This is a genomic window from Phenylobacterium sp. J367 (genome assembly GCF_024699985.1).
Lineage (GTDB): Bacteria > Pseudomonadota > Alphaproteobacteria > Caulobacterales > Caulobacteraceae > Phenylobacterium.
The window spans coordinates 1-51,447 of the sequence record NZ_JAJONA010000001.1 but is presented as its reverse complement, the minus strand read 5'-3'; the positions used below and the strand labels follow the sequence as shown (position 1 = coordinate 51,447).

Below are 51,447 nucleotides of genomic sequence, written 5' to 3'. Positions count from 1 at the left end.
GATGGACAAGGCGCTCGAGCAACTGAACCTCATGGTTAAAACCTGGGGTGCGGACCCGGCGCCGAAGCTCTGGCTGAAGACCGAAGCCGCCGTGACGCTGGTGGCTTCGACCGCCTCCTACACGTCGTCTCCCGTGACCCTGATGCGCAAGGTTCTGTCCGCCCGCCGCCGGATCGGCTCGGGGACGTCGCAGAACGACCTGCCGCTGGAGATCTACAGCCGCGACGAGTACGAGGAGCTTCCGAACAAGCTCTCCACCGGCTCGCCGCTGGGCGCCTATTTCGACCCTCAGCGGGCCACGCGCACGCTCTACGTCTGGCCCGTGCCGGACGCGACCATCGCAGCCTCCACCACGCTCCGGGTGACCTATCTCCGGGTGATCGAAGACCTCGACGCGCTGGAGAACGACTTCGACCTCCCGCAGGAATGGCTGGAAGTCCTGCAATACGGCCTGGCCGCCAGGCTGGCCCTTCCGTTCCGAATGCACCTGACCGACCCGACCGGGTACGCGGAGATCAAGGCCCGCGCCGGCGACCTCTACGCGCAACTCTCGTCCTGGGACGAGGAAGAGGCGTCGGTCTTCCTCTCACCCTATCACTAGCAGGAGCCGTCATGGGCAAGAGCACCGGCACGTACAGCGCCAGCAGGGCTGTGGCGGTTACGCAGAGTGATGCGACAATCATCCCGGCAACTCGCGCCCTGTATGTCGGCACGGGAGGCCCTTTGACCGTCACCATGGCAGAGGGCGGCAACGCCACGTTTGCCAACGTACCGTCTGGCGCTGTTCTTCCAATTCAGGTGACTAAGGTGCTCGATACGGGCACCGACGCCACAGACATCGTGGCGCTGTACTAGGTCGATGGAAATCGGGCTCTCGCTGGGGCTGACGGGGCAGGGACAAGCGCCCGATGCCTGGGTTCTGCGCGACGACCAGGGCGACGCTTTCCTGTGGGACGCGGATTTTGTCGCCGGGCGGTACTACTACAACGGCACGCTCTATCCGACGCTGAGCGGCTGGCTGACGGCCATCGGAGCCACGTTCGGTCGCGCCTCGGCGGCGGGCTACCGCGACAGCACCGGGGCGTGGGCGGTGGCCTCCAGCGGCACGCTCCGCCAGCACCGGACGGCGGCGGCGAAGGGCCTTGGCCTCGTGCTGGAAGCCAACCGCGCGCAGTTCCTTACGAGCCCGACCGCACCGGCCACGCAGACCCAAAGCCTCGCCGCAGCCACCTACGTCTGCTGGCTTGAGGGCGCGGGTTCGGTTGAGCTGTCGGGCGGCCCAACCGGCACCGTGACGGAAGGCAACCCCGTCACCTTCACGCTTGGCGGCACGACGGCGGTCACGTTCACGGTCTCGGGCGACGTAACGCGCTTCCAGTGCGAGCGCGACTATCCCTCGACGTTCATGGCGACCAGCCGGACCGCGGCGGACAGCCTGGTCATCGGCCCGAATGGCTCCTCCAAGCCCTTCACCGGCTGGAGCGACACCGAAGGCACGCTGGTCGCGTGGGCTCGCACCGCGCAGGGCTTCCGCACCTCGGATCAGATGCTGGTCCAGATCGATGACACCAGCAACAACGAGCGGCTGGCGATCTATCGCTCTTCGGCGGGCGCGAACCTCTCGGCAATCGTCGTGGATGGCGGCGTTACCCAGATGAACCCGAGTCTCGTCGGCATCCAGTCCGACGAAGACCAGGGGATCGCACTGGCCTGGAGAGCCAACGACATGGCCGCGTCCTTCAACGGGGCGGCGGAGACCGGCGCGACCAGCGCCACGGTGCCCTCTCCAACCCGGCTGGTGATCGGCAACAAGATCGGCGGCGACCAGTGGTTCGGGACGGTTGCCCGGCTGGCCTACGCGCCCCGGCGCATCCCGGATCTGAGCGAGCGGGCCACCCTGTTTCCCGTGCGCACGCGAGCCATCCACGGGCTGGGCGACAGCTTCGCCTCCTCCGGCTGGCGCTCGGCGCTGGATTCGCTTCTCACCGTCCCGCTCAGCATGGATGGCGTCGGGGGCTCGACCCTCGTTGAACAGGCCGCGCGCTGGGCGCTGACCCCGGCCTTCTGGCGCGACACCCTGATCATGACCGACGACATGTCGGGCATGGATATTTCCACGATCCTCGCGACCTACGCGGAGATCATCGGCCGGCTGAACCACAGCCGCTTCCTGATCATCGAGCCGGGTATCGGGGTGGGCGAAACCACGGGCTCGGCGGGCCGCATCGCCCGCGACGCCAAGTGGAACGCCATCGTGGCGGCCTACCCGAACAACACCGTGCCGGTCCTGGCCTACATGCAGTCGCTGAGCGACGGCGGGGTGGACGATACGCAGTACGTGGCGGATGGGTTGTGGCCGCTGTCTTGCCTGACTTCCGCCGCCGATTACCATCCGAACACCAAGGGCAACACCGGCTACGCGCAGGTCACGTACGATGCTCTGGTCGCGCAGGGCTGGGCGTAGCCGTTGTCCCGGCGCCTAAACAGTAATACGGTTCCGGAATGCAGTGGATCGAATTGCGGGCCTGCCCAGCCTGCCAGGAACCAGCGTCCGCTAAGATCGGCAAGCTAAGGGCAAAATACTATAGCTTTGGGGGCAGTCGCCGTCCGATGCCGAGGGGCGGCGTTGCTTTACATAGGTGTGTAACGTGTGGGCTTGTCTTCAAGGCCGTCGTTCCAGCACCGCAAGAACTCACCGACGCGACGTCCGATGCCGAGGGGTCGCTGTGGGGCGGCAACTATGACTACGCCGACGAGATCGCCTGCCTTGAGGCGCTTGATCTTGTCGGGGCTGACATCCTCGATGTCGGCGCGGCGGGCGGAGAGTGGCTGGCGGCGCTGCCCGCGGGCGGGCGGCGATCAGCCCTTGATATTGTTCGGTTCAACCGGCTCGACACCGCCGGTGGCGGCGAATTCATCGAGGGCTTCCTCGACAGCTCTGAACTCATGTGGAGCGGAAGGCCTTACGACGTCATAACCGCATTCGATATCTTCGAGCACCTGTACGACCCGTCCGCCGCACTGGGTAACTGCCGATCCATGCTCAAGCCTAGCGGATGGCTCGTCATTGAAACCGGCGACGCCGACGCAATGCGACGACGCCCCGGGGACTGGCCTTATCTGAATCTTTTTGAGCATCACATCGCATGGAACCGTCAGTCGCTCGCCGCAGCAGCGCGAGCGCACGGTTTCGAAATCGTAAGCTTCGAGCAAAAGGCGCACAAGGGGCCAGCCGGTCCGCAATCGCTTTCATGGAGGGCGCGCACTGCGCTCTATCGGCTGCTTCCGGAACTTTATGTGCAGGCAATGAACGCGGCCGGAGCGAGGAGCAACCCACCGGGCGATCCGGCGTCAATTGATCACTTTCGCGCCGTCCTGAGGCGCACCTAGGCGAACGCGCTCAGCGCGCCGCCTGCGCGCATCTGGGAGCGGTGTTTGATGGTGGACGACCTGACCCCGAACTCGCCTTGGCGGAAGCGGCGGCTCGCTCAGATCGACTCTCGCTACGAGCGTTTCCTGGCCGGTGGCTTCCCGGCCCCAGCCCTCGGCGAGGGGGAAACCCTTCAATGCCGCAACGAGCTGGATCGGACGAACTGGCTGGCGATGCTCGGCATGTGCGTCGAGGCGGAGGCGATCGGCCTGGGAGATGAGCCGATCCCGATAGGCTTCCGGGCGACCTCCAACCGCTCGTTCGTGGTGTCGTTTTCCGAGGCGTCGCTGATCCTTCGGGCGCTGCGGGCGTGGGCGGCGGTCGCACAGGCCAACTGGTGGCGGATGAAGGATCTGGTGCGGAGCGCCGAGACCCGGGCCGACCTCGACGCGATAGACCTTGATGCGGGGTGGCCATGAGTGAGATCGCCTTGGGATTCGGAGCCTACGAGCGCACCGGCAATCCGACGCTGGTGTGCAAGAACCTCTACGCCGAGAGCGTGCTGACGCCTTCGGGCTCGCGGCTGCAACTCCGCGCCCGGCCCGGTCTCGCCAGCTTCAAGACGGTGGGCTCCGGCCAGCTTCGCGGCATCGGCTTTCGGGACGGACTGTTCGACAACAGCGCCATCGTGGTCTCGGGGGCCGCCGTTTACACCCTGACGGCCGCCGGGGTCCTGACCGCGCTCACCGGAGCGGTGGCGGGCGATGACCTGGTGGATATCGCGTTCGGGCAGGACGCCGACCTCAACAGCGTGGCCTACATCGCCTCGGGCGGCGCGCTCTACAAGGTTCTGAACGGCCTCGTCACGCAGGACACCAGCTTTCCGGAGGCTGGGGCCTCGTCGGTGGATTTCATCGCCGGGAACTTCGTCGCCTCCGCGTCGGGCACGGACAAGTTCTATTACCTCGCCCCGGCGGCGGTTTCGTGGGAACCCCTCGACTTCCAGTCGGCGGAATATGCGCCTGACCCGCTGGTGGCGGTGCGGACCCGGGGCGATCAGCTCGCCATGCTGGGCTCCAGCACCTTCCAGGTGTTCGCGCTGAGCGGCGACGGCAACAACCCGTTCGCGCCCTATGGCGGGCTTGACGACGATTTCGGATGCCGGGCGCGGGCGACGGCGGTCAACTGCGTCGGGACGCTGATGTTCGTGGACAGCCGCTGCAACGTGCGGCGGTGGGATGGCGGGGTTCCGGGCATCGTCTCGGCCCCGGGCCTCGCCAAGCTGATCGCCGAGGCGGACAGCATGGATCTGGTCGCCTGGACCTTCACCATCCCGGGCCACCGGTTCTACGTCCTGCGCCTCTCGCAGTCCTCGACCTGGGTCTATGACCTCGACGGGGAAGGGGGAGCGCTGGACCACCTTCGAGAGCTACGGTTACGACTACTGGCGGGCCAACCTCGGCTGCAACATCGGCGACGTGGTTCTGGCGTGCGATGCGCTGGCCGCCACGGTCTATCGGCTGGACGAAGATCGGCGGACGGACGTCTCTGATCCGGTCATCACGCAGGGCTGCGCACTGATCGAGGCGGCGGAGGTTCCGCAGCCGATCGCCAGCCTGACGATGATCTGCGACCTCGGCGATGCGCCGCGCGACGGGGACGGCTCCGACCCGAAGATTCAGCTCCGCATCTCGCGCGACACCGGCAAGCTGTTCGGCGCCTGGAAAGAGCGCCCGATGGGGGCGACGGGCGAATACAAGACCTTCCCCCGGTTTAACGCGCTTGGCTCAGTCCCGGCGCACCAGATGGCGGTCGTTCAGTTCCGAGTGTCCGACCCCATCGGCCGGGTGTTCAAGCGGCTGGTGGCGAACGCGGCATGAGCATCCGTTCCGCGCGCCTGTTCCTTGATGGGGGCCTGCCCGCGCCGCTTCTCCTCGCCCAGTGGCGGGCCAAGGGCGCGGAGCGGGCGCTTCAGGCGCGCACCCCGCTGGTTTCCGCCGGCCTCGCCACCAACGAGTTCCGTTCCGTCTGGGCCGTCGCGTTCCCCGCCCGCCAGCCGCTTCCGAGCGGCCCGCTCGCCAACCGCGACGGGACCGGGACGGACCTGTTCTGGGAAGCCTTCACCTAAAGGTCTCTACGCATGGTTTTTCCTTGGGTCGCTGCCGCAGTCGCGGCCAGCGCGGTCGGCTCTGCGCTCATCAACCGCTCGGCGACGAACCGCGCCTCCGACGCGGCGGAGAGCGCTGCCAACGCGAACGCGCAGGTCAATCGGGAGATCTACAACCAGACGCGCTCCGACCTGTCGCCTTACCGCGATGTCGGGAGCGCGGCGGTCTCTCAACTCGGCACGCGCGTCCTTGGCCCGACTGCGGCGCCCGCAACGGGTGGCGGCCCGGCCACCGGCGGTGGCTCGACGGCTTCGCCCAGCGGGCCCGACTGGAACGCCTACCTCCAGGCGAACCCCGACGTCATGCGGGAGTTCCAGGAGGAGAGCGCCAAGGCTGACCCGAACAGCCCGGCCTTCCGCCAGCACGGCCTCCAAAGCCCGGAAACCTTCGCCCAGTGGCACTACCAGACCTATGGGCAGAACGAGGGGCGGCAACTCCCGCAGACCCAGTCCACGCCGGCACAGCCGACGACTCCGGCCGACCCGAACGCCCCGCCGCCGGCCCAGACCGGTGCCGGTGGGACCCCGACTGACCTCATGACGGCGACGCGCCCCGACGCGCAGCCTGCGCCGACGTTCGAGCGCCCGGGGACCCAGCCGCCGCCGGACTACACGCGCCCGGATCAAGGCGTTTCGCCGGAGTTTGTCAGGCCCGACCAAGGCGTTGCGCCCGAGTTCGTCCGCCCAGACCAGCCGGACTTCACGTTCGATCAATCGGCGCCGTCGTTCAGCTCCTACTTCGACCCGAACAACATCCAAGCCGACCCCGGCTATCAGTTCCGCCTCAAGGAGGGGATGCGGGGCGTCAACCAGGGCTACGGCGCGCGCGGCCTCCTGAAGTCGGGCGGGGCGCTCAAGGCGTTCAACAACTACGCCCAGGAAGCCGCCTCGCAGGAGTTCCAGGCCGCCTTCGACCGTGCGATGCGCCGATACTCGGCGGATCAGGCGCAGTTCAACACGGATCGCGGCTTCTCGCGCAACGTCTTCGAAAGCGACCGCAACAATCTGAACAACAACTTCGCGAGCGACCGCACCTATGGGCGGAACGTCTTCGAGAACGACCGGAACAATCTGAACGACAATTTCGAGTCCGACCGCGGGTATGGGCGCAGCGTCTTCGAAAGCGACCGGAACAACCTAAACAACAACTTCGAGTCTGACCGCTCCTACGGCACCAACCTGTGGGCCGACCAGCGCGACTTCGCGAACACCAACTTTAACCTCGACCGGAACTACGCAACGGACGCCTACCGCTGGGGCGTGAACCGCTCGGACAACGTGTTCGATACCGACCGCGGCTACCAGACCCAGCGCTACGACCAGCAGACCGCCGACATGTTCAACCTGACCAACATCGGCCAGAACGCGGCGGCCGGCACGGCGAGCGCGGGCAACGTCTATGCCCAGAACACGATCGCCAACAACAACAACCGGGCCAACACCACGGCGAACGCCGCCATCGCGAATGCGAACAACTTCACCAACGCGGCCGGTCAGGTCGCGCAGGCCGCCGGCATGTACTACGGCGGGAGGATGTACTGATGGACGGCATAAACTGGGGCGGGCTTCAGCAGCGCAACGTCTTCGCCGACTTCCCGGCGGGACAGGAGTTGGGGCGTGAGCGGGCGGAGGAAAACGCCCGGCGTCGGGCGGCGAACCTCTTCGCCACGGACCCCGCCGCCGCTGAGCAAGAGTTCCTGCGCATCGGGGACATGCGCTCGGCGGAAGCCGTGCGCAAGCGCCGCGAGGAGCGCGAGACCAAGGATCGCCAGGGCCTCGTGAACGTCGTCACCCAGACCAAGGGACCGGGCGTCGCGGCGCAGAAGGCGGCGCAGGTCGGGGAGTTCGACCTCGCCAAGAGCCTGATGGAGATGGACAAGGCCCAGCGGGCGCAGGTCGCCGAGATCACCGACACCGCCGCCGCGATCCTGTACGCCTACAAGGACGCAACGCCGGAGCAGATCGCCGCCGCCAAGCCGCGCATCGACGCTCAGCTCCAGGCGCGCGGTATCGACCCGGCGAAGTTCGACTACACGGCGCCGGGCGCGGTTCAGGGCCTGATCAATGAATCGCTGGGCGTGAAGGATCTGATCGCCCAGCTCGACCGCCAGCAGGACAACGCCCGCGCCGACGCCCAGTTCGAAGAGACGAAGCGGAGCAACCGAGCCCGCGAAAGCGTCGCCGCCGGCAACCTCGCCGAGCGCCGCGCCGCAGGGGCCAGGGCCACCGGCCGCGGTGCGTCCTCGCCGACCGCCAAACTTCCCCCCGGCTTCATTCTGGACTAGCGCCCATGTATCGCGAAGGCCAAACCGCCACGAACCCGAAGACCGGCCAGAAGCTCATCTACCGCGGTGGTCAGTGGGCGCCGGTCGGCAGGCTCACGCAGCAAGAGGAGATCCAGCTCAAGGAAGCGCGCGAGTCCGCCAACGTCTTCGCCGACATCACGGACCAGGCGACCCGCTTCCTTGAGCTGAACAAGAAGGCCTCGACCGGCCCCGTGTACGCGGTCCCGGGTGCGTCGGAAGTCATGGGCATCTTCCGTCCCGAGATCGCCCAGATGGACGCCCTGACGGCGCGCATGGCGCCTGCGCAGCGGGTTCCCGGCTCCGGCACCACCTCTGACCGCGACCTCGCCCTGTTCCTCAAGGCGATCCCCTCCACCTCGCGGATGGGCACGGCCAACCAGGGCATCGTCAAGGACATGCAGTCGCTGACGACCAAGCGGCAGCAGCGCGCCTACTTCCTCGACCGCTACGCCCAGGAGAGGGGCACGCTCAAGGGGGCCGAGGAGGCGTTCCAGACCTACTGGCGGCAGAAGCAAGCCTCGGAAAAGCGGCCCGCCCCGGGCCCGAAGACCGAAGGCGCTGGCTGGAAGATCGTCCCGTAATGCCCGTCTTCAAAGTCCAAGCGCCGGACGGCTCGATCATCAAGGTCGAGGCGCGGGACCAGGCGACCGCGATCCGAGGCGCGCAGGAACACTACGCGTCGCGCCCGAAGCCGAAGCGCACCTTCGCCGACAAAGCCAAGGTGTTCGGCGGCGGCGTGGCCGAGGGTGTCGCTGGCCTCGCCGATATGGTCATGACCGCGAACCCGTTCGCGAGCAGCCTCGCCATGTTCGAGGATGCCGCCATCGCCGCGGATGTCCTGAAGGGCAAGCTGCCGACGCGGGTGACGGGCAACCCGTTCTCCGGGTTCGCCGAGGCTGCGCAGCGTGGGGCGCCCAAGCCGCAGACCAAGGAAGAAGAGTACCTGCGGACCATCGGCCAGAATGTCCCGAACGCCTTGGCTCCTGGCGGAGCGGCCCAGCGCGCGGTGAACGTGTTCGCCCCCGCCATCGCGTCGGAAACGGCGGGTCAGGTGGCGCGTGAGGCTGGAGCCGGCCCCCGCGGCGAGACCGCTGCGCGTGTTGTCGGCGGGCTGGCCGGCAGCGCGGTTGCGAGCGTGCGCGTCCCGGCTCGCCGTGCGCCCCCGACGCCAGCGGAGACCTTCGCCACCCGCGCCAAGCCGGACGTTCCGGCGATGCGTCAGCGCGCGGAGGAGATGCGCGCGGCTGGCGTCGAGCCGACGCTGGTCGATGTGGCCGGCGAGCGCGGGCGCCGCATGATCCGCGCCGTTGGCGTGAAGGGCGAGGAGGCGGGCGAAGCCCTGACGGCCAATGCCTCTACGCGCTCGGCTGATGCCAAGCCCGCGTCGATGGCCGCCGCCCGGCGCCTGACGCCGGACCAGCGCTCGGCCAACCAATACGCCGACGACATGGAGCGAGTGCGCGGTCAGCAGGCGGCAGAGAACTACGGCCAGTTCGACGCTGACCAGATCGAGGTGCCGGATACGGTGCTCGACATGCTGTCGGACAGCGCTGGCCGCAGCATCATCGCCCGCGCCCGCGCCGACGCCATTGAAAACCAGGACTGGGGCCGCCAAGTCGAACTTGACCGGCTCCTGCAAATGCCCGACCGCGGCGGCGTTGGCCCGATCCCGCGCGTCTCGGCCGGAACGATTGACCGCCTCGTCATTGCCGCCCGGGAGCGGGGAGCCGCCTTCGCGCGGCGTGGCAACAACAACCGAGCCCGGGGCGCGCTCGCCCGGCGCGACCAGCTCGACCAGACGCTAGAGGGCGTCGAGGGCCTGCGCCCGGCCCGGGAGACCTATCGCAACCAATCGCGCGCCATCGAGGTCGCCCGCGGCGAGAACCGCCTGGACCCGCTCTCCACCGACCCTCGAGACTACGCCGCGTGGGTTCGGAGCCTTCCGCCTGAAGCGCAGGAAGCCAACCGCGTCGCCATCCGCCAGCAGATCCTGGACACGCTCGGAAAGCAACGCGAGAACAGCTTCGGCGCTCTGGATCAGCTCACCTCCTCGCAGTACGCCCGGCAGAACCTGAGCGCGGCGTTTGGGGACGGGGCGGATCGGTTCCTGAACGAGGTGGGCGCGCGGGTCGCTCAGGCCCGGAACGCCCAGTTCGTGCAGCCAAACGCGGGGTCGCGAACCGCCGTCCTCGCCAACGACGTCGGCAACCAGGCGCAGCAGACGGTTGGGGCGGTGCGTCAGGGCCTTTCGGGCGATGTGATCGGCCTTGCCGCGCGTGCGATCGACATGTGGCGGGGCCGCGGGTTGTCGGAGCAGCAGGCGCGGGAACTCGCCATGATGGCGGTCGATCCCAACCAGACCGACGCGGCCATTCAGGCGATTGCGGCCCGGCTGGCTCCCCGCGAGCGGCAGGAGTTCTTGTCGCTGCGGAACGCCATCGGCGTCGGCGCCATCGCAGGCGCTACGGCGAGTCGCCCAGCAGCAGCCGAAGAGCCGCGGCGGCGCTAAGTCCGCCGACCAACAGGAAGTTTCGCCAGTCGAACCAGATGCCCCGCTCATGCCGGGGGCGTCGGACAACCTTGAACTTGGCGTCGATCACGTTGGGGTCGCGCATCCCCTAACGCATACCACAGCCGCGCCTACAGCGCGCGCAAAATCCAGCATGTGAGGTCCGCCCTTGGCCGCATTCACGCGGACGCCGCTGCGCGTCACCGACTCCGCCAACGCCGTCATCTCGGGCGGCAAACTCCGGCTCTACGATGCCGGCACGACGAACCTGACGCCGGTCTTCTCCGACGCCGGCCTGACCACTCCGCTCACCAACCCGGTCGTCGCCGCCTCCAACGGCTGGCTTCCGATGATCTATGCCGCCGAGGGCACGGCGGTTGATGGGGCCTTCCTCGACGCCAGCAACAACGTGCTGTCCGGCCAGAGCTTCGAGGATTCGGTCTTTGTCGGCGACAACTCCGGCGACATCGAGCGCGACTTCGGCGCCAACGGGCGGTTCTCGGTCAACGCCGACACGGGCGGTATGCCGAACGTCGAGTTCGGCGATCCGACCGGCGATGACACCGGCGGGGAAGGGCGGATCGGCGGCTGGGCGGGGACCCAGGGCGACGCGCTGGAGCTGGACTTCGCAACGGTCAGCTCCACGGGCGCCCTGAAGGAGCGCGGCAAGAAGCTGACCGGCGTCGTTTACACCGAAGCGACCACCTTCTCCGCCGCCTCGCAGGTCGATATCCCGCTCACCGAGAATGTGGATGGCGTCCGGGCCTGGGACATCGACGTCTTCGACCTGTACCTCGGGGCCACGACCGGGAATGTTCGCGCGCTTCTCAGCTATGACGGCGGCCTGAGCTACAAGAGCGGCGCGTCGGACTATCAGGGGATCATCTACCACACCAATTTCACGGCGGCTGGTGGGGGTTCGCCGGACGCCTTCATCGACATCGGCGTTTCGCCCGAGACGGCGACCAACAAGCCCGGGATGCTTCGTCTCCGGATCATCACCCCTGACAGTGGGGCCTCCGCCACCCGGCTCGCCTGGACGCTCGACGCACTCTTGAACGGCGGGACCGCGCCGGAGACGCAGATGGGAAGCGCGTTCGGGCTGGGGGGTTACGGGCGAGCGACGCACGTCCGCCTGTATCTCGTCAGCTCGACCATCACGGGCGCGTACCGGGTGACGCCGCTTTACGGCTACGGCGAGTAGCCAGACCCGGCGGTGCACACGCAGGCGCGCCGCCGCCTCACTCCACCCTCCAGCGCGAGCGCTACCGAATGACTGAACGCCCCTCCGCGGCGAGCGCGCTCGCACGCGCCGACAGCGCACACCAGAAGATCGAAAGTCACGAGGAACTGTGCGCAGAGCGGTACCGGGCGATCAACGACACGTTGGGGGAACTGAAGTCAGGCGCGACCTGGCAGAACCGCTGGCTGCTGGGGCTCCTGATCGCCCTAGTAGGCTGGATGGGGGTTCAGCTCTGGAACGGGCGGAACGACGAAATCAAGGCTCCGGTCCATGCGTCCGCTGGTCGTTAGCCTCGGGTGGCCGTTTCCACCAGCGGCGCGGTCTCCTTGTCCCGGCCTTTAGGCCTGCAATCGCCTCTTCAACCGTCTGGCCGAGCCGCACGCGCCGTCGCAGGCCGGTTGCCCCGACACCATGCTGCCGCGCCAACTCGGCAAAACTGCCGGCGCGGGTCGCTGGACCGGCCCGCTTGTTGTTCGCCTGCTCCAGAATTGTCGCCCAGCGACAGTTCTCCGGGGTGTAGTCTCCCCAAGGATCGATCCGATCCAGCGACATCCCTGGGGGGCGCTCCCCCATATCCGCCAGAAAAGCGTCGAAGGACATCCACCGCTCGCACACCTTGGTGCCCCGCGCTCCGTAGAACCGAAATCCTCGGGAGGCTGGGTTCTGGCAGCGCGCCTTCATTGTGCACCAGATCGCATAGGTAGAGGACTTCCGCCGGCCTCTAATGTGGCCGTGTTTGCGGCGCGCATCACCTCGCGCGCAGCCGCAGCTCTTCAGGGTCCGGCGCTTATCGCGCAACTGCATCCCTGACACCACCACTGACCGCCCGCAGTCGCAGACGGCGGTGAACATTCGCACGGGGCGCGTCGTGCCCACAGCGTGTCCGGCGTCCGCCGTCACGGTGAGCCTCCCAAAGCGCCGACCAATCATTTCGACGGGGTTTGGCATGCCCAGAACAATAGCGGAACACGCTATCGCTGTCATCCGCGTAACACCGTGCGCGTTCCTCATGGTGACCTGCACAGCTCCGTTTGAGTACAGGTCTGTTCCGAGGAGCTTTCCGGCGCTCAAGCTGGATAGGTATGTGAGCCCGCCTGAACGGCGTCACGGCTGGTCGTCTTCGATCAAGAATTGCTATCCGGGCGTGCCGTGCCTCGGGCCGAATGGCGAGGTGGTGGCCTAGGCAGCAAAAAGGCGGCGCGCCGGGTGCCCGGCTCAAAGCGCCGCCTCGCTAAATCAAGGTGCTGCGCGCCCCGCGCTGCGGTCTACATGGCGGTCTCCAAGATTGACTCAGTTGAGCCAAGAAATGGAACCCCGATGATGCCACTGCCCCCGAGCATTCGCAACAACGATTAGTCCAAAAGCGAGTCGATCCGCCATGATGGACAACGCACTCCCGGCGGTCGCTCGGCTGCTCCAGCGTCGGTATCTCGACGCGCGCCGCGCCTACGTGGCCGACCCCGCCAACGGCCTGCGCCCTTGGCCGAAGCGCCCCACCAAACGCAAGCCCATCCCCGGCCTCTATGAGGCGCCGCAAGAGGTCGAAGGCTGATGCCCCAGCGCCCCCACACAGATGCGGAGCTGAACGAGGCTATCCGCCTCGTCGTCACCGAAGGCTCGATCATGGCCGCCGCCCGCAAGGCCGGCGTCAGCCGAACGACGATGCAGAACCGCATCAGGGTCGCGGAGGAGAGGGGGCTGACAAAGCGCCTGACCGTCGAGTCCACGCCGTCACGCTGGCGGCCCGGCGCTGAGATCGTCGCCGCCCGCAAGGCCGAGTTCGAGCGCCTGGACCGCTCCTTGCGCCACAACGGCAACGTCATCCATCTGCCCGACGACACGCCGTTCATGCTGGTCCCGCTGGGCGACGAACGCCTCGACAACTCCGGCACGGACCTGAACCTGTTCGAGCGCTGGATCGCCGTGCTGGACCGCTCCAAGCGGATCACCGGCTGGTCCATGGGCGACGTCCTGGACAACTGGGTGAAGCCGCTGGCCCACCTCTACGGCAACGCGGAGACCGCGGCGCCCGAGGGCTGGATACTCCTGCAACACTACCTCGATCAGATCGGCCCCGACCTCGACTGTTCCATCGGCGGCAACCACGACGCATGGTCAGGCCACTCCGATGTGCTGGCGATGCTCATGGAACAGCATGGCGTGCTGCACCGGAACAACTCGCTCCGCGTCCGCTACCGCTGCCCCTCCGGCCGGGAGATCACCGTTCACGGCCGCCACTCGTGGCCGGGCCGGTCGCAGTGGTCGGAAGTCCATGCGCTGAAGAAGGCGGCCCGCCTGGGCGTGCGAGATACGATCCTGCTGGGCGGCCACACCCACGTCTCGGGCGAGAGCGTCGAGCGCGACCCGGTGACCGGCAAGTACACGTTCGTCTATCAGCTCGCCTCGTTCAAAATCCACGACGACTACGCCGACACGCTGGGTCTGCTGGACCGGCACACATCCCCGGCGCTGGCCCTGGTCATCGACCCCCGCCGGCCGGACACCGACCCTGAGCTGGTGAAGCACTTCTACGAGCCGGAGGCGGGGGCCGACTACCTGGCCTTCCTGCGCCGGAAGAAGGCCGCCTAGCCCGTCATCACACGTCTATACGCGAGGACACATGAGAGCGCTCGCCACCGGCCTTGCGCGCCTGCTTCCGCTTGCCGGAGGCGTGGGCGTTTCCATGGCCTACCTGCACACCATCGTCGGAGCGGTCGCGGCTGTGGCCTCGGCCATCTACACCGTGTTCCTGGCTGCTGAGAGCGGGTTCAGGCTGTGGAAGGCGTGGGAGGCTCACAAGGAGGCCAAGCGTTCCCGTTCGCCGCGGACCCGGCAGGATGAATAGCTATCGCCGCCAGTAGTGCTGTTCCCGCGCCACGAAGCGGCCCGCGTCATCTCTCGCGTTCTGCGCTGACGGCCGGCGCTTGCCGAGGGGCCATGTAGCGGCCATTTCCGGGGGCCAGCCGCCGGAATTAATCCGATTGATGAGGACGCGCCCGGGAATGCCGTGGGCTTCCGCCACCGCTGACCACGCCACGCCATCCGGCGTCTTCCTCACGAAGCGGCGGTTTCTGGATTGTGTCTTCGCATCGGCCCACGCGCAGTTTTCCGGGGTGTAATTCCCGTCCACGTCGATGCGCTCAATGCTCAAGGTGTCTCCATAACCGTTCGCCAGCGCCCAATCGCGGAACGGTTCAAACTTGCTCCAAGCCGCACAGACGGTAATCCCGCGCCCTCCGTAGCTCGGGTAACGCGGGTTGCGCGGGTCCCCACACCTCCTACGCATATTCTGCCAGGCCCGGTAGATGCGCTGACCTGTCTGGCCGTGTGACCTCCGAAGGTCGCCCAGCCGCTTCCGGTTCGCGCAGCCGCAGCTAGCGGACCTTCCCGAGCGGAGATCTCCGCCGAGCACTGCTCTCTCGACGCCACACTCACAACGGCAGAGCCACAGCGCCGCGCCCCGGGGCTTGTTTCCGGCCTTCGCCAACACGACCCAGCGCCCAAATGAGCGCCCGGACAGATCAATCAGTCGGGGGTTCTTTGCCATGCGCAATTATACCACGACGGCGTAGGGGTAAAAGGGGAACGCTCGCGATATGCAAGTAAAAGGACCCGCTGCCAAAGTCGCCGCAATTCTCGCTGCGGCGGCGATTGCTGTCCCGGTGATCGCTCACTTCGAAGGTTACGAGCCGGTCGGCTACCGAGATCCTGCTCCCGGCGCGTTCGAGACTATCTGCTACGGTCACATGGAGCGCGGCGTTCTCGGCAAGCGCTACTCGCCAGAGAAGTGCGCCGAGCTATTGGCCGAAGACGCCGTTAAGCACGGCATAGATATAGCCGCCTGCCTGCCTGAGAAGCTTCCGAACAAGACCCGGGCCGCCTTCACCGCCACGGCCTACAACATCGGCGTGGGTGGGTTCTGTGGCTCGTCCATGGCCCGGAAGGCGAGGGCAGGGGACCTGCGCGGGGCCTGTGACGCCCTGATGCTCTGGACGAAGGCCGGCGGGAAGGAGCTTCGCGGCCTTGTCCGTCGCCGCGCCGCAGAACGTGAACTCTGCCTGCAAGGGGTGAGGGAAGGATGATCACCGCGGTCGTCATCGGTATCGGCTTCTGGCTGGCCTCGATCTGCGCCTTGATCGTGTTCGCTGTCGTGGCGGCTAAGAAGTGGCTGCGGGGGGAGTGGTGAGGGCGGCGTCGATGAACGCCTCCCAATCGATCCGAGCTCGCAGCCTTCCTCGCCCGGACGCATCCAGCATCGCCTCGGTAGGCTCGCGCATGGCCTCGATGGCGGCGCGGGCATCGCCCAGATAGGGCTCCTGATGCGACCGCGGAAGGCGCGACCAGGGCGTGCAGCCAGCGCCGTTGCGCTTCTCGTAGATGCGTCGGGCGACGGTCTGGATCATGTGCGGAGAGTCCCACTCTCCCATTGAATCTGCAAGGGAAATCGTTAATGTGGCAGAGGCTTCTAGCGCCGGTCGCGCCGTACCTGATCGGAGCCGCCCTGATCACGCTCGCCGGGCTCTGGCTCATGCTCGACCGCGCCAACGACCGGGCCGCGAAGGCCGAGGCGGCGGCCGAACTCGCGCGGGACGATGCCGCCATCAAGGGCGCGACGTCCGAAAGCCTCGACGCCTACGCCCGCTCCTCCCGAACCCTCGAAAAGCAAGCCCACGAGGCCCACGATGCCATCCGCAAGGACCCCGGCTCCCCTGACGTGTTCGAGCCTTCTTCTACTGTCTGCGCTGAGCTTGAGCGGATGCGAGGCTCACCGGCCTGCACTGAAGGTTGAGGTTCCCCAGATCTACCGGGAAGCCTGCGATGCGCCGACCGGCTCCCTCGCCACAGACGGAGACGCAGGACGCCTGATCGTGGACCTGGAGAAAGCCCGGATCGACTGCGACAAGCGAAGGGCGGGGCTCGTGGATATCCTCGATGCGCTTAACGAGGCTTCGGGGGAGAGGAAGAAGAGGTGGTCTCCATCCTCCCTCTACAGGGATAGTGGTGTGGTCAGACATCGGCGCGCTCCATCGCGGAGCGGTAGCGCCGATAGGCAAACACCACGCGTCGCATCTTCATCTCGTCGCGCGCGCACCGGCATCCGCCGTTGGTGTGCATCCCGATGGGCTTGATGATGATGCAGTGGCCGTCGCTGCATCCGCCAAGCTCGCGCAGGTAGGCGTCGAGTTCTGCAGCAGGCGTGGCAGGGATAGTGGTGTGGTCGGTCATTGGGGTGGTTCCGCATTTGAGAGGGCGGCGAGCACAGCGCGGGAACGCAGCTTCGCCTCGATGTGCTGCTCAGTGAGCACGATGGTTTCGCAATGGCCTTCGCGGATTGCGCCTTCGTCGTAGATGTCGAGAAGGTCCAGAGCCCACGCAAGGCAGCGGGCGGCTTCGTCCATGTCGGCGGCGGCCTTGCGCAGGAGCGTGGCCCTGGCCCTCCACCGTTTGATGTCGGGCTGGTTCTCACCCCATGCTGGATCGAGAGCCTTGGCGTTCCCTTCCAGGCGTAGGGCTTCGCTGATGAGGGCGGCACGGGCAGTCATGACAGCCCCTCCGGCGGGGGAGGAAGCGGCATCCAGTGCGTGGGCGATGGTTCGATGAACTCAGTGGTCTCATCGACCCAAAGCGGATCGTCTTCATCCGCGTAAGGCGGGTTGAAGCGGCCGACGCCGCGCCAGTGGCCGTTCCAAAGCAGGACCCAGGCGGTCTGATCCCTTGGCGCAGTCTCGATAGGCTGCCAGCCGCTCATCAATACCCCTCCGCGTTGTCGATAGCGGCTTTCGCGGCAAGGCTCGCATTCGCCAACCGCTCGACCGAGGACCCGCCGAGGTGTGCCCAGCTGAGCTCGCTTTCGGCCGCCTTCAGCGCTCCAAGCAGGCGCTCTGTTCTGGCGGTCAGCGCCAGAAGCGCATCGCGCTCTGACAGGTCGAGCGCGCCGCCAGCAACGGCGTAGCCGCGCACCTCTCGGATCAGGGCCGCTAGGTCATCCCCGTCGCGCCGCGATGCTGATGGTGAGCCCGGGGCCGCAGGAGCCGTAGGACACCCCGCCATCTTGCAGTACCCTGCCTGCGGAACAGCCTGACAGGCCTTGCAGTAGTAGGGGGCGGGCTTGCCGACTTCGAAGGCGCTCATCACTTTGCCTCCCGCAGCTTGAGGATGCACAGCGCTACGCCGTCACGGAAGCCGCGGTCGTAGTCATCCGTGGCGTAGGTCGGGATCGAGCGCAGAAGGCTGATCATCCACTCGCGGTCAACGCTGCCCCGCTCTTTCACCTCACCCGAGGCGGGGCTTCCGGGCTGAACGCGCTCCTCCGCTCCAGGAGGGTTCGCGGGGTGCGCTGGGTTCTGGATCATCTTGCATCCTCCGGCTCGCGCCGCGCCCGTTCAAAGGCGCAAGTTGCGCTGTGTTCCCGCTGCGTTCACGGGTTTTGCGCCGACTTCTGCGGACTTAGTCTCAGAAAAGCGCGAGCAAAATCAACGCCGTGAGGCAGCGAATGCTTAGTTGTGCCATAAGGTGTCATCGGCGTCAAGTCCAACTGTGGTAACAACTTTTCGCAACTCGATAGTCTCCGCTTGCGCCTACTTGCGCCGTACTGCGTCGAGAACACGCGCCAAATCCTCCGGCTGGTGCTTGGCGTATCGCTCGGTTGTGGACGCCACGGTCTGTCCCAGCGCCTTCCCGAGAAGCCAAATCGGCACGCCCTTCCGCGCGCCCCAGGTCGCGAAGGTGTGGCGCAGGACGTGGGGGCTGACGTCCTCCAGCCCTGCCTTCTCGGCGTGCGCGATGACCGCCTTCGCCACGCGATCGACCCCCTTGCCTGCCCAGCTCACCACAAAGTCCGACCGCCTGTGCTTGTGGGCGTGCATCAGCATCCGCCGTATCTGCGGGGTCATGGGCGTGACCGTCCGGCGCTTCCTGGTCAGCTTTCGGCCCGGCTTGTGGAAGTCGATCCGCCCGGCTTCGAAGTCCACCCGGTCCCACGTCAGGTCCAGGATCGCGCCGGTTCGGGCGCTGGTGTAGAGCGCCAGCCGGGTGAACAGCAGGACGTGGGCGTGCCGCTTGCCGCGGTGGCGCTTACGCATCTGGCGGAACAGCTTGGCGACCTCGGCCCGCGTCAGCCAGCGCTCGCGCGGCGGGGCGGGGCTCAGGGATAGCGCAGGCGGCGCGCGGTCGATCCGATTGAACTTCTCGGCTCGGCGAAGCGCGGCGGAGAGGACGGACAGGTCCCGGCGGATCGACTCCTCGCCCGCGCCGTCTTTGCGCCGGGCCTCCACGAAGGCTTGTTGCTTGGCGAGGGTGAGTTCAGAGACGAGGAGCGCGCCGAGGTAGGGGCGCAGATACCGGATGCCGAGTTCGGCGTTCGACGGTCGCATGGTGTTCTTGGCGTGGCTGTCCCAGTACCAGTCCAGCGCCTGCCCAACGGTCAGATCCGATAGGGGCTTGTCGGCGCGGACTAGGCGGAACGCCGCAAGGACTTGTTCTGCCGCGCCGCGATCTGCCGTGCGAGTTGAAGCGCGTCGCGAATGTCCGTCCTCGAACCACTGGATGTACCAGTTGGGCGAGTTTCCGATCTTGGTGAGGCTGTAGTCCGGCATTCGATCAGGTAGGTATCCAGGTCTTCGCGCCGGTACTTGACCAGCCGAGGGCTCACCTGGCTAGCCGGGATGGCGCCACAGGCCCGCAGGCGATCAAGCGTCGCCAGCGACACGCCGAGATAGCGGGACGCCTCCAGGCGCGAAAGGGTGGCGACCCCACTCATGTGCGGCCTCGATGGAGGCAAGGCGTCGCCGCGCGGGAGGCTGTAGGTCCCTCCCGCCGCATCGGTGGCGCCCGGTGTTCCGGGATACGGCAATCCTCCCTTCTCCGAAGGCAATGCGTCGGAGGTTGTCTCATCCTCCACCCCCATTCGTGCTGGGGGGCGGGGAGGAGGGGACGCGCGTGACGGGAAGGCCGGGCGCTGGCGGATAGCCGAAGTCGCGAGGCTCGGTGACAGGGACGCCTTCGGCCCCGCACCAGCCGCACTCGCCTTCGTGGTAGGTCGCAAGCTTCGGGATGCGCGAACCGCACTGTTCGCCGCAATCGCAGCAAATCCAAGCTGGGTAGGTCTCCACCATCTCAGCCCTCCCCACCTTCTCTCTGGGCGGTAAAGGCGGAGCGGGCGGCCCTGATCGCGGCGATCGTGCCTTCTCGGCTCCTGATGCTGGCCGCGTAACCGGCGTGGTCGGCCGCGACGCAGTAGTTCCAGCCCCGCTTCAGCCCGGCGAGATAGTTGCTGTCGCACAACGCCTCTTGGACCCCGACTTGGCCTCTCAGCCTTCCTATCTCTGCTTCTTGCTCCTTGAGGAGGGAGATCAGACGAAGGACGGTGGGCGGGTCGAAGGTGGCGATGTGGCGAAGATTCGCCATGACGTCTTCGCCGCGGCCAGCCCCCCAGGTCCGGGTGCCGGTCGTAGGGGTGGTTCGTCGGGCACAGCACGTTGCCGCTGTGTCCTTGCGTCCCGATCCGACGCCACGAACAGCCGTCCTGAACTTCCCAAGGCCCCGGAGTAGCCGCCCGAGCGATCTCCTCCAGCCTTTCCAGATCAAGGGGGCTAGTCATTGGGGGAGGCCTTGAGTTCATCTTGAGCAAAATTGCCGGCACTCGCTTCGCTCGGACTGCTGGCGCTGCCCTCCGCTGGAGGGGCGGCGGCTTCAACGCGCGTTGAAACCCACGCCTCCTGAGCGGCCTTGATGTAGTTCTTCGCCATCTGACGGAAGCTAATCGCCAAGGGGCCGTCAGCGTTGAACGAGACGTTTTGCCCGTCGGGCGACCAGTTCACATACGCGCAGAAGCGCTCCGCCCACGCATCGTCAGGCTCGGATAGAAACCCCGCAACGTTCCGCGAGGACAACTCCCGCAAATAGCCTTCGCAGTGCGGTGAGCAAGGATAGTCGAGCTGAGCGACCCGCGCCCGGAGACACTCCAATTCGTGCTTTTCCGCGATGTTCATGGGAGCCTCGCCCAGTGATCAATAATGGTGTCGGAGACGTCGGCGAACTCGCGGATGAGTTCGCGCTCGGCCCCGTCGAGCCGCTCAACAGAGACGATGACGTGAGCGCCACCGCCGCTCGCCGTCGGCTGCGTGAAGAGCCGGACGGCCGACCACGCGCCCCCTTCCGACTTGCAGAGCCCATCGGACTTGACCGGCTCTTGAGCCGGGCTACCGCCTATCTGGGCAACGGATGAACCACCTTCTCTCTGGGCGGTAAGGGCGGAGCGTTCCTTTGCCCAGTCAGGCAATTCAGCGTCACCGCGGCACGTCGGGCACAGGGCCTCGAACGCTGCGATGCTGCCTTCGCGATAGCGGTCCAGCGCGCGGCGAAGCCTCTCATTCTCTCCCTCTACCTCTGAGAGGCGGGAGGAGAGCGAGCGGACAAGCTTGGCGATGTCGCGGTCTAGTTGCGCGTCGTGGCTGTTGTAGGTGATGCCGCCGACCAAATCGGCGTGAACCTTCGGGCGAGCTTCAAGCCGCTCGACCAACTTCGCCACATCCACCTCTACGGGTTTGTTGGGGGTTGCTTCGCTCACGTCCGCTTCCTCCGGTTGTCTCGTGGGAAATCCCGAGCGCTCTCGAACCCTCGGCTCTGGAGGGGGCGCTTGGCCCGTGGGAACACGCCCAGGTGCTTCGCGCGGATGCGGTCGGCCTTGGCCTTGGCGCTCACGTCGGCCTTGGTCTTCTCGCGGTGGGCGTCTCGTAGGACCGGCTGCAGGTTGTCCTCAGCGTGACGGCCTCCGAGAATGAGCGGCACGCGGTGGTCAAGATCCCACGCGTCTCCCGGCATGATCTTACGGCCGGAGAGGGCGCAGACCCCGCCATGGCGCTCGAACACCCGCAAGCGAACCCGCGTGGGGATCGCGGCATCGTCGGTGGAGCCGACCCAGATTTCGACGGTACGGCTCAAGCGACCTTCCCCATTGCCCGCATGTCGGATTGCTGGGTGCGCCACGCGTCGATGACGGCCGACGCCGCGTCCCGGCGGTCGCGTTCGAGGTAGTAGGCCTCGGCGATCATGCGGAAGGTCTTGGTGGCGGCCTCGTATTCGTCGGAGGTGAGGGCGGTGGCCTCCCGCTCGCCCACGGTCTTGCCGTTGGCGGTGAGCTGAGCCTTCGCCAGAACCACCTTCAGCCGCTTCTCCGCGTACTCGTAGGCCGCGCGAGCCTTGGCGTGCGCCTGGTCGTGGAGGACGTCGAAGGCCTCCTGCACTTGGCGGTCGCTGATGAACATTATCGGGGTTGCGGGCGCTTGTTGGGCTGACCCCGCTCCTCTCCCGGTGGATTGCGTAGGGTGATGACGGTCCCCGGCCAGACGCGGAGGACGGCGCGGCAGCACTCGCGCAGCTCGCCCTCTCGCCAGATCGGGGCGGGGCGCATTAGACGCGGGTCTCCTCGACCACGTTGAAGCCGGGGATCTGGCGCTTGCCCTCGCGCACATCGACGTCGGCGAGGCGGCAGAGCAGACCCACGATGTCGTCGGGGCGCGTCTGGGCGTAGTGGAGGAGGGCGGCCTTCCGATCCACCAGCTCGGCCCGGTAGAACTTCCGCAGGCCGATGGCGCGGCCTTCGCCCTTCGCGTGGGCCTTGTCCTTGGCGAGCGCGTTGGCGGCGGCCTCGGCGGCTTCCGCATCGGCGACCAGGAGTTCGGCGGCTTCGGTGTCCTCCAGGTTGGAAGCGTCCCGCGCCCGCATGGCTTCGGCGGCGGCCCGCGCCTTCTCCTCGGCTTCCCGCCGGGCGGCTTCCTCGGCCTCGCGGCGCTCCCGCTCCAGCTTCTGGAGCCAGGGCGTCAGGGTCGCCTTCAGCGCCTCCAGTGCCTTCACGATGGCGCCCTTGGCGGTCTTTGTGTCGGCGATCAGAACCGCGTACTTCTCCTGCACCGCCGCCTTGCCCTCATCGAAGGGGCGGGCCTCTTCCTTGCGGGCCTCGTCCGCGGCCTTCTGGGCGGCGCGGAAGTCATCGATCAGCTTGGCGACCATATCGGCCTGCTTCTGGTTCTCGATGGACGAGCCGTCGCACCAGTTCTTGGCCTCAGTCATCAGGTCATCGACGTGGACCTTGATCGCGAGGAAGGGGTCTGGGGGGTTGTTGTGGCCCAGCGGGGCCGTTGCGCCGTCCGGCATGGTCAGCTCCTCAGAAGGGGATTTCGTCGTCGGCCAGGCCGAAGTCGTCGGCCGCCGGTTCTTCTTTCGGCGGTTCGGGCTCAGCGGGGAGGGTGGCGGCCAGCCGCTTCATCTCCGCGACCACGCGGGCATAGGCGGCGCGATCCAGCGCGGCCTCCCAGCCGGCCTTGTTCTTCTCCCAGCCATCCTTGAAGGTCGCCCGGTCGATGGCGCACGCCTTCAGGTGCGCGACGGCGCGCTCCTCCAGGCTCGGCGTGGGCTCTTCCTCGTGGGCGTGCAGATCGCCCTTGTGCCAGAGGTCCAGGGCGGCCCCGAAGCGCATGGCGGCATTGCGGAGCGCGTCGCCGATGACCTCCTTTTCGCGGGCGCCCGGGTCCATGTTCGGCTTCCCGGCGGCGTGGCCGTAGCCGAGCCGGGTCACGCCGCACACGGTCAGCTTGATCCAGAGACCCCCGGTCTGATCGAAGGCGGGGAGGCCGTCGCGGAACGCCACCGGCTCCCACGACCACAGCGGATCCACGTCCAGCAGCCGATCCGTCAGCGCGGCGTGGCCCACGTAGTCGAGATGGATGGTGTTCTTGTGGTGCCAGCCGCCGCAGATGTTGCAGTTGATGCCCTTGGATCGGTCCTTCTCGCGCTCCTCCTTCTGGGCCTTCGTCTCCTTCGGGAGCTTGCTGACCTGGTTGGGGGGGAACGGATCGCGGAGCTTGGCGAGCGGATCGAGCGAGACTTCGCTTTCCGGCTCCAGCTTTGCGACAGGCTTGTTCATTGGCAGACGCGAGCGGTCAGCTCGTCCTCAATGCATTGGGTGCAGGTGAGAAGGCCGTCGATCCGGCCCTCGGCGAGGCAGTGTTCGGGGACGCTCATCACCCCGTCGCAGAGGTCGCATTGGACCCGGTGCGCGACCGGAGCATATGGCTGGGCGGTCGGTGGGAGCGCGGCTTCGCGTCCCCGCACGACTGGCACGGGAGGAACCATTTCCTTCATGCCACCCTCCTGATCCCAGCCCGGATAGCCCTTAGCTCTCTCCTGAGAGCCGGGGCTTCATCCTGAAGGCGGGTAAGAGCAGCCAGGGCCTGTTCAATCCCACCGGCTGTCGTGAAGCCTCCGCTCAGTGTGGAAGCGACAGACCTCATATCCGCCTGCATGGCGTCGAAGAGGGTGGAGGCGTTGGGGGTGATGGGGAGGCGGGTCACTTGGTGGTCACCGCGACCTTGACGCCCTCAACTGCCTGGGCGAGTGAGACCTTCACCGCGCCGGCGAGACCGCTCGCGATGCTGGAGTTGAGGTTTCCGATCGCATCCTTAAGGGCGACCGAGATTTCGTACTGGATGTGTTTGTCGACCTCGTAGGCGATCCGCGTGGTGTTGGGCCGCCAGTTGTACGAGTCCTGCGATTTGGCCTTGCCGTCGTAGCTGACGGGCTCCTCGATGTAGGCTTGGGCGCGCTCGATCACCATTTCGCGGAACGTCAGCGTTTTGCCGACCTTCTCGCCCCAGCGGTTGGTCTCTTCAAAGACGAGCTTCTCGATCTCCGAGGAGAAGTAGGGCTCCACGTGCTTGGCGATGGCCGCGTCGATAAGCGGCGTGATCGCTTCGTCGATGTGGGCCTTGATCTTGCGGTCTACTGCCGACAGGGCTTCCTCAGCGTAGTCGGCCGTGTCAGCGCCCAGCACCTCGGCGCAGAGCTTGTCGGCGGCGCGCTCGATGACGAGCGTGCGGAGTTCGTCGGCCGTGAAGCCGAGGTCGGTGACATTCATCAGGATCTCTCCCTGTGCAGAAGGCTTTGAGGAAGGGGTTCATCCCGGGGCTGTTGAGACACCGGTGCGCCCTCGGGTGCCGTTGCCCCTCGGGTCTCCAAGGTTCGTGAGATCTCCCGCGTGGGCTCCCAGCAGCGGTTATGCTCGCTCCAGGTCGGCAGGATCGCCGTGCCCATTTCCCAGCTCCGAGGGCTGGGCACGAGCGGCAGCGCCGGCCCGGTCAAGCAACGGCACGCGTTGTACTCGGCGACCCAACCGCAGCGTGGACAGGCGGCGTAGGGGTCCCACTGGCGGTAAGGATCGGTCAGGGGCGAATACGTCATGCTGCCAGGTCCTGTCCGTTGATGTGGCAGAGGAAGTCGCAAGCGGGTGCGACCGGGTTGAGCGTCGGCCAGTCGGCGGGGATGTCGTCGATGAACCCGCGGATGTTGTGGACTCGCCCGTCTGGAAGCGTCTCGCGGTCCATGATGACCAACCGGACGTTCAGCTCGCGTGCGAGCGCCGCGGTCTTCGCGAAGCGATCCGGGAAGACTTTGCGGAACAGCGCCCAGTAGTCGGGACTGGTCGCCTTCACGCAGCCGGTCTGTAGGCAGTTAGCGTTCGGGAAACCCATCGCGTACGTGCGCGGCGGCTCAATACCGGTGTCCTGCATCATCGCCAGGCAGTTCGCCTTGGTGATCTCTCGCTCGATCAGCGGCGCGCGGGCGATAAGGTCGGGGTAGTTCTTCTGGAAAGCCTCGAAGCGCGCGACGTCCAGCTTGTCCCAGGTGTAGCCGAAGACATGCACGTCGCCCGGCTGCTGGAAGGCGAGCCTCGGCGTAACCTTCTGCTCCATGGTGCACGGCGCACCGGCTATGCCACTCATGTACCGCCGCTTGGTCCAAACGGCGTAGTTGTCCTCGAACTCCGGGTTCTTAAGGATTAGGATTTCGCGGTTGAACCAGCGCGCACACTCTGCCCGAAACCGTGCGTTATCTTCGTCCTCGGAGCCCGTGTCGCACTTAACGATCAGGGCTTCGGGTTCCTCCCTGAGGAGGTACTTGCAAGCAATGGCGCTGGCGATGCCATCCGAGTACCAGCCGATATGCCTGGTCATCCGTGCGCGTCCTCTTGCTGGCGAACCCAGGCCGCCTCGTCTTCGTCGGCGAAGAGTTCGTCCACGCGCGCCCATGCCGCCGCATTGCGCGCTGCCCACCCCGGGCCGCCGCCCGTCAGGCACTCGTATTCGTGGCGGAGCGCGCGTAGGTCAGCGAGTGCTTCCTTGAACTCAAGGAATTCCTCTCCTGCCGCAGAAGGCTCGGCGTCGCCGCGCGAACGGGCTACGGCACCGTTCGCTTCTGGGCTGGCTCCGGGATGAACCATCTCTATTTCTCCTCAGAGGATTTGGAGAGGGCGGGGGGAGAGGCTTTGGCGATGGCGGCTCGAGACAGGCGTTCCGGCCCAGCCTCGTTGATCATGGTCGCGAGGATCGCGGCGCGCGCCTTGCTCAGCCCGCAGTCGAGAAGATGTCCGTCCGACAGCAGGACCATCCAGACGGTCGCGTTACCTTGCTCCGAGTTGATCTCTCGCCGGCAGACCAGCGCCATGTCGCTCGAAAGCTCAGCCCATGTATGCTTGACCTCTTCCATCAAGCTCTCTCCCTCTCGATCAAGGCCTCGATCTCTTCCTCAGAGGCCTGGGTGATTTGCTTTGCGAGTTCCCGAAACGACGGCCTCTCCCAGATGGAAGGGGAAGCTTCGGGCTCGTTCTGGTTGGCGGGGGTGGGGAGCATCAGGACGGCTCCCGGAGGCTCAGCCAGTCTTCAAGCGCCGACTTGCCGTCCGCGTTGACCCGGTACGTGACCATCCGCGCCTCGGAGCCGGTGATGAGGTCCCAGAGGCCGCTAGCCTCCGCGCGCTTGGCCCACTCGGAGCCGCGCTCGGTGGCGTAGAAGTTCCGGTAGCACTCACCTTCGCGGAGCGTGCTGAGGTCCGGCCGCCCGAGGGCGTGGTGGAGGTCGTCGAAGTCGGCGTCGGTGATCTCGATGCAGGGCATCACTGGCCCTCCGCGCGGGCAAGCTCAGCGGCTTGGCGAAGGGCGGCGACGACCTCGGCCTGGGTGCGGTTGGGGCGGTCGTTCCAGTAGCCGACCTCGTCCAAGCGGATGACGCGGCGGACCCAGCGCAGCGCTGGGTGTGCATACGGCGTGTAGGCGTATTGGGGCGAGACCCGCTCAACGGCGCCCACCGCACACCAGCACACCGCGTCTTGCTCGACGGGTTCGATTGGAAGGCCGGTCGCCGTCCTCGCGCGAATGCCCGTCGTCCAAGCCCCTTCCGGCTCGATCAGCGCAGCAGCGGCTTCGAGCACTTCGCTCGGCTTCTTGGGGGCTTCCATCACGCGCCCTCACGCAGGTAGATCAACCCGTCGTCGCCGAGCGTGACGGTGAGGGGAGGCCAGTCGGCGTAGATGCCGTTCTGACGGTCGGCCCAGAAGTAGCGCCCCCAGGTCGCGTCGCTGCCGGTGAGCTGCATCGCGAGGTAGCGGCCTTGATACGCCTCGCAGTCCTTCAGGATGCGCGCCAGCGTCTCGGGGGCGAGGTGGTGGAAGCCATACGGCACATCCCGCCAGCCGGCTTCGCGGGTCGCCCTCGCAGCAATGCTCGCAAACAGCGCCTCCACGTACCCTTGCTGGAAGGGGGTGAGGTCGGACCACGAGAAGGTGAAAGGTCCGCCGCTCGTGGCCCGCTGGGCCGTCACGTAGCCGCTCGTATCGAGCGTGAAGGCTTCCATCTCAGCGATCCTCATTCCGAAGCCGATGAGCCAGGGCCGCGCCCATGCTGTCGGCGAGCCCGTCCAGCGGGCCGGTGTAGGTGGCGGAGCGGGGGTGCTTCCCGAACGCCGCGTTGATCTCGGCGAAGGCGGCCGGCAGATCGTCCAGCGCGCTCTTGAGCACGAAGGGCTTCTTCGGCGAGGCGGCCTCTACGCCCTGGTCTTCCACGAGGACGCGGAAGGCCCGGATGCAGGCCAGCTCGGCGGGGGTGTGGGCGTGGGCCATGGGTCAGGCCTCGGCCTTGGAAAGGGCGGCGCGGATTTCGCCAGCCGTGATGATTTCGCTGACCGAGCGCGACCAGTGATGGTTGTCCGCGGGGTTCTGCGCCTTCACCAGAAGGCGCGCGCTGTCGGGCAGGCCGTCCAGGCGAACGCGCCGCAGCAGGCTTTCCGGGGTGATCTGCGCCAGACGCAGCGCCTCGCGAAGATCGGCCGCCTCTTGGCGCGCGCTATCGCGTTCCTGCCGGGCTTCTCTGAGAAGCGCCGCGGCTTCATCCATCAGGAGGCTGGTAATTGCGCCCATCTCTCGCTCCTATCCAGAGGAGCTAGCCAGCGGCTGGCGTCCTCGTTCGATGGGAGGACTATGACAGAACCTCATAGCTAGTCAATGACAAATTATCCAAGGACGTCATATGCCGTTCGCGGACACACTGAAGCTTCCCCAGACAGCGGAGGCTTTAATGAAAGCTATGATTGTGGGGGGCGGCATTCCTCGCCTCAGTGGCGACCGCGGCGGTCGCGCAGGGCTACAAGCCCTATCAGCCGTACAAGCCATACTCTCCGCCGGCGCCCGCGCAGCCTAAGACCAGCTACGACTGGCAGTCCGGCAACCGCATCACGGCGACCCCCAACCAGGACGGCTCGACGTCTATCCGGGGCAGCAACATGAACACCGGGGCAATGTGGCGCTCGACCATCGAGGCGAACGGCGACCAGCGCGGCGTCGATAGCCGCGGCAACATGTGGCGCTACAACGAGAGCACCGGATCATACATGAGTTCCGATGGCACGACCTGCATCGGCAAGGGCGCGCTTCGGACCTGCAACTAGTCCGGCTGGAAAGAGTACATCACCGTGCCAACGATCCGCACGGTCACGCCGTCGAGATCCTTGTGGGGGATCGGCGTCTGATGGGCGGGGTGCGTGGACCGGGGCCATAGTTCCAGGTCGCCCCGTCCATTCACCACAAGCTCTTTGACCGTCGTCTCTACGAGGCCGTCGGGGCGCGCCCTCTCAACCACGACACGCTTGCCGATGGGCAGCGGGCCGCCGTGCCAGGGCTGGACGATCACATAGGAGCCGTCCGGGTAGCGCTGGTCCATGCTGGGGCCAGACACGCGCAGGGCAAAAGCACCAGAGTCCACGACTGATTTTGGCGCAGGTAGCGTTTCCGGCTCGTGTTCCAGATCGGTAAACGCCACTTCCCGCCAGCTCCCCGCCTCTACGGTGCCTTTGATCGGTAACCCTACGGCGGCCTGCGGCTTAGGCGATATGTGCGGTATCGTCGCGCCGCCTGGGGAGGTGGCGGCCAGGTAAGCGCGGATCTTGTCGGCCTCATCGGCTTGTATCCGGCGCGAGCCCGCGCACATGCGGTTCACCTGCTCGGCCGCCAGACCCATAAACCGCGCCAAGGCGCTCTGAGAGCGCCCCGGCTTCGCCAGTTCCGCCTTCAGCCAAGCCGGATCGATACCCAAGGGCTGTGTCCCATCCATGGGTAGGACAGAAACTATGTCCGGCATGGAGTCGCCTATAGCGGATGCATCATAGTTTCCTGCGCCTTTGTCATTGACGGAACTATGAGGAAGCGTCATAGTTCGACCATGACACCGGCTTCGGAGATCGTGGAACGGCTCGGCGGCTTCAAGGCCGTGGCCGACCAGCTCGGCATCACTCGCAACGCTGTCCAGCGGTGGACGTACGACGCGCCGCGCGGACACAACAACCGCGTCCCCCAGAAACACTGGGCGACGTTGGTCGAGAAGTCGGGCGGAAAGGTCGCGCTCTCCGAGCTGATGACCGACGAGGTCGCGCAGATCGTCGCGGTCGCTACGGCCAAGCCGAAGCGGCGGAAGGCCGCCTGATGGCGCGCGAAATCCCACTCACCAAGGGCTTCGTCGCCATCGTGGGCGATGAGGACTTCGACTGGCTGAACAAGTGGAAGTGGCACGCGGTCGTGCCGAAGGCGGGCTTTGTCTATGCCCGTCGCCGCGCGGATTGTGCCTACGTGCTGATGCACCGCCTCATCCTGAATGCCGATCTCGGCTTGGTGGTCGATCATATCAGCGGCGACACCCTCGATAATCGGCGCAGCAATCTCCGACTAGCAACGCGCCGCCAGAACAACGCCAACAAGCATCGGGTTTGGTCCGCGGCCGGCTTCCGCGGCGTCTGCCACACGCCGCTGTCGCGAGTGCGGCCCTTCAAGGCGCAAATCAACTCGCAGTACCTCGGACAGTTCGAAACCGCCGAGGCGGCGGCGCGCGCATACGACAAGGCTGCGCGCGAGCTGTACGGGGAGTTCGCCAGCCTCAACTTCCCGGAGGCTGCATGACCTCCGCATCACTGAACACGTTCGCGCGTCTCCTCCCCCCAAAACGCGCGGGAGCGGGCTGGCCTGGATCTCCAGCCGGGCCGCCCGCTCCAACCTATCGCGCTGATGGTACCGGAGCGCCGCTCGCCAAAGCGCCACTCGGGTTTCCACATCCTCGCCTTCCATCGCGGCCAAGCACCGGAAAGCCTGGGTAAGTCCGTCCGTCCGTCCAACCTCCGTCATGTCCATCCGTCCGATTGCCCCAGCGGCCCCGCGCCGCAAGCGAGGCAACGATGGACGTAACGATGGACGAGATCACCTCCCTCGGAGGGACCATTTTACCCCTCAACCGCCGGCGCCGTGATGCGCTGATGGTGTTCGCGAGCCGGTCTGCGGCGAAGGCTGACAAGGCCCCCCAGGCTTGGGTTCGCGAGACGTGGGATCTCGAAACGTACGAGGCGAAAGACCTTCTGAAAGGCAACGCCTCGGAGGCTGTCTGGGAAAAGATCATCCGTCACCGCAACGGCGGCTGGCGTGTGGTCCTGCCGATCATGGGGAGCGTGATCGGCCACAGCCTCGAAGACTTCATCGAAGCTGAGAGAAGGGAGCTTGAGCATGAAGCTCAGGCACGAGAGCGGCGAGCGCGTGAACTCGCCGATGCCGAGGCGTTTCTACGCCGCCGCCCTGTGGCTGCTGTGGGGGCTGGGTCTCGCCCTCCAAATCCTCGGGTTCACCTATAAGCCCGGGTTCGCCGCGCGCCTGACGGCTGCAAAGCGCCTCGCTGATCTGCGGGGAGGGCGATGATGGAAGCCTTCCTCGGCGGCGTCCTTATCGGGCTCGCAACGCTCGACATCAACCGGCTCTGGCTAAGCGCTTGCCGCGGCGTGGCGCTTGGCGGTGGCATCTATCTGGCCGTGCGGGTGTTCGCATGACCGACCTCACCAACCTCAAACCCTATGACGCCATAGGCCTTGGCATTGCCTCTGCCCTGGTGGTGATCTTCTGCACCCCGTTCGGATGGATCGGGGTGGCGGTTGCGTTCGCTTGCTGGAGCTTCCTCCGGTGACCCGCCCGTTCAGCCCCCTCAAGACGCTTGGCGAGCTGGCGGATCACGACGCCCGGCGGAAGACCAAGTACGGCAACCGCAAGACCACGGTCGGCGGGATCGAGTTCGATAGCGCCAAGGAAGCCAAGCGCTGGGGCGAACTTCAGCTCCTGGAGCGCGCCGGCCAGATCACCAACCTCCGCCGCCAGGTGCCCTATCCGCTGACCGTGGACGGCGTGCGCGTCGCCAAGCTCATCGTGGACTTCGAGTACCGCGAGAAGGGCGAAGTCGTGGTGGAGGACGTGAAGTCCGCCTACACCCGCACTCTACCTGTTTGGCGGCTAAAGTCCAAGCTTTTCAAGGCCATCTACGGCTTCCCGGTGAGGGAGGTCTGAGATGATCGACGTCCAAGATCTCCACGACCGCTCCAGCGAGGAGCTGCGCGAGATGGCCGCGCACATCGCCGGCATCCTCGCGCACCGCGACGGCGACGGCGGCGCGCAGACCGCCTCTGCCTATCAGCGCATCGCCGACCGCCTCACCGGCAAGCCCAGGAGGGCCGCATGAAGACCGTAAGCGTTCCCTCGCGCCCTCGTAACGGCTGGACCGCGGAGCGCGTCATCGCGCTGAACGCGATGATCGAAGCTGGCGCGACCGTAGAGGAGATGGCGGCTGCGCTCGGCCGAACCACGAACTCTATCCGGGCAAAGCTCGGCGCAGAGCACATCCCGGCCCGCGCGACCGCCGCCGCTGCCGCCCTGAGCAGTCGGCCCGACCCGGTGCGGTCCAGCGACGACGTTCACCTCATGCAGGTGGCGCGCGCTAACAACGGCAAGGGGTTTCCCTTCTACGACCTGCGCGCGGCCTATCGGGTGGCGGCATGAGCCGGATCACCGCCGAGGTCGTCAACCTCAAGCGCACCGACGGCTGGTACGCGGGAACCGTTCGGTTCTCGCACGGCGTCGAGCTGGAGTTCTTCGTGAGCCCGAGTGGGCGCGAGGTGCGGTTCTACAAGGCCGATGGCGTCGGTGGCGGCATTGGCGGCGATCGAGCGTATCCGCATCGCCGGGCCCTCCTGGTGGCTCTGGGCCTGCCTGCCAACGCGGCCGGCGACGAGCCCAAAAGGAGGCGGGCCGCCCCGCTTCACCTTTCCGCCATCGAGGCGCGAATGCCGGACAGGCGGATGGAGGACATCGCCGATCTTGTGGCTGAGCGGTACGAGATCAGCGTCAAGGAGATGAGGTCTCCCGGGCGCCAGCCTTACCTCGTCGTTCCGCGCCAAGAGGCCATGTCCCTGATGCGTCAGGTCGGCTGGAGCACGCTCCAGATCGGCAAATTCTTCAACCGTGACCACAGCACGGTCTCATGGGCCGACGCGGCGCACCGCAGACGCCTGGACGCATATCGGGCCCAGGCGTCCGTCACGTTGGAGGCGGCGGAGTAGTGTTCCTTTCCGACCGCACCATGCGCCTCCTCATGGAGATGGATGCGCCGACCGAGGCCAAGGTTGCGCTGTTGAACTCCATGCGCGCCGACGAAGAGGCCGCCGCCGCCACGCAGCGCCGCCGCGCCGTCGACCGCGATCGACAGGCGAGGCACCGCGAGCGGACGACTGCCGACGTCACGCCCGAGGACGTGACAAAGCGTGACAATGCCGACAATGCCGTGACGAAGCGTGAGGAAGCGGACGTCGCCCCTCGTACGTACGCGCAGGTAGTTAACCCTATCTCTTCTTCACTTCGTTCAGAAGAGGTTGGTGGTGGTGATGGTGGTGAAACGCGCGAGCGTGCTCAGAAACCCGCCGATGACTGGCCCAAGGGCAACGGTCCCCACCTCGCCAAGCTGCTGGTCGAAGCCGCCGCAAGCCCGCACCTCGACCTGAACCGCTCGCCGGACCTGCACACCACGGTCGGCCGGCTGATCGCCTGGAAGCGGGAGGGCGCAAGCTGGGAGCACGACGTCCTGCCGGTCGTGACCGGCGTGTGCGCCAAGCAACGCTCCCGGATCAGCACCTGGAAGTTCTTCGACGCGGCCATTGCCCGCTCCATCGCCGAGAACCGCGCCGCGCTGGAGATCCCCGAAGCCCGGGTTGCGCCGAGGGGGCAGGGGCCTCCGGGCATGGTCGCCCAGATCGCCGCCGACCACGCCGAAGCCCGCCGCAGAGCCCTCGAAAGCTAGACCCCAATGGCCGAAAAGACCGAAGTTTACGACGCCATCGAAGCCCTCGCCGTCCACTGCCGCCCGCCGCTGATGAGCGTGGAGCAGCGGACGCTCTGGCTGCGGGACTGGGCGAACGACCTGGCCGAGTTCCCGCTGGATTCGATCAACACGGCCTGCCGGAAGTGGCGGCACTCGGGGACGGCGAAGTTTCCGACCGCCGGCCAGCTCCTGCCGCTGATCCGCGAAAGCCTGCCGGTGCAGGGCGAGCGGGTTCAGATCTGGCGCCCGGCGACGGCGAGCGAGTACGCCGCCATGAGCCTCCGCGAGAAGATCCGGGAGCACACGATCCTCGCCCACGAGGCGGGGTCCAAGGCCGGGCCGATGTTCCGCAACACCTCGCAAGGCAAGCGGATGATGGGCGTTCACTTGGATGCCGAGGAGATGCCCGACAACTGGCGCATCTGGAAGGCCGAGGAGAAGCGCCACCTGGAGGAGGCCTCACGCCTCCGGTCGAAGCTGTTCGAGGCGCAGCGCGCGCCCATGGCGGCCGAGTGATGCTGCGGGTCGCTGATCTCTACTGCTGTTCGGGCGGAGCGACGCGGGGCATCCAGCGCGCCGCGTCCCGGGCCGGTGTCCGCATCCACGTCACCGGCTTCGATATCAAGCCGCAGCGCCGCTATTGCGGCGACGCCTTCGAGCAGCGGGACGTGCTGGCGATCACCGCTGAAGAGCTGCGCGAGCGGTTCGACTTCGTCCATGCCTCGCCGAAGTGTCAGAAGTTCACGAAGCTGAAGCACGCGCCGGGCGCCAAGGGTGACGAGCACCCGAACCAGATCCCCGATACGCTGGCTATCCTGAAGGCCAGCGGCTGCGACTGGACCCTGGAGAACGTCGAAGACGCCGCCCCGTGGATGCCCGGCGCGATCACGCTTTGCGGCACGATGTTTGGCCTGGGGGCGCAGGGCTGCGAACTCCACCGCCACCGCCTCTTCATGGCGAGCTTTCCGATCAGCGCCCCCTGCCAGTGCGCTCACTCCGGCGGCCCCGTCATCGGAGTCTATGGCGGCCACGGCCGGAAGCGCTCGGCCAAGTTCGGAGGCCGGGGCACTCGCGACGTCTGGGAGGGCGGACACCGCGCCGCGTGCTCAGAAGCCATGGGTATGGATTGGGCGACGCTCAACGAACTGAGTGAAGCGATCCCGCCGGCCTACATGGAGCACCTGTGGCTGCAATACCTGGCCTACCGGGTGGGCGAGCTCGCCGCATGACCCGCCACGCCCCCGACGCCCTCGGATCGGCCGCGAAGGCTGTTGCTGTGATCGCTGGGAAGCTCTCGTTCCACGGCCACGGGGCTGCGTCTGGTGATCTCTCCCGGGAAGACCGGGCCTACAACATCGAACGCGCCTCCTCCTGCTTCCGGGCTCTGTGTGAAGCCTGGAAGGCTGTTGAGGAAGCGGCTCCGAACAGAACTCAGGCCGGATACGAACACCATGCCGCGATGGCTGTGCGAGCCGAAGAGCTTCGATCTGGATCTGGTCACGACCTTACAGCAGCTCTGGTTCTTGGAGATCAAAGACCAGATGGAGAAGGAGAGGGGTGAATGATGCCTGATGTTGGGCCGCTGATTAGGGCGCTTTGCGTCCTGTCCGTCATCGGTGTGGTGGCTAGCCTCGGCTGCCTGCTTGCCGGGGTGTTGTGGCTCGCCGAGCACGTGGTGATCCGGTGAGGATGCTCACCTACTTGGCGCTCGGCTTCGCCATGCCCCAGACGGCGCTTGCCGGGGAGTGGCCAGCCTTTGTCGCCGTGCTCGTAGCATCGCTGGCATTGCTGGCGGAAGCCAGCTCTGCAGCGCGTTCAGAATAGCAGAAACACTAGACAAAACAACCCACTTAGCGCATTATCGAGGAACAGATGGACGACGCAGCCGAACAGCCGAAATGGTACGCCGTCCGAACGGCGACCCGGCAGGAGCAGAAGACCGTTGCCAGCCTCCGCGAACTCTATCGCGAGCGCGGCTGGGGATCGGGCGACTTCGACGTGTATCTCCCCTGCGAACGCCGCTGGGGGGCCTTACAAGCGGGACGGCAAGACCCGCGAGGTGAAGGAGCGCCCGCTGCTGGTCGGCTACCTCTTCACCCGCGTAGAGCCCCGCGAGCTGTGGCGCGTCGAGGACGTGTTCGGCGTGTACAAAGTTCTGGATCACGCCCGCGAGGACGGCCGGCGAATCCCGACGCCGATCCCCGACGCCTTCGTGGACAAGCTCCGCACCGCAGAGGACGCAGGCAAGTTCGACCGCACGCTCAGCCGGACCCGAGCCAAGGGCGCAGAGCGAAGCACCTGGCAGAAGCTGGAAGACTTCAAGGCCATGAGCGAGGAAGAGAAGCTTCGGGCCTTGGGCGCGTTCCTCGGGGTGAAGGTCGAGCCCGAGCCGGACGAAGAGCCCGACTACAGCGGCGCCATGGACGAGAAGAGGGCGGCATGAGCTACGTTCCCAAGCCCGGCACCGGCACGCTGTTCAAGAACGATCGCAAGGAGGAAGGATCACCAGCCCGACTATAAGGGCACGCTGACCCTGCCCGACGGCTCCACCATGCAGCTCGGCGGCTGGATACAGTCCAACGCGAAGGGCAAGTACCTGTCGCTCCGGGTGAGCGCCTTCCTGCCGCCGAAGGGCGACGCCGAATAGCACATCTAGCGGACTCACGCACACGTGACCGCTATTAGTTGTTGCAAAGCTCGCGCGCCCGCGTTATAAGCGCAGTTGGCCACTGTCCGCGTTCCGTGCCGTGCCGGCCGGGCAACCCAGGCGCTGAGTTCGACTCGCGCCACGTTGGGAAGGCCATGCCCACTTCGCCGCTTGCCTGCGGCAACCCAACGCCCGCCCAGACACACCCGCCAACATTGTCTGTACGCAAGAGGTCTGCGAGCGGGCTCCTTATTCGCAAACCCGCATAACCAAGCGGTATGCGCTCTACCGCATAAGCGGCTCACCCTCACGCGAGGTCACGATGACCGGGAGGCGGAAGCCCTACACCGCGCGCGGCATCCATCGGGTGCCCTGTTCTCGTTGTGGCTCGCCGTCCCTCCACCAGTGGCAGGTCTGCGCCAACGGAAACCGCTGGCTCGGCGTGTGCCTGGACTGCGACATCGCTCTCAACCGGCTCTCCTTGGAGTTCATGGCCGTCCCCAACGCCGATGGCTTGATGGCGGCGTACGAGGCCCGGGCGCGGGGGAGGGCCTGAGGCCGTGTCGGAGCAAGTCCTTCACGGCCTGATCCAGCAAGCCCTCAAGGCCCACGAACAGTCCCGCGCCTGGGTGGTGGTCGGAGACGACGGCGCCATCTGGAAGCACATGGGCGGCGGGTCCTACATCAAGGTCGGCTGGATCAAGGACGAAGAACTCGCCAACGCCCTGCGCTTCAGCCAGGTGCCGCAAGAGCAGATCTAACCAACCGACGCCGCAACAGAAACCGAGCGGCAGAGGAGGGGATATGGCCCAGGTCGGGCGCCCAACGAAGTACGACCCCTCCTACTGCGAGGGCGTGAAAGAGTTCATGGGGCAGGGCTACAGCCTCACCGCCTATGCCGGCGAGATCGGCGTGGCGCGCTCTTCCATCAACGAGTGGATGGCTGCGCACCCCGACTTTTCGGAAGCGGTAAAAGTCGGCCAGGCCAAACGCACGGCGATCCTGGAGCGCGGGCTTCTGGACGGCGACAGCGGGCCCAAGGTGACGGCGCGCATCTTCGCGCTGAAGAACGCCGCGCCCGAGGAGTGGAAAGACAAGATCGCGCACGTTGGCGGCGACGACGCCGATGCGCCGATCAAGTCGGAACTGACGGTCAAGTTTGTCTGAGGTGAAGATCCCGGGCGCGTTCCGGGAGCTGTTCGACCCGCAGCACCGGGACTACGCCTACTACGGCGGCCGGGGCGGGGCGAAGTCGCACAGCATCGCTGGGGCGCTCGTGATCCAGGCCGCGGCAAGCCCGCTGCGGATCGTCTGCGCCCGCGAGATCCAGGAGAGCCTGCGGGACTCGGTCAAGCAGCTCATCGAGGACAAGATTGCCGACTATGGGCTCGAGGATCACTTCGAGAGCCTGAGGGACGAGACCCGCGCCAAGAACGGCGGCCGGTTCGTCTACAAGGGCATGTGGCGAAACCCCGACGCGCTGAAGTCGCTCGAGGGCGCCGATGTGTTCTGGGGCGAAGAGGCGAACCGCTTCTCCGGCCGCTCCATCCGCCTGATCCGCCCGACGATGCGGAAGCCCGGATCGCGGATGATCTGGTCGTGGAACCCGGAGTTCGACCACGACCCGGTTGACATGCTGTTCCGGGGTCCAGCGGGGCCACCGCCCAACAGCATCGTGCGCGAGGTGTCCTGGAAGGACAATCCGTGGTTCGCCGATACGCCGTTGCTGGCGGAGATGGAGAACGATTACCGCGTTGACCCGGCGATGGCCGCCCATGTGTGGGGTGGCGAGTACGTCTCCGCGGTCGATGGCGCCTACTACGCCGCCCAGCTTGCCGCGGTGCGGAGCGAGGGCCGGATAACGGCGCTGGCCCGCGATCCGCTGATGCGGGTTCGGGCATTCTGGGATCTGGGCTGGCGCGACGCGACGGCCATCTGGGTTGCGCAGTTCGTCGGGCGTGAAATCCGCGTGCTCGACTACATCGAGGGCCGCGGGCAGGAGCTGGGTTACTACGTCAGCGCGCTCCGGGCCGGCGGATGGGACCAGGCCCTGATGGAGCTTCCCCACGACGGCCAGAACGTGACGGTCACGTCGTCGGGTTCGGCGCAGCAGCAACTGCGAGCGGCGGGCTTTGAGGTCAACGTCACGCCCAACCAGGGCAAGGGCGCGGCGCTCGAGCGTGTGGCTGCGGCGCGGCGTCTGTTCCCGCGCATCTGGTTCAACGACACGCCCACGGTGGCGATCGGCATCAAGGCGCTGGCGGCCTACCACGAGCGGCGTGACGACCGGCGCAAGGCTGGGCTGGGGCCGGAGCACGACTGGGCCTCGGACCCGGCGGACGCCTTCGGGCTGATGTGCATCGCCTACCAAGAGCCGGGCGGCACCTACGACGACGAAGAGGAGTGGCGCGACGATGCAGGACGCAACAGCGCCACGGGGTACTAGACGGTGAGCGAAGCCTTCGACACCGAAGCCGAATTGCCCGAAGAGGAGATGGCCGAGGAGCAGCCGCGCGGGCTTCGACCTCGCCGCGGCGATCAACAGCCCGAACCTCGCCTTCGACCTGGATGAGAACACGCTCGCCCGCATCGGCGCCAAGGTCTGCGAAGAGTACCGGATCGACGTCGATAGCCGTAAGCGCGAAGGCTGGGACGAACGATACGAAGAGGCCATGAAGCTCGCCCTCCAGACGAAGGAGGAGAAGAGCTATCCCTGGCCGAAGGCGTCGAACATCAAGTTCCCGCTGATCTCGACGGCGGCGATCCAGTTCAACGCCCGCGCCTACCCGGCGATGATCGACGGCCCGAACATCGTCAAGGGCGCCATCAAGGGCCGCCCGACGCCTGAGAAGCAGGACCGCGCCGACCGCATCGGCAAGCACATGTCCTGGCAACTCTTGGAGGAGATGGACGACTGGGAGGAGGACACCGACCGCCTTCTGATCCAGCTTCCGATTGTGGGCTGTGCGTTCCGCAAGACGTGGTTCGACCCGCTGAAGGGCTACAACTGCTCGCATCTCGTCTCGGCCGGCGACTTCGTGGTCAACTACTGGACCCGCGACCTGGAGACCTGCCCGCGGGCGACGCACGTCCTGCCGCCGATGTACCCGTACGAGGCCGAGGAGAAGATGCGCTCGGGCCTGTGGCTGCGGGTGGATCTGGGCCGGGCTCCGGACGCGGCGAACGACGACGACGCGCCGCACGTGTTCCTGGAACAGCATCGGCTGTGGGACCTGGACGAGGACGGCTATCCCGAGCCGTACATCGTCACGGTGCACAAGGAGACCGAGCGGGTCGTTCGGATCGTCGCGCGCTACGACGAAACAGGCGTCGAGATGAGCGAGGAAGGCGAGATCGTCCGGATCACGCCGACGCGCGCCTTTACGAAGTACGGTTTCATCCAGGCGCCGGATGGCAGCTTCTACGACATCGGGTTCGGGACCCTGCTGGAGCCGCTGTCCGCCACCATCAACTCGACCATCAACCAGCTCATGGACGCGGGCCACCTGGCCAACGTGCAGGGCGGGTTCATCGGCGACGGCGTGTCGATCAAGTCCGGCAACCTGCGCTTCAAGCCGGGCGAATGGAAGCGGGTCACGTCAGCGGGGGCCAACCTCCAGCAGAGCATCGTGCCCTTGCCGGTCAAGGGCCGTCCGCGGTCCTCTTCCAACTCCTCGGAATGCTGATCGAGGCGGCGAAGGACGTCACGGCGACGCAGGACATTCTGGGCGGGGACGCGGGTCGCGGCACGATGCCGGTGGGCACGGTCTCGGCGCTGATCGAACAGGGCCTGAAGACCTTCACCGCCATCGTGAAGCGCCTGCACCGAGCGCTGAAGAAGGAGTTGGCGATCCTCTACCGGCTGAATGGCCGGTTCCTGCAACCCGAAGCGTACTTCACGTTCCAGGACGTGGAAGGCGTGGTGGCGCAGGCCGACTACCAGGCGCGGGATATGGACGTCGTGCCGGTGTCGGACCCGAACATGGCGACGGACATGCAGCGCATGGCGCAGGCGCAGTTCACCATGCAGTTCATGGGTGCGCCGGGGGCGGATAGCCGGGCCATTGCCCTGAGGGCGCTGGAAGCGGCCCGCGTGCCGGAGCCCGAGGAGCTGTTCCCGGCTCCGCAAGGCCCGCCGCCGCCCGATCCGAAGCTCCTCGTCGAGAAGGCCAAGGCGGACGCCAAGGACCGCGAACTGAGCATCAAGGCGGCGGAGGCCGCGGCGAACATCGCCCAGACCAACGCCCAGACCGAGAAGACCGAACTCGAAACCCTGATGATGGCGCCGCAGTTCAAGGCGGCCATCGACGCCGCTGTGCAGCAGGGCGTGCGTCAGGCCATGGAGATGATGGCGAATGGCGGAGCCCCGGAGGTTCGACCGCAAGACGTTCGAGGCATGGGCCAACCACCCGCTGACCCCGCTCCTCCTCCAGTTCTTCAAGGACCGGCAGGAGGCGGCGGCCCGCCTATGGGCGAAGGGAACCCCGATGTCGGAGGCGGAGCAATGCTCGGCCCGCCTGATGGGGGAACTGGCGTCCCTGGAATGGGCTGACGTCAGAGACTTCTACGAGATCCCGCCCGAGGCGGACGAGACAGAATCTGGCGCGCAGTAGCGCCCGATAGCCCGCAGGAAACCGGGCTCAGCACCAGCACTATAGGCAAGCATGGATAACGCCAGCGGGCATGTCCCCGTTGACCAGCGGATTCTGGTCAAGCCGGACCCGGTGGAGGAAGTGTCGAAGGGCGGGATCATCCTCGCCGACACGACCCGCGACCGCTCAAGTACGCAGCCACCAAGGCCACCCTTGTCGCCGTTGGCTGCAATGCGTTCCGAGATTGGGGCGACCACGCCCGCAAGCCGATGCCCGGGGAGAGGGTGCTGTTCGCGCAGTACACCGGCGCCCGGGAGAAGGGGGCGGACGGCGAGGACTACATCATCATGAACGATGAAGACCTCCTCACCGTGATCGAGGGGGCGTCCGAATGAGCGAAGCCCCGGAGCACATCGAAGGCGAGGAGTCGCAGGTCGTCGGCGCGGAAGCGCAGGGCGGCGAACAGGATCAGGGCCCATCCGTCGAGGACCGCGCCCTTGCGATGGGCTGGACCCCGCAGGGCCAGTTCAAGGGCGACCCGGCCAAGTGGGTCGATGCGGAAACCTTCGTCAAGCGCGGCGAGGAGTTCCTGCCGTTCCTGAAGGCCAACAACGCCCGGCTGGAAAAGGCGCTGGATCGCACCCGTGCGGACCTCGCCAAGCTCGCCGAGCACCACTCGAAGACGGCGGAGCGCGAATACCAGCGCGCCCTGCGGGACATCGAGGCGCGCATTGCGGAGGCGACCGCGGCGGGCGACGCCCAAGGCGTCATGGATGCGGCGGACGAGCTTGCGGACCTCCGCGCCGACGCCAAGGCGGGCGCCAAGCCCGCCGAACAGGGTCCGAACGAGGAGTTCAAAGCCTGGCAGGCCGAGAACGAGTGGTACGGAACCGACAGGGCGCTCTCCGCCGCGTTCGACGCCCTGTGCAAGGACGTTCTGGAGGAGGGTTACACCAAGCCCAAGGCTGGGCTGAAGGAGGCGACGAGCCGTCTGAAGGCCGCCTTCCCCGAGAAGTTCGCCAAGCCCGCCAACCCGAACCGGCAGCAGGCCGCAGCGGTGGAGGGCGGCGGAGCGCCGGCCCGACGCGGCAGCAAGTCCCGCGCCGACCTCCCTGCCGATGCGCGCTCCTTCATGGACCGCATGGTGAAACAGGGCCTCATGACCGAGGCCCAATATCTGAAAGATTTCTTCGGACAATGAGCACGCAGGAAAACCCCGCTCAAACGACCGCCGCCACCCAACCGGAAGGTGGGGCCGTCCCGAAGTCGCAGCGCCGGCGCAGGGCCTCCACGGGAGGCTTCAAGCAGAAACTGGATGCGCCGCAGCGCAAGGGCTACGTCCGCCGCTGGGTGGACAACGACCCCTCCCGCATCATGGCGATGGAGGAACTGGGCTACGCCCTGGCCGCCGAGAAGGCCGGCAGTGATGAGGCCCGCACGGACGGGATGGGCACGCGGATCGCCCGCCACGGAGGAAAGCGTGGCGACGGGCAACCGCAGCAACTCGTCCTGATGGAATGCCGGGCCGAAGACTACGCCCTCGGCGTGAAAGAGAAGGAAGACGCCCTCAAGCCGTTCGAGGAAGCCCTTCGGGCAGGGACGGATACGACCGGGCGCATGACCGACACATACGAGCCGCGCGACCGCAGCTCGATCTCCCACCAAACCGGCTGACGCCCTGACGGGGCGCCGCCGAGAGGATTTTCAACATGGCAAACGCTGATACGCCGTTCGGGCTCAAGCCCGTCCGGCATCGGAACGGTGCGCCCTACAACGGGGCGTTCCGCGTCTATTCGGTGGCCGCCGGCAACGCGACCGCCATCTTCGTCGGCGACCTCGTGACCGGCGCCGGCACCGCCCAGACCATCGACGGGGTCGTGTACTCCGACGTGGTGCAGTCCGCCACCGGCGACATCTTCCAAGGTGTGGTCGTGGGCGTCCTGCCCGTCACCCAGGACTCGCTGAAGTACCGGGCCGCCTCGACCCAGCGCCTGCTGGCCGTCGCCGACGATCCGGACCTTCTGTTCGAGATCCAGGAGGTGTCCGGCGGCACCCCGCTCGCCGCGAACGACATCGGCTTCAACGCCAACGTCGTCGTGGGCTCTGGCAGCACCGTGACCGGCCTGTCCGGCATGGAGCTGAACAACGCCACCGAGGCCACCACCAACACCCTCGACGTCAAGATCGTGGGTCTCGTCAACCGCGCTGACAATGAGGTCGGCGAGCACGCAAAGTGGCTCGTCGCGCTCAACCGTCACCGCTTCGCCAACCAAGTCGCGGGGGTCTGATCCATGAGCACGATCAACACCGGCTCCATCGCGAAGCTTCTCTGGCCCGGGCTGAACGCCGTCTGGGGCAAGGGTACATGGAGCACCCGCAAGAGTGGCGGGACATCTTCGCTTCCGAGTCGTCCACCAAGGGCCGCGAGGAAGAGGTGCTGATGCCTGGGTTCGGCCTTGCGCCGATCAAGAACGAGGGCGGCGGCGTCTCCTACGACACGACCAGCCAGGGCTACACCTCGACGTACACCCACGTCGAATACGGCCTGGGCTTCATCGTGACCCGCAAGGCGATCGACGACAATCAGTACGAGAAGAAGGCCCTGGGCTCGACCCGCGACCTCGCTTTCTCCTTCCGTCAGACGAAGGAGAACGTGGCTGCGAACATCCTGAACCGCGGCTTCAACTCGTCCTACACCGGCGGCGACGCGAAGGAACTGCTGGCGACGGATCACCCGATCCAGGCCGGCACGTTCCAGAACGAGCTGACCACCCCGGCCGACCTCTCCGAGGCCGCGCTGGAGGACATCTCCGTTCTGATCATGAACGCCGTCAACGACCGCGGCCTGCGCATCTCCCTGATGCCCCGGGCGCTGGTCGTGCCGCCGGCGCTCATCTTCGAAGCCACCCGCATCCTGAAGTCGCAGCTTCAGAACGACACCGCGAACAACGCCGTCAACGCTCTGCGGACGATGGGCATGTTCCCGGAAGGCCCGAAGGTGAACCACTACCTCACGGACACCGACGCGTGGTTCGTGAAGACGAATGCCCCGAACGGCCTGAAGCACTTCGAGCGGATCTCTCCGGAGTTCGCGCAGGATAACGACTTCGACACGTCGAACCTGAAGTACAAGGGCTACGAGCGGTACAGCTTCGGCTGGACCGACCCTCGCGGCATCTACGGCTCGGCCGGCGCCTGATCCGGCATCGACTAGGGGCGGGCCTTCGGGCTCGCCCCACCTCCTTTTCCAGCCCGTCAGACGCCTAAGGCGACGCCTAGAGAGACGGACGGGCGCACCCTCTAGGGGACACCCCACATGGCCACCACGAAATTCCGCGGGTACGTGCAATCGACCCTCGGCTTCATCGGCAACATCGTCGGCGACGTGACCGGCGCCCTGGCCGGCCTTCAGGTCAAGTCCGTTGCGACGGTCGTCGCCGCGGGCTCCAACAGCCAGGCGAACGCCACGGCGCTCACCGCCTTCCACAACATCGTGACGACCGTCTCGGCCACGACCCGCGCCGTGAAGCTGCCTACCGCGGCGACCGGCAAGGTGGTGTCGATCCATAACGACGCGGCGACCGCCGTGAAGGTCTATCCGCAGACCGGCGGCCGGATCAACGCGGCCTCGACCAACGCGGTCGGCACGCAGACCATCGCCCAGAACAAGGGCAACATCTACATCGCGCAGGACGCCACCCGCTGGCGCGTGGTCGCCAGCGCCTGATGCTCGGCATCATCGACTTCGACGTTCGGGTTCCCTATCCGGACGATGTGTTGGCGAAGCGCGTCGTGGAGAACACGGCGCGCGGCCTTCCCGAAGCGAAACCCGAGGCCGACAAGCCCGGCGTCCTGACGATCATCGCCAACGGCCCCAGCGCCGTCGAGGCGATCAACCGCTGTCAGCACCAGACCACTCTCGCGCTCAACGGAGCGCTGAAGCTGGGACGCCGACCTACTGGGCGGGCTGCGATCCGCAACCGCTCGTGGCGAGCTTCCTGAAGGGCGCTCCGGCGTCCACCACCTACTTCGTCGCCAGCAAGTGCCACAGCGACGTCTTCGCCGCGCTGGAGGGCCGGGACGCCCGCCTCTGGCACATCGGCGACAGCCACCCGGCCGGCGTGCCCACGGCGTGCAGCATCACGCTGACGGCGATGAGCCTCTTCCGGATGATGGGCTGGAGGCGCTTCCGCACCTTCGGCTGGGACGGTTGCTACATGGATGGCCGCGACCACGCCGTCAGCCAGCCCCACAGCGGGCAGGACGTGACCGTCGAGGTCGGCGACCAGGAGTTCCGCACCACCACGACGTGGGCCTGCGAGGCGCAGGACGCGGTGAACCAGCTCAGCTTCGCCGACTACGAGGTGGAGGTCATGGGGGGCGGCATGATCGGCGCAATTCTTGCCATGAAGGGCCTCGCGCATGTCGGATGAACAGCGCATCGGCGACTGGAGAGTAATCTGCCAGCGGAGCGGTTTTAAGGCGTGGGCCTCGGACTGCGTGAAGCAGTGGGACGGGGCCTATGTGCTGCGCCGGTTCGCTGACCAGCGCCACCCGCAGGACTTCGTGCGCGGCATCCCCGACAACCAGCGGGTTCCGTGGGCGAGCCCTGAACCGACCGACACCTTCCTGTCGCCCGGCGACGTGACCCAGAGCGACCTCTGATGGCCACGTCAGGTTCGGTCGATTTCACCCGCACGGTTCGCCAGATCGCCACGGCGGCGTTGATCCTGATCGGCGCGCGTGCACTGGGTGAGGACCCCGACGCCGAGGAGATGGACAAGGCGCTCGAGCAACTGAACCTCATGGTTAAAACCTGGGGTGCGGACCCGGCGCCGAAGCTCTGGCTGAAGACCGAAGCCGCCGTGACGCTGGTGGCTTCGACCGCCTCCTACACGTCGTCTCCCGTGACCCTGATGCGCAAGGTTCTGTCCGCCCGCCGCCGGATCGGCTCGGGGACGTCGCAGAACGACCTGCCGCTGGAGATCTACAGCCGCGACGAGTACGAGGAGCTTCCGAACAAGCTCTCCACCGGCTCGCCGCTGGGAGCCTATTTCGACCCTCAGCGGGCCACGCGCACGCTCTACGTCTGGCCCGTGCCGGACGCGACCATCGCAGCCTCCACCACGCTCCGGGTGACCTATCTCCGGGTGATCGAAGACCTCGACGCGCTGGAGAACGACTTCGACCTCCCGCAGGAATGGCTGGAAGTCCTGCAATACGGCCTGGCCGCCAGGCTGGCCCTTCCGTTCCGAATGCACCTGACCGACCCGACCGGGTACGCGGAGATCAAGGCCCGCGCCGGCGACCTCTACGCGCAACTCTCGTCCTGGGACGAGGAAGAGGCGTCGGTCTTCCTCTCACCCTATCACTAGCAGGAGCCGTCATGGGCAAGAGCACCGGCACGTACAGCGCCAGCAGGGCTGTGGCGGTTACGCAGAGTGATGCGACAATCATCCCGGCAACTCGCGCCCTGTATGTCGGCACGGGAGGCCCTTTGACCGTCACCATGGCAGAGGGCGGCAACGCCACGTTTGCCAACGTACCGTCTGGCGCTGTTCTTCCAATTCAGGTGACTAAGGTGCTCGATACGGGCACCGACGCCACAGACATCGTGGCGCTGTACTAGGTCGATGGAAATCGGGCTCTCGCTGGGGCTGACGGGGCGGGGACAAGCGCCCGATGCCTGGGTTCTGCGCGACGACCGGGGCGACGCTTTCCTGTGGGACGCGGATTTTGTCGCCGGGCGGTACTACTACAACGGCACGCTCTATCCGACGCTGAGCGGCTGGCTGACGGCCATCGGAGCCACGTTCGGTCGCGCCTCGGCGGCGGGCTACCGCGACAGCACCGGGGCGTGGGCGGTGGCCTCCAGCGGCACGCTCCGCCAGCACCGGACGGCGGCGGCGAAGGGCCTTGGCCTCGTGCTGGAAGCCAACCGCGCGCAGTTCCTTACGAGCCCGACCGCACCGGCCACGCAGACCCAAAGCCTCGCCGCAGCCACCTACGTCTGCTGGCTTGAGGGCGCGGGTTCGGTTGAGCTGTCGGGCGGCCCAACCGGCACCGTGACGGAAGGCAACCCCGTCACCTTCACGCTTGGCGGCACGACGGCGGTCACGTTCACGGTCTCGGGCGACGTAACGCGCTTCCAGTGCGAGCGCGACTATCCCTCGACGTTCATGGCGACCAGCCGGACCGCGGCGGACAGCCTGGTCATCGGCCCGAATGGCTCCTCAAGCCCTTCACCGGCTGGAGCGACACCGAAGGCACGCTGGTCGCGTGGGCTCGCACCGCGCAGGGCTTCCGCACCTCGGATCAGATGCTGGTCCAGATCGATGACACCAGCAACAACGAGCGGCTGGCGATCTATCGCTCTTCGGCGGGCGCGAACCTCTCGGCAATCGTCGTGGATGGCGGCGTTACCCAGATGAACCCGAGTCTCGTCGGCATCCAGTCCGACGAAGACCGGGGATCGCACTGGCCTGGAGAGCCAACGACATGGCCGCGTCCTTCAACGGGGCGGCGGAGACCGGCGCGACCAGCGCCACGGTGCCCTCTCCAACCCGGCTGGTGATCGGCAACAAGATCGGCGGCGACCAGTGGTTCGGGACGGTTGCCCGGCTGGCCTACGCGCCCCGGCGCATCCCGGATCTGAGCGAGCGGGCCACCCTGTTTCCCGTGCGCACGCGAGCCATCCACGGGCTGGGCGACAGCTTCGCCTCCTCCGGCTGGCGCTCGGCGCTGGATTCGCTTCTCACCGTCCCGCTCAGCATGGATGGCGTCGGGGGCTCGACCCTCGTTGAACAGGCCGCGCGCTGGGCGCTGACCCCGGCCTTCTGGCGCGACACCCTGATCATGACCGACGACATGTCGGGCATGGATATTTCCACGATCCTCGCGACCTACGCGGAGATCATCGGCCGGCTGAACCACAGCCGCTTCCTGATCATCGAGCCGGGTATCGGGGTGGGCGAAACCACGGGCTCGGCGGGCCGCATCGCCCGCGACGCCAAGTGGAACGCCATCGTGGCGGCCTACCCGAACAACACCGTGCCGGTCCTGGCCTACATGCAGTCGCTGAGCGACGGCGGGGGTGGACGATACGCAGTACGTGGCGGATGGGTTGTGGCCGCTGTCTTGCCTGACTTCCGCCGCCGATTACCATCCGAACACCAAGGGCAACACCGGCTACGCGCAGGTCACGTACGATGCTCTGGTCGCGCAGGGCTGGGCGTAGCCGTTGTCCCGGCGCCTAAACAGTAATACGGTTCCGGAATGCAGTGGATCGAATTGCGGGCCTGCCCAGCCTGCCAGGAACCAGCGTCCGCTAAGATCGGCAAGCTAAGGGCAAAATACTATAGCTTTGGGGGCAGTCGCCGTCCGATGCCGAGGGGCGGCGTTGCTTTACATAGGTGTGTAACGTGTGGGCTTGTCTTCAAGGCCGTCGTTCCAGCACCGCAAGAACTCACCGACGCGACGTCCGATGCCGAGGGGTCGCTGTGGGGCGGCAACTATGACTACGCCGACGAGATCGCCTGCCTTGAGGCGCTTGATCTTGTCGGGGCTGACATCCTCGATGTCGGCGCGGCGGGCGGAGAGTGGCTGGCGGCGCTGCCCGCGGGCGGGCGGCGATCAGCCCTTGATATTGTTCGGTTCAACCGGCTCGACACCGCCGGTGGCGGCGAATTCATCGAGGGCTTCCTCGACAGCTCTGAACTCATGTGGAGCGGAAGGCCTTACGACGTCATAACCGCATTCGATATCTTCGAGCACCTGTACGACCCGTCCGCCGCACTGGGTAACTGCCGATCCATGCTCAAGCCTAGCGGATGGCTCGTCATTGAAACCGGCGACGCCGACGCAATGCGACGACGCCCCGGGGACTGGCCTTATCTGAATCTTTTTTGAGCATCACATCGCATGGAACCGTCAGTCGCTCGCCGCAGCAGCGCGAGCGCACGGTTTTCGAAATCGTAAGCTTCGAGCAAAAGGCGCACAAGGGGCCAGCCGGTCCGCAATCGCTTTCATGGAGGGCGCGCACTGCGCTCTATCGGCTGCTTCCGGAACTTTATGTGCAGGCAATGAACGCGGCCGGAGCGAGGAGCAACCCACCGGGCGATCCGGCGTCAATTGATCACTTTCGCGCCGTCCTGAGGCGCACCTAGGCGAACGCGCTCAGCGCGCCGCCTGCGCGCATCTGGGAGCGGTGTTTGATGGTGGACGACCTGACCCCGAACTCGCCTTGGCGGAAGCGGCGGCTCGCTCAGATCGACTCTCGCTACGAGCGTTTCCTGGCCGGTGGCTTCCCGGCCCCAGCCCTCGGCGAGGGAAACCCTTCAATGCCGCAACGAGCTGGATCGGACGAACTGGCTGGCGATGCTCGGCATGTGCGTCGAGGCGGAGGCGATCGGCCTGGGAGATGAGCCGATCCCGATAGGCTTCCGGGCGACCTCCAACCGCTCGTTCGTGGTGTCGTTTTCCGAGGCGTCGCTGATCCTTCGGGCGCTGCGGGCGTGGGCGGCGGTCGCACAGGCCAACTGGTGGCGGATGAAGGATCTGGTGCGGAGCGCCGAGACCCGGGCCGACCTCGACGCGATAGACCTTGATGCGGGGTGGCCATGAGTGAGATCGCCTTGGGATTCGGAGCCTACGAGCGCACCGGCAATCCGACGCTGGTGTGCAAGAACCTCTACGCCGAGAGCGTGCTGACGCCTTCGGGCTCGCGGCTGCAACTCCGCGCCCGGCCCGGTCTCGCCAGCTTCAAGACGGTGGGCTCCGGCCAGCTTCGCGGCATCGGCTTTCGGGACGGACTGTTCGACAACAGCGCCATCGTGGTCTCGGGGGCCGCCGTTTACACCCTGACGGCCGCCGGGGTCCTGACCGCGCTCACCGGAGCGGTGGCGGGCGATGACCTGGTGGATATCGCGTTCGGGCAGGACGCCGACCTCAACAGCGTGGCCTACATCGCCTCGGGCGGCGCGCTCTACAAGGTTCTGAACGGCCTCGTCACGCAGGACACCAGCTTTCCGGAGGCTGGGGCCTCGTCGGTGGATTTCATCGCCGGGAACTTCGTCGCCTCCGCGTCGGGCACGGACAAGTTCTATTACCTCGCCCCGGCGGCGGTTTCGTGGGAACCCCTCGACTTCCAGTCGGCGGAATATGCGCCTGACCCGCTGGTGGCGGTGCGGACCCGGGGCGATCAGCTCGCCATGCTGGGCTCCAGCACCTTCCAGGTGTTCGCGCTGAGCGGCGACGGCAACAACCCGTTCGCGCCCTATGGCGGGCTTGACGACGATTTCGGATGCCGGGCGCGGGCGACGGCGGTCAACTGCGTCGGGACGCTGATGTTCGTGGACAGCCGCTGCAACGTGCGGCGGTGGGATGGCGGGGTTCCGGGCATCGTCTCGGCCCCGGGCCTCGCCAAGCTGATCGCCGAGGCGGACAGCATGGATCTGGTCGCCTGGACCTTCACCATCCCGGGCCACCGGTTCTACGTCCTGCGCCTCTCGCAGTCCTCGACCTGGGTCTATGACCTCGACGGGGAAGGGGAGCGCTGGACCACCTTCGAGAGCTACGGTTACGACTACTGGCGGGCCAACCTCGGCTGCAACATCGGCGACGTGGTTCTGGCGTGCGATGCGCTGGCCGCCACGGTCTATCGGCTGGACGAAGATCGGCGGACGGACGTCTCTGATCCGGTCATCACGCAGGGCTGCGCACTGATCGAGGCGGCGGAGGTTCCGCAGCCGATCGCCAGCCTGACGATGATCTGCGACCTCGGCGATGCGCCGCGCGACGGGGACGGCTCCGACCCGAAGATTCAGCTCCGCATCTCGCGCGACACCGGCAAGCTGTTCGGCGCCTGGAAAGAGCGCCCGATGGGGGCGACGGGCGAATACAAGACCTTCCCCCCGGTTTAACGCGCTTGGCTCAGTCCCGGCGCACCAGATGGCGGTCGTTCAGTTCCGAGTGTCCGACCCCATCGGCCGGGTGTTCAAGCGGCTGGTGGCGAACGCGGCATGAGCATCCGTTCCGCGCGCCTGTTCCTTGATGGGGGCCTGCCCGCGCCGCTTCTCCTCGCCCAGTGGCGGGCCAAGGGCGCGGAGCGGGCGCTTCAGGCGCGCACCCCGCTGGTTTCCGCCGGCCTCGCCACCAACGAGTTCCGTTCCGTCTGGGCCGTCGCGTTCCCCGCCCGCCAGCCGCTTCCGAGCGGCCCGCTCGCCAACCGCGACGGGACCGGGACGGACCTGTTCTGGGAAGCCTTCACCTAAAGGTCTCTACGCATGGTTTTTCCTTGGGTCGCTGCCGCAGTCGCGGCCAGCGCGGTCGGCTCTGCGCTCATCAACCGCTCGGCGACGAACCGCGCCTCCGACGCGGCGGAGAGCGCTGCCAACGCGAACGCGCAGGTCAATCGGGAGATCTACAACCGGGCGCGCTCCGACCTGTCGCCTTACCGCGATGTCGGGAGCGCGGCGGTCTCTCAACTCGGCACGCGCGTCCTTGGCCCGACTGCGGCGCCCGCAACGGGTGGCGGCCCGGCCACCGGCGGTGGCTCGACGGCTTCGCCCAGCGGGCCCGACTGGAACGCCTACCTCCAGGCGAACCCCGACGTCATGCGGGAGTTCCAGGAGAGCGCCAAGGCTGACCCGAACAGCCCGGCCTTCCGCCAGCACGGCCTCCAAAGCCCGGAAACCTTCGCCCAGTGGCACTCACCAGACCTATGGGCAGAACGAGGGGCGGCAACTCCCGCAGACCCAGTCCACGCCGGCACAGCCGACGACTCCGGCCGACCCGAACGCCCCGCCGCCGGCCCAGACCGGTGCCGGTGGGACCCCGACTGACCTCATGACGGCGACGCGCCCCGACGCGCAGCCTGCGCCGACGTTCGAGCGCCCGGGGACCCAGCCGCCGCCGGACTACACGCGCCCGGATCAAGGCGTTTCGCCGGGTTTGTCAGGCCCGACCAAGGCGTTGCGCCCGAGTTCGTCCGCCCGAACCAGCCGGACTTCACGTTCGATCAATCAGCGCCGTCGTTCAGCTCCACTTCGACCAGAACAACATCAAGCCGACCCCGGCTTCTATCAGTTCCGCCTCGGAGGGGATGCGGGGCGTCAACC

At 66.7% G+C, this 51,447-nt stretch carries 78 protein-coding genes and 1 pseudogene (1 of these 79 only partly in view); 55 read left to right on the top strand and 24 right to left on the bottom strand.

The window, feature by feature from the left end; genetic code table 11:
• The 16 genes from LRS04_RS00395 to LRS04_RS00320 all read left to right on the top strand — a co-directional run.
• A protein-coding gene (locus LRS04_RS00395) for a hypothetical protein (RefSeq protein WP_257814609.1) crosses the window boundary here: on the top strand, positions 1-601 show its 3' portion. The gene continues 110 nt to the left of window position 1, outside the view; 601 of the gene's 711 nt are visible here — the last part of the coding sequence; the start codon falls outside the window, past its left edge; the stop codon is at positions 599-601.
• Between the two features lie 11 nt (positions 602-612).
• On the top strand, positions 613-855 hold the full coding sequence (locus LRS04_RS00390; protein WP_257814608.1) for a hypothetical protein: 243 nt from the start codon (positions 613-615) through the stop codon (positions 853-855).
• A 4-nt stretch (positions 856-859) separates the two neighbouring features.
• On the top strand, positions 860-2,464 hold the full coding sequence (locus LRS04_RS00385) for a hypothetical protein (RefSeq protein ID WP_257814678.1): 1,605 nt from the start codon (positions 860-862) through the stop codon (positions 2,462-2,464).
• A 38-nt stretch (positions 2,465-2,502) separates the two neighbouring features.
• Positions 2,503-3,390 (top strand): class I SAM-dependent methyltransferase, encoded by an 888-nt coding sequence (locus tag LRS04_RS00380; protein ID WP_257814677.1) that lies wholly within the window; start codon positions 2,503-2,505, stop codon positions 3,388-3,390.
• 48 nt (positions 3,391-3,438) lie between these two features.
• Entirely contained in the window at positions 3,439-3,849 is a 411-nt protein-coding gene (locus tag LRS04_RS00375) for a hypothetical protein (RefSeq protein WP_257814676.1), read from the top strand.
• On the top strand, positions 3,846-4,922 hold the full coding sequence (locus LRS04_RS00370; protein ID WP_257814674.1) for a hypothetical protein: 1,077 nt from the start codon (positions 3,846-3,848) through the stop codon (positions 4,920-4,922). The genes LRS04_RS00375 and LRS04_RS00370 overlap by 4 nt, the downstream gene beginning before the upstream one ends.
• A gap of 324 nt (positions 4,923-5,246) precedes the next feature.
• Positions 5,247-5,498, top strand: a complete 252-nt coding sequence (locus LRS04_RS00365) for a hypothetical protein (protein ID WP_257814602.1) — start codon at positions 5,247-5,249, stop codon at positions 5,496-5,498.
• A 12-nt stretch (positions 5,499-5,510) separates the two neighbouring features.
• On the top strand, positions 5,511-7,079 hold the full coding sequence (locus tag LRS04_RS00360; RefSeq protein WP_257814673.1) for a hypothetical protein: 1,569 nt from the start codon (positions 5,511-5,513) through the stop codon (positions 7,077-7,079).
• Positions 7,079-7,822: a hypothetical protein gene (locus LRS04_RS00355; protein WP_257814672.1), complete on the top strand. Its 744-nt coding sequence runs from the start codon at positions 7,079-7,081 to the stop codon at positions 7,820-7,822. The genes LRS04_RS00360 and LRS04_RS00355 overlap by 1 nt, the downstream gene beginning before the upstream one ends.
• A 5-nt stretch (positions 7,823-7,827) precedes the next feature.
• Complete coding sequence (locus tag LRS04_RS00350; RefSeq protein ID WP_257814671.1) at positions 7,828-8,424, top strand: hypothetical protein; 597 nt, start codon at positions 7,828-7,830, stop codon at positions 8,422-8,424.
• 140 nt (positions 8,425-8,564) lie between these two features.
• The gene (locus LRS04_RS00345; RefSeq protein WP_257814670.1) at positions 8,565-10,352 is read left to right on the top strand and encodes a hypothetical protein; all 1,788 of its coding nucleotides are present in this window, start codon (positions 8,565-8,567) and stop codon (positions 10,350-10,352) included.
• Positions 10,353-10,521: 169 nt separating this feature from the next.
• Complete coding sequence (locus LRS04_RS00340; RefSeq protein ID WP_257814669.1) at positions 10,522-11,556, top strand: hypothetical protein; 1,035 nt, start codon at positions 10,522-10,524, stop codon at positions 11,554-11,556.
• A gap of 68 nt (positions 11,557-11,624) precedes the next feature.
• Positions 11,625-11,885, top strand: a complete 261-nt coding sequence (locus LRS04_RS00335; RefSeq protein WP_257814668.1) for a hypothetical protein — start codon at positions 11,625-11,627, stop codon at positions 11,883-11,885.
• A gap of 1,091 nt (positions 11,886-12,976) precedes the next feature.
• A complete protein-coding gene (locus LRS04_RS00330; RefSeq protein ID WP_257814667.1) occupies positions 12,977-13,147 on the top strand; it encodes a hypothetical protein in 171 nt (56 codons plus the stop codon).
• Positions 13,147-14,184, top strand: coding sequence for a helix-turn-helix domain-containing protein (locus tag LRS04_RS00325; RefSeq protein ID WP_257814666.1), 1,038 nt, complete (start codon positions 13,147-13,149; stop codon positions 14,182-14,184). The genes LRS04_RS00330 and LRS04_RS00325 overlap by 1 nt, the downstream gene beginning before the upstream one ends.
• 31 nt (positions 14,185-14,215) lie before the next feature.
• Positions 14,216-14,440 carry a hypothetical protein gene (locus LRS04_RS00320; protein WP_257814665.1) on the top strand — a complete coding sequence of 75 codons (225 nt, stop codon included), beginning with the start codon at positions 14,216-14,218 and terminating at the stop codon, positions 14,438-14,440.
• Here the strand turns inward: LRS04_RS00320 and LRS04_RS00315 are convergent, their stop codons facing one another.
• Positions 14,441-14,746, bottom strand: a complete 306-nt coding sequence (locus tag LRS04_RS00315) for a hypothetical protein (protein WP_257814664.1) — start codon at positions 14,744-14,746, stop codon at positions 14,441-14,443.
• Between the two features lie 445 nt (positions 14,747-15,191).
• On the opposite strand from LRS04_RS00315, the gene LRS04_RS00310 reads away from it, so the two are divergent.
• Positions 15,192-15,677 carry a lysozyme gene (locus tag LRS04_RS00310; RefSeq protein WP_257814663.1) on the top strand — a complete coding sequence of 162 codons (486 nt, stop codon included), beginning with the start codon at positions 15,192-15,194 and terminating at the stop codon, positions 15,675-15,677.
• Between the two features lie 75 nt (positions 15,678-15,752).
• Here LRS04_RS00310 and LRS04_RS00305 read toward each other — a convergent pair whose 3' ends face one another.
• Positions 15,753-15,998 carry a hypothetical protein gene (locus LRS04_RS00305; protein WP_257814661.1) on the bottom strand — a complete coding sequence of 82 codons (246 nt, stop codon included), beginning with the start codon at positions 15,996-15,998 and terminating at the stop codon, positions 15,753-15,755.
• Between the two features lie 23 nt (positions 15,999-16,021).
• Between LRS04_RS00305 and LRS04_RS00300 the strand changes: the two genes are divergently transcribed.
• Positions 16,022-16,384 (top strand): hypothetical protein, encoded by a 363-nt coding sequence (locus tag LRS04_RS00300; protein ID WP_257814660.1) that lies wholly within the window; start codon positions 16,022-16,024, stop codon positions 16,382-16,384.
• Between the two features lie 218 nt (positions 16,385-16,602).
• Here LRS04_RS00300 and LRS04_RS00295 read toward each other — a convergent pair whose 3' ends face one another.
• From LRS04_RS00295 to LRS04_RS00195, 21 genes are all read right to left on the bottom strand, one after another.
• On the bottom strand, positions 16,603-16,821 hold the full coding sequence (locus LRS04_RS00295) for a hypothetical protein (protein ID WP_257814659.1): 219 nt from the start codon (positions 16,819-16,821) through the stop codon (positions 16,603-16,605).
• Entirely contained in the window at positions 16,818-17,138 is a 321-nt protein-coding gene (locus LRS04_RS00290) for a hypothetical protein (protein WP_257814658.1), read from the bottom strand. Before LRS04_RS00290 ends, LRS04_RS00295 begins: the two co-directional genes overlap by 4 nt.
• Entirely contained in the window at positions 17,135-17,344 is a 210-nt protein-coding gene (locus LRS04_RS00285; RefSeq protein WP_257814657.1) for a DUF551 domain-containing protein, read from the bottom strand. Before LRS04_RS00285 ends, LRS04_RS00290 begins: the two co-directional genes overlap by 4 nt.
• Complete coding sequence (locus LRS04_RS00280; protein WP_257814656.1) at positions 17,344-17,727, bottom strand: hypothetical protein; 384 nt, start codon at positions 17,725-17,727, stop codon at positions 17,344-17,346. Before LRS04_RS00280 ends, LRS04_RS00285 begins: the two co-directional genes overlap by 1 nt.
• Before the next feature lie 446 nt (positions 17,728-18,173).
• Positions 18,174-19,190: a site-specific integrase gene (locus LRS04_RS00275; protein WP_257814655.1), complete on the bottom strand. Its 1,017-nt coding sequence runs from the start codon at positions 19,188-19,190 to the stop codon at positions 18,174-18,176.
• Positions 19,191-19,710: 520 nt separating this feature from the next.
• Entirely contained in the window at positions 19,711-20,001 is a 291-nt protein-coding gene (locus tag LRS04_RS00270) for a hypothetical protein (protein WP_257814654.1), read from the bottom strand.
• 185 nt (positions 20,002-20,186) lie between these two features.
• Complete coding sequence (locus tag LRS04_RS00265; RefSeq protein ID WP_257814653.1) at positions 20,187-20,585, bottom strand: hypothetical protein; 399 nt, start codon at positions 20,583-20,585, stop codon at positions 20,187-20,189.
• On the bottom strand, positions 20,582-21,163 hold the full coding sequence (locus LRS04_RS00260; protein WP_257814652.1) for a hypothetical protein: 582 nt from the start codon (positions 21,161-21,163) through the stop codon (positions 20,582-20,584). The genes LRS04_RS00265 and LRS04_RS00260 overlap by 4 nt, the downstream gene beginning before the upstream one ends.
• Positions 21,160-21,537, bottom strand: a complete 378-nt coding sequence (locus tag LRS04_RS00255; protein ID WP_257814651.1) for an HNH endonuclease — start codon at positions 21,535-21,537, stop codon at positions 21,160-21,162. Before LRS04_RS00255 ends, LRS04_RS00260 begins: the two co-directional genes overlap by 4 nt.
• Complete coding sequence (locus LRS04_RS00250; protein WP_257814650.1) at positions 21,534-21,860, bottom strand: hypothetical protein; 327 nt, start codon at positions 21,858-21,860, stop codon at positions 21,534-21,536. The genes LRS04_RS00255 and LRS04_RS00250 overlap by 4 nt, the downstream gene beginning before the upstream one ends.
• Positions 21,861-22,005: 145 nt before the next feature.
• A complete protein-coding gene (locus LRS04_RS00245; protein ID WP_257814649.1) occupies positions 22,006-22,749 on the bottom strand; it encodes a hypothetical protein in 744 nt (247 codons plus the stop codon).
• A 10-nt stretch (positions 22,750-22,759) separates the two neighbouring features.
• Complete coding sequence (locus LRS04_RS00240; protein ID WP_257814648.1) at positions 22,760-23,518, bottom strand: hypothetical protein; 759 nt, start codon at positions 23,516-23,518, stop codon at positions 22,760-22,762.
• A gap of 423 nt (positions 23,519-23,941) precedes the next feature.
• Positions 23,942-24,508: a hypothetical protein gene (locus LRS04_RS00235; protein WP_257814647.1), complete on the bottom strand. Its 567-nt coding sequence runs from the start codon at positions 24,506-24,508 to the stop codon at positions 23,942-23,944.
• A 319-nt stretch (positions 24,509-24,827) separates the two neighbouring features.
• Complete coding sequence (locus tag LRS04_RS00230) at positions 24,828-25,604, bottom strand: hypothetical protein (RefSeq protein WP_257814646.1); 777 nt, start codon at positions 25,602-25,604, stop codon at positions 24,828-24,830.
• Positions 25,601-25,870, bottom strand: coding sequence for a hypothetical protein (locus tag LRS04_RS00225; protein WP_257814645.1), 270 nt, complete (start codon positions 25,868-25,870; stop codon positions 25,601-25,603). Before LRS04_RS00225 ends, LRS04_RS00230 begins: the two co-directional genes overlap by 4 nt.
• 2 nt (positions 25,871-25,872) lie before the next feature.
• Positions 25,873-26,136 carry a hypothetical protein gene (locus tag LRS04_RS00220; RefSeq protein WP_257814644.1) on the bottom strand — a complete coding sequence of 88 codons (264 nt, stop codon included), beginning with the start codon at positions 26,134-26,136 and terminating at the stop codon, positions 25,873-25,875.
• Between the two features lie 142 nt (positions 26,137-26,278).
• Positions 26,279-26,542 (bottom strand): hypothetical protein, encoded by a 264-nt coding sequence (locus LRS04_RS00215; RefSeq protein WP_257814643.1) that lies wholly within the window; start codon positions 26,540-26,542, stop codon positions 26,279-26,281.
• A complete protein-coding gene (locus LRS04_RS00210; RefSeq protein ID WP_257814642.1) occupies positions 26,542-26,883 on the bottom strand; it encodes a hypothetical protein in 342 nt (113 codons plus the stop codon). The genes LRS04_RS00215 and LRS04_RS00210 overlap by 1 nt, the downstream gene beginning before the upstream one ends.
• On the bottom strand, positions 26,883-27,278 hold the full coding sequence (locus LRS04_RS00205; RefSeq protein WP_257814641.1) for a hypothetical protein: 396 nt from the start codon (positions 27,276-27,278) through the stop codon (positions 26,883-26,885). Before LRS04_RS00205 ends, LRS04_RS00210 begins: the two co-directional genes overlap by 1 nt.
• A 1-nt stretch (position 27,279) precedes the next feature.
• Positions 27,280-27,543 carry a hypothetical protein gene (locus tag LRS04_RS00200; protein ID WP_257814640.1) on the bottom strand — a complete coding sequence of 88 codons (264 nt, stop codon included), beginning with the start codon at positions 27,541-27,543 and terminating at the stop codon, positions 27,280-27,282.
• 3 nt (positions 27,544-27,546) lie between these two features.
• Positions 27,547-27,840 (bottom strand): hypothetical protein, encoded by a 294-nt coding sequence (locus tag LRS04_RS00195; RefSeq protein WP_257814639.1) that lies wholly within the window; start codon positions 27,838-27,840, stop codon positions 27,547-27,549.
• A gap of 170 nt (positions 27,841-28,010) precedes the next feature.
• Here LRS04_RS00195 and LRS04_RS00190 point away from each other — a divergent pair, with 170 nt between their 5' ends.
• Positions 28,011-28,367 carry a hypothetical protein gene (locus tag LRS04_RS00190; protein WP_257814638.1) on the top strand — a complete coding sequence of 119 codons (357 nt, stop codon included), beginning with the start codon at positions 28,011-28,013 and terminating at the stop codon, positions 28,365-28,367.
• Here LRS04_RS00190 and LRS04_RS00185 read toward each other — a convergent pair.
• A complete protein-coding gene (locus tag LRS04_RS00185; RefSeq protein WP_257814637.1) occupies positions 28,364-29,011 on the bottom strand; it encodes a LexA family transcriptional regulator in 648 nt (215 codons plus the stop codon). The two genes, LRS04_RS00190 and LRS04_RS00185, sit on opposite strands and share 4 nt — an antisense overlap.
• A 147-nt stretch (positions 29,012-29,158) precedes the next feature.
• On the opposite strand from LRS04_RS00185, the gene LRS04_RS00180 reads away from it, so the two are divergent.
• The 36 genes and pseudogenes from LRS04_RS00180 to LRS04_RS00005 all read left to right on the top strand — a co-directional run bounded on the left by LRS04_RS00180 (position 29,159) and on the right by LRS04_RS00005 (position 50,601).
• Positions 29,159-29,398 (top strand): helix-turn-helix domain-containing protein, encoded by a 240-nt coding sequence (locus tag LRS04_RS00180; protein ID WP_257814636.1) that lies wholly within the window; start codon positions 29,159-29,161, stop codon positions 29,396-29,398.
• A complete protein-coding gene (locus LRS04_RS00175) occupies positions 29,398-29,868 on the top strand; it encodes an HNH endonuclease signature motif containing protein (protein WP_257814635.1) in 471 nt (156 codons plus the stop codon). Before LRS04_RS00180 ends, LRS04_RS00175 begins: the two co-directional genes overlap by 1 nt.
• A gap of 284 nt (positions 29,869-30,152) precedes the next feature.
• Positions 30,153-30,587 carry a hypothetical protein gene (locus tag LRS04_RS00170; protein WP_257814634.1) on the top strand — a complete coding sequence of 145 codons (435 nt, stop codon included), beginning with the start codon at positions 30,153-30,155 and terminating at the stop codon, positions 30,585-30,587.
• A gap of 63 nt (positions 30,588-30,650) precedes the next feature.
• Positions 30,651-30,779 carry a hypothetical protein gene (locus tag LRS04_RS00165; protein WP_257814633.1) on the top strand — a complete coding sequence of 43 codons (129 nt, stop codon included), beginning with the start codon at positions 30,651-30,653 and terminating at the stop codon, positions 30,777-30,779.
• Entirely contained in the window at positions 30,776-30,913 is a 138-nt protein-coding gene (locus tag LRS04_RS00160) for a hypothetical protein (protein WP_257814632.1), read from the top strand. Before LRS04_RS00165 ends, LRS04_RS00160 begins: the two co-directional genes overlap by 4 nt.
• Positions 30,910-31,287 carry a DUF1064 domain-containing protein gene (locus LRS04_RS00155; protein ID WP_257814631.1) on the top strand — a complete coding sequence of 126 codons (378 nt, stop codon included), beginning with the start codon at positions 30,910-30,912 and terminating at the stop codon, positions 31,285-31,287. The genes LRS04_RS00160 and LRS04_RS00155 overlap by 4 nt, the downstream gene beginning before the upstream one ends.
• Position 31,288: 1 nt before the next feature.
• The gene (locus LRS04_RS00150) at positions 31,289-31,459 is read left to right on the top strand and encodes a hypothetical protein (RefSeq protein ID WP_257814630.1); all 171 of its coding nucleotides are present in this window, start codon (positions 31,289-31,291) and stop codon (positions 31,457-31,459) included.
• Positions 31,456-31,776, top strand: coding sequence for a hypothetical protein (locus tag LRS04_RS00145; RefSeq protein WP_257814629.1), 321 nt, complete (start codon positions 31,456-31,458; stop codon positions 31,774-31,776). The genes LRS04_RS00150 and LRS04_RS00145 overlap by 4 nt, the downstream gene beginning before the upstream one ends.
• The gene (locus tag LRS04_RS00140; RefSeq protein ID WP_257814628.1) at positions 31,773-32,336 is read left to right on the top strand and encodes a helix-turn-helix domain-containing protein; all 564 of its coding nucleotides are present in this window, start codon (positions 31,773-31,775) and stop codon (positions 32,334-32,336) included. Before LRS04_RS00145 ends, LRS04_RS00140 begins: the two co-directional genes overlap by 4 nt.
• Positions 32,336-33,070: a hypothetical protein gene (locus LRS04_RS00135; protein WP_257814627.1), complete on the top strand. Its 735-nt coding sequence runs from the start codon at positions 32,336-32,338 to the stop codon at positions 33,068-33,070. The genes LRS04_RS00140 and LRS04_RS00135 overlap by 1 nt, the downstream gene beginning before the upstream one ends.
• 6 nt (positions 33,071-33,076) lie before the next feature.
• Positions 33,077-33,607, top strand: a complete 531-nt coding sequence (locus tag LRS04_RS00130; protein WP_257814626.1) for a hypothetical protein — start codon at positions 33,077-33,079, stop codon at positions 33,605-33,607.
• A complete protein-coding gene (locus LRS04_RS00125) occupies positions 33,607-34,320 on the top strand; it encodes a hypothetical protein (RefSeq protein WP_257814625.1) in 714 nt (237 codons plus the stop codon). The genes LRS04_RS00130 and LRS04_RS00125 overlap by 1 nt, the downstream gene beginning before the upstream one ends.
• An 830-nt stretch (positions 34,321-35,150) precedes the next feature.
• The gene (locus tag LRS04_RS00120) at positions 35,151-35,534 is read left to right on the top strand and encodes a hypothetical protein (RefSeq protein ID WP_257814624.1); all 384 of its coding nucleotides are present in this window, start codon (positions 35,151-35,153) and stop codon (positions 35,532-35,534) included.
• A gap of 764 nt (positions 35,535-36,298) precedes the next feature.
• Positions 36,299-36,499 carry a hypothetical protein gene (locus LRS04_RS00115; protein WP_257814623.1) on the top strand — a complete coding sequence of 67 codons (201 nt, stop codon included), beginning with the start codon at positions 36,299-36,301 and terminating at the stop codon, positions 36,497-36,499.
• A 43-nt stretch (positions 36,500-36,542) separates the two neighbouring features.
• Positions 36,543-36,905: a DNA-packaging protein gene (locus LRS04_RS00110; RefSeq protein WP_257814622.1), complete on the top strand. Its 363-nt coding sequence runs from the start codon at positions 36,543-36,545 to the stop codon at positions 36,903-36,905.
• 1 nt (position 36,906) lies between these two features.
• A complete protein-coding gene (locus LRS04_RS00105; protein ID WP_257818900.1) occupies positions 36,907-38,184 on the top strand; it encodes a PBSX family phage terminase large subunit in 1,278 nt (425 codons plus the stop codon).
• A gap of 3 nt (positions 38,185-38,187) precedes the next feature.
• The gene (locus LRS04_RS00100; protein ID WP_257814621.1) at positions 38,188-38,310 is read left to right on the top strand and encodes a hypothetical protein; all 123 of its coding nucleotides are present in this window, start codon (positions 38,188-38,190) and stop codon (positions 38,308-38,310) included.
• A gap of 100 nt (positions 38,311-38,410) precedes the next feature.
• On the top strand, positions 38,411-39,424 hold the full coding sequence (locus tag LRS04_RS00095) for a hypothetical protein (protein WP_257814620.1): 1,014 nt from the start codon (positions 38,411-38,413) through the stop codon (positions 39,422-39,424).
• The gene (locus tag LRS04_RS00090) at positions 39,418-40,290 is read left to right on the top strand and encodes a hypothetical protein (protein WP_257814618.1); all 873 of its coding nucleotides are present in this window, start codon (positions 39,418-39,420) and stop codon (positions 40,288-40,290) included. The genes LRS04_RS00095 and LRS04_RS00090 overlap by 7 nt, the downstream gene beginning before the upstream one ends.
• Positions 40,291-40,536: 246 nt before the next feature.
• Positions 40,537-40,725: pseudogene (locus LRS04_RS00085) on the top strand (hypothetical protein); the annotation flags it as partial.
• Positions 40,722-41,531, top strand: a complete 810-nt coding sequence (locus tag LRS04_RS00080) for a hypothetical protein (RefSeq protein WP_257814617.1) — start codon at positions 40,722-40,724, stop codon at positions 41,529-41,531. The pseudogene LRS04_RS00085 and the gene LRS04_RS00080, both read left to right, overlap by 4 nt.
• On the top strand, positions 41,528-42,004 hold the full coding sequence (locus tag LRS04_RS00075; RefSeq protein ID WP_257814616.1) for a hypothetical protein: 477 nt from the start codon (positions 41,528-41,530) through the stop codon (positions 42,002-42,004). The genes LRS04_RS00080 and LRS04_RS00075 overlap by 4 nt, the downstream gene beginning before the upstream one ends.
• 35 nt (positions 42,005-42,039) lie before the next feature.
• Positions 42,040-42,618 carry a hypothetical protein gene (locus LRS04_RS00070; protein ID WP_257814615.1) on the top strand — a complete coding sequence of 193 codons (579 nt, stop codon included), beginning with the start codon at positions 42,040-42,042 and terminating at the stop codon, positions 42,616-42,618.
• Positions 42,619-42,695: 77 nt separating this feature from the next.
• Positions 42,696-43,529 carry a Mu-like prophage major head subunit gpT family protein gene (locus tag LRS04_RS00065; protein ID WP_257814614.1) on the top strand — a complete coding sequence of 278 codons (834 nt, stop codon included), beginning with the start codon at positions 42,696-42,698 and terminating at the stop codon, positions 43,527-43,529.
• A gap of 117 nt (positions 43,530-43,646) precedes the next feature.
• Complete coding sequence (locus LRS04_RS00060) at positions 43,647-44,057, top strand: hypothetical protein (protein ID WP_257814613.1); 411 nt, start codon at positions 43,647-43,649, stop codon at positions 44,055-44,057.
• A complete protein-coding gene (locus LRS04_RS00055; protein ID WP_257814612.1) occupies positions 44,057-44,332 on the top strand; it encodes a hypothetical protein in 276 nt (91 codons plus the stop codon). The genes LRS04_RS00060 and LRS04_RS00055 overlap by 1 nt, the downstream gene beginning before the upstream one ends.
• On the top strand, positions 44,317-44,763 hold the full coding sequence (locus LRS04_RS00050) for a hypothetical protein (RefSeq protein WP_257814611.1): 447 nt from the start codon (positions 44,317-44,319) through the stop codon (positions 44,761-44,763). Before LRS04_RS00055 ends, LRS04_RS00050 begins: the two co-directional genes overlap by 16 nt.
• A 67-nt stretch (positions 44,764-44,830) precedes the next feature.
• The gene (locus tag LRS04_RS00045) at positions 44,831-44,995 is read left to right on the top strand and encodes a hypothetical protein (RefSeq protein ID WP_257814610.1); all 165 of its coding nucleotides are present in this window, start codon (positions 44,831-44,833) and stop codon (positions 44,993-44,995) included.
• Complete coding sequence (locus tag LRS04_RS00040; protein WP_257814609.1) at positions 44,995-45,705, top strand: hypothetical protein; 711 nt, start codon at positions 44,995-44,997, stop codon at positions 45,703-45,705. Before LRS04_RS00045 ends, LRS04_RS00040 begins: the two co-directional genes overlap by 1 nt.
• 11 nt (positions 45,706-45,716) lie before the next feature.
• On the top strand, positions 45,717-45,959 hold the full coding sequence (locus LRS04_RS00035; RefSeq protein WP_257814608.1) for a hypothetical protein: 243 nt from the start codon (positions 45,717-45,719) through the stop codon (positions 45,957-45,959).
• Positions 45,960-45,963: 4 nt separating this feature from the next.
• Complete coding sequence (locus tag LRS04_RS00030) at positions 45,964-46,761, top strand: hypothetical protein (RefSeq protein WP_257814607.1); 798 nt, start codon at positions 45,964-45,966, stop codon at positions 46,759-46,761.
• Positions 46,762-46,828: 67 nt separating this feature from the next.
• On the top strand, positions 46,829-47,593 hold the full coding sequence (locus LRS04_RS00025) for a hypothetical protein (protein WP_257814606.1): 765 nt from the start codon (positions 46,829-46,831) through the stop codon (positions 47,591-47,593).
• Between the two features lie 12 nt (positions 47,594-47,605).
• Positions 47,606-48,238 (top strand): class I SAM-dependent methyltransferase, encoded by a 633-nt coding sequence (locus LRS04_RS00020; protein WP_257814605.1) that lies wholly within the window; start codon positions 47,606-47,608, stop codon positions 48,236-48,238.
• A gap of 477 nt (positions 48,239-48,715) precedes the next feature.
• Complete coding sequence (locus tag LRS04_RS00015; RefSeq protein WP_257814604.1) at positions 48,716-48,952, top strand: hypothetical protein; 237 nt, start codon at positions 48,716-48,718, stop codon at positions 48,950-48,952.
• Positions 48,949-50,250 (top strand): hypothetical protein, encoded by a 1,302-nt coding sequence (locus LRS04_RS00010; protein ID WP_257814603.1) that lies wholly within the window; start codon positions 48,949-48,951, stop codon positions 50,248-50,250. The genes LRS04_RS00015 and LRS04_RS00010 overlap by 4 nt, the downstream gene beginning before the upstream one ends.
• A 99-nt stretch (positions 50,251-50,349) precedes the next feature.
• Positions 50,350-50,601: a hypothetical protein gene (locus LRS04_RS00005; RefSeq protein WP_257814602.1), complete on the top strand. Its 252-nt coding sequence runs from the start codon at positions 50,350-50,352 to the stop codon at positions 50,599-50,601.
• Positions 50,602-51,447: the final 846 nt, after the last annotated feature.

Bases quoted from the DNA above. Each gene is read 5' to 3' on its own strand.
- LRS04_RS00335 (WP_257814668.1), top strand. From the start codon at position 11,625: ATGACTGAACGCCCCTCCGCGGCGAGCGCGCTCGCACGCGCCGACAGC.
- LRS04_RS00090 (WP_257814618.1), top strand. From the start codon at position 39,418: ATGCTGATCGAGGCGGCGAAGGACGTCACGGCGACGCAGGACATTCTG.
- LRS04_RS00025 (WP_257814606.1), top strand. From the start codon at position 46,829: ATGGCCGCGTCCTTCAACGGGGCGGCGGAGACCGGCGCGACCAGCGCC.
- LRS04_RS00020 (WP_257814605.1), top strand. From the start codon at position 47,606: ATGCAGTGGATCGAATTGCGGGCCTGCCCAGCCTGCCAGGAACCAGCG.
- LRS04_RS00065 (WP_257814614.1), top strand. From the start codon at position 42,696: ATGGAGCACCCGCAAGAGTGGCGGGACATCTTCGCTTCCGAGTCGTCC.
- LRS04_RS00110 (WP_257814622.1), top strand. From the start codon at position 36,543: ATGGCCCAGGTCGGGCGCCCAACGAAGTACGACCCCTCCTACTGCGAG.
- LRS04_RS00205 (WP_257814641.1), bottom strand. From the start codon at position 27,278: ATGGAAGCCTTCACGCTCGATACGAGCGGCTACGTGACGGCCCAGCGG.
- LRS04_RS00355 (WP_257814672.1), top strand. From the start codon at position 7,079: ATGGACGGCATAAACTGGGGCGGGCTTCAGCAGCGCAACGTCTTCGCC.
- LRS04_RS00130 (WP_257814626.1), top strand. From the start codon at position 33,077: ATGGCCGAAAAGACCGAAGTTTACGACGCCATCGAAGCCCTCGCCGTC.
- LRS04_RS00140 (WP_257814628.1), top strand. From the start codon at position 31,773: ATGAGCCGGATCACCGCCGAGGTCGTCAACCTCAAGCGCACCGACGGC.
- LRS04_RS00040 (WP_257814609.1), top strand. From the start codon at position 44,995: ATGGCCACGTCAGGTTCGGTCGATTTCACCCGCACGGTTCGCCAGATC.
- LRS04_RS00215 (WP_257814643.1), bottom strand. From the start codon at position 26,542: ATGCCCTGCATCGAGATCACCGACGCCGACTTCGACGACCTCCACCAC.
- LRS04_RS00160 (WP_257814632.1), top strand. From the start codon at position 30,776: ATGACCGACCTCACCAACCTCAAACCCTATGACGCCATAGGCCTTGGC.
- LRS04_RS00175 (WP_257814635.1), top strand. From the start codon at position 29,398: ATGGCGCGCGAAATCCCACTCACCAAGGGCTTCGTCGCCATCGTGGGC.
- LRS04_RS00200 (WP_257814640.1), bottom strand. From the start codon at position 27,543: ATGGCCCACGCCCACACCCCCGCCGAGCTGGCCTGCATCCGGGCCTTC.
- LRS04_RS00350 (WP_257814671.1), top strand. From the start codon at position 7,828: ATGTATCGCGAAGGCCAAACCGCCACGAACCCGAAGACCGGCCAGAAG.
- LRS04_RS00275 (WP_257814655.1), bottom strand. From the start codon at position 19,190: ATGCCGGACTACAGCCTCACCAAGATCGGAAACTCGCCCAACTGGTAC.
- LRS04_RS00295 (WP_257814659.1), bottom strand. From the start codon at position 16,821: ATGACCGACCACACCACTATCCCTGCCACGCCTGCTGCAGAACTCGAC.
- LRS04_RS00095 (WP_257814620.1), top strand. From the start codon at position 38,411: ATGAAGCTCGCCCTCCAGACGAAGGAGGAGAAGAGCTATCCCTGGCCG.
- LRS04_RS00210 (WP_257814642.1), bottom strand. From the start codon at position 26,883: ATGGAAGCCCCCAAGAAGCCGAGCGAAGTGCTCGAAGCCGCTGCTGCG.
- LRS04_RS00385 (WP_257814678.1), top strand. From the start codon at position 860: ATGGAAATCGGGCTCTCGCTGGGGCTGACGGGGCAGGGACAAGCGCCC.
- LRS04_RS00030 (WP_257814607.1), top strand. From the start codon at position 45,964: ATGGAAATCGGGCTCTCGCTGGGGCTGACGGGGCGGGGACAAGCGCCC.
- LRS04_RS00150 (WP_257814630.1), top strand. From the start codon at position 31,289: ATGATCGACGTCCAAGATCTCCACGACCGCTCCAGCGAGGAGCTGCGC.
- LRS04_RS00165 (WP_257814633.1), top strand. From the start codon at position 30,651: ATGGAAGCCTTCCTCGGCGGCGTCCTTATCGGGCTCGCAACGCTCGAC.
- LRS04_RS00235 (WP_257814647.1), bottom strand. From the start codon at position 24,508: ATGAATGTCACCGACCTCGGCTTCACGGCCGACGAACTCCGCACGCTC.
- LRS04_RS00305 (WP_257814661.1), bottom strand. From the start codon at position 15,998: ATGATCCAGACCGTCGCCCGACGCATCTACGAGAAGCGCAACGGCGCT.
- LRS04_RS00125 (WP_257814625.1), top strand. From the start codon at position 33,607: ATGCTGCGGGTCGCTGATCTCTACTGCTGTTCGGGCGGAGCGACGCGG.
- LRS04_RS00015 (WP_257814604.1), top strand. From the start codon at position 48,716: ATGTGCGTCGAGGCGGAGGCGATCGGCCTGGGAGATGAGCCGATCCCG.
- LRS04_RS00280 (WP_257814656.1), bottom strand. From the start codon at position 17,727: ATGAGCGCCTTCGAAGTCGGCAAGCCCGCCCCCTACTACTGCAAGGCC.
- LRS04_RS00320 (WP_257814665.1), top strand. From the start codon at position 14,216: ATGAGAGCGCTCGCCACCGGCCTTGCGCGCCTGCTTCCGCTTGCCGGA.
- LRS04_RS00325 (WP_257814666.1), top strand. From the start codon at position 13,147: ATGCCCCAGCGCCCCCACACAGATGCGGAGCTGAACGAGGCTATCCGC.
- LRS04_RS00270 (WP_257814654.1), bottom strand. From the start codon at position 20,001: ATGGCGAATCTTCGCCACATCGCCACCTTCGACCCGCCCACCGTCCTT.
- LRS04_RS00170 (WP_257814634.1), top strand. From the start codon at position 30,153: ATGGACGAGATCACCTCCCTCGGAGGGACCATTTTACCCCTCAACCGC.
- LRS04_RS00290 (WP_257814658.1), bottom strand. From the start codon at position 17,138: ATGACTGCCCGTGCCGCCCTCATCAGCGAAGCCCTACGCCTGGAAGGG.
- LRS04_RS00380 (WP_257814677.1), top strand. From the start codon at position 2,503: ATGCAGTGGATCGAATTGCGGGCCTGCCCAGCCTGCCAGGAACCAGCG.
- LRS04_RS00330 (WP_257814667.1), top strand. From the start codon at position 12,977: ATGGACAACGCACTCCCGGCGGTCGCTCGGCTGCTCCAGCGTCGGTAT.
- LRS04_RS00080 (WP_257814617.1), top strand. From the start codon at position 40,722: ATGAGCGAAGCCCCGGAGCACATCGAAGGCGAGGAGTCGCAGGTCGTC.
- LRS04_RS00285 (WP_257814657.1), bottom strand. From the start codon at position 17,344: ATGAGCGGCTGGCAGCCTATCGAGACTGCGCCAAGGGATCAGACCGCC.
- LRS04_RS00035 (WP_257814608.1), top strand. From the start codon at position 45,717: ATGGGCAAGAGCACCGGCACGTACAGCGCCAGCAGGGCTGTGGCGGTT.
- LRS04_RS00230 (WP_257814646.1), bottom strand. From the start codon at position 25,604: ATGACCAGGCATATCGGCTGGTACTCGGATGGCATCGCCAGCGCCATT.
- LRS04_RS00240 (WP_257814648.1), bottom strand. From the start codon at position 23,518: ATGAACAAGCCTGTCGCAAAGCTGGAGCCGGAAAGCGAAGTCTCGCTC.
- LRS04_RS00225 (WP_257814645.1), bottom strand. From the start codon at position 25,870: ATGGTTCATCCCGGAGCCAGCCCAGAAGCGAACGGTGCCGTAGCCCGT.
- LRS04_RS00390 (WP_257814608.1), top strand. From the start codon at position 613: ATGGGCAAGAGCACCGGCACGTACAGCGCCAGCAGGGCTGTGGCGGTT.
- LRS04_RS00055 (WP_257814612.1), top strand. From the start codon at position 44,057: ATGCTCGGCATCATCGACTTCGACGTTCGGGTTCCCTATCCGGACGAT.
- LRS04_RS00220 (WP_257814644.1), bottom strand. From the start codon at position 26,136: ATGGAAGAGGTCAAGCATACATGGGCTGAGCTTTCGAGCGACATGGCG.
- LRS04_RS00070 (WP_257814615.1), top strand. From the start codon at position 42,040: ATGGCAAACGCTGATACGCCGTTCGGGCTCAAGCCCGTCCGGCATCGG.
- LRS04_RS00250 (WP_257814650.1), bottom strand. From the start codon at position 21,860: ATGTTCATCAGCGACCGCCAAGTGCAGGAGGCCTTCGACGTCCTCCAC.
- LRS04_RS00375 (WP_257814676.1), top strand. From the start codon at position 3,439: ATGGTGGACGACCTGACCCCGAACTCGCCTTGGCGGAAGCGGCGGCTC.
- LRS04_RS00265 (WP_257814653.1), bottom strand. From the start codon at position 20,585: ATGAACATCGCGGAAAAGCACGAATTGGAGTGTCTCCGGGCGCGGGTC.
- LRS04_RS00005 (WP_257814602.1), top strand. From the start codon at position 50,350: ATGAGCATCCGTTCCGCGCGCCTGTTCCTTGATGGGGGCCTGCCCGCG.
- LRS04_RS00370 (WP_257814674.1), top strand. From the start codon at position 3,846: ATGAGTGAGATCGCCTTGGGATTCGGAGCCTACGAGCGCACCGGCAAT.
- LRS04_RS00010 (WP_257814603.1), top strand. From the start codon at position 48,949: ATGAGTGAGATCGCCTTGGGATTCGGAGCCTACGAGCGCACCGGCAAT.
- LRS04_RS00195 (WP_257814639.1), bottom strand. From the start codon at position 27,840: ATGGGCGCAATTACCAGCCTCCTGATGGATGAAGCCGCGGCGCTTCTC.
- LRS04_RS00365 (WP_257814602.1), top strand. From the start codon at position 5,247: ATGAGCATCCGTTCCGCGCGCCTGTTCCTTGATGGGGGCCTGCCCGCG.
- LRS04_RS00060 (WP_257814613.1), top strand. From the start codon at position 43,647: ATGGCCACCACGAAATTCCGCGGGTACGTGCAATCGACCCTCGGCTTC.
- LRS04_RS00245 (WP_257814649.1), bottom strand. From the start codon at position 22,749: ATGCCGGACGGCGCAACGGCCCCGCTGGGCCACAACAACCCCCCAGAC.
- LRS04_RS00360 (WP_257814673.1), top strand. From the start codon at position 5,511: ATGGTTTTTCCTTGGGTCGCTGCCGCAGTCGCGGCCAGCGCGGTCGGC.
- LRS04_RS00145 (WP_257814629.1), top strand. From the start codon at position 31,456: ATGAAGACCGTAAGCGTTCCCTCGCGCCCTCGTAACGGCTGGACCGCG.
- LRS04_RS00075 (WP_257814616.1), top strand. From the start codon at position 41,528: ATGAGCACGCAGGAAAACCCCGCTCAAACGACCGCCGCCACCCAACCG.
- LRS04_RS00310 (WP_257814663.1), top strand. From the start codon at position 15,192: ATGCAAGTAAAAGGACCCGCTGCCAAAGTCGCCGCAATTCTCGCTGCG.